Below are 57671 nucleotides of genomic sequence, written 5' to 3'. Positions count from 1 at the left end.
GAAAAAGACTTCGAATAACAACATCCCTTCCGCGCTTCACTCATACACCTCGGGATACTCGTCCCCCATAGCCCCTTCATTCGCCCCTCCGTACTACCCCATCATCCCTCCAGCACAAGTCCCTATGAATAGGCCATCTACGGAGAGCGAAGCGACGATCACGATGAAGGAGGTGAGTGAACCTATATTGGTCAGCGAGCTGACCTATATAAGTCACGGATACGACCAATATAGGTCGGAGTGAGAAGCTATATAGGTCAGCCCGCCGACCAATATAGGTTCACACCACTACCCTTCAGAAGGATATAGATACAACACGCCCCCAGCGGCCGAGGCTGCTGGGGGCGTGTTACCTTTTTCACTAACAAGTAGAGCGTATAAGCCTACTGTGCGGCACGGACTACGAGGTCCGGATTGATATTCTTCTCGCGCTCGGGGAGCTCGACGATGGTGCGCCAGTCGAGGTAGTTGACCGTACCACCCGAGACGTACTGGCTGGTGAGATTGATCTTATTGCGCAGGAGGTCAAAGGCGCGGTGTCCTTCGCAGAAGAACTCGATACGGCGCTCATCGAGGATATCCTGCAGCGTCACCGAAGTAGCGGCAGTATAGCTGGAGAAGCGGTTGCGTCGCAGCGTATTGTAGTAGTCGACTGCCGTCTTTCCGTCGCTCGCCGTAGCCCCACGCAGGAGGGCTTCCGAAGCGATGAGGTAGAGCTCAGAGAGGCGGATGACCTTGAAGTTATTCATCGCCGTAGCGTTCGAAGCGCCATCCTGACCCACGTACTTCGTGGTATAGTAGGCCTTCGCTACGCCACCTGCCTTAGAGCGCTCGCTGATGAGCTGTGCGCGGACGTCATTGGAGCGGGTCGTCTGCACCCACGTGACGAAGTCGTCAGCAGCACCGAACTCAGGGTACACCCCAGGGTTGGTATAGCCCCCGAGGCTATTGAGCCCTGCATTGGACTTCTCCGTGGTGAGCACCTCAAAGAGGGACTCCGACGTCCCCTGCTTGCCCCAGACCGAGGGATAGTCTGCTACGCTGTAGAGCGTGTAGGGGCTGGAGGAGATGACTTCGCTGGCGTACTTGTAGGCGCTCTGCCAGTCACCGAGATAGAGGTAGGTACGAGCCAAGAGGCCAGCAGCAGCCCAATAGTTGATAGCGCCCGAGTTGAGCGTCTTATTCTTGCTCAGCCCATCGAGGGACTTCGTCAGGTCGGCGATGACCTGCGCATAGGTCTCACGGAGCGTAGAACGCTGGAAGCGGTAGCCAACGGGATGCACGGCGGTGTTCAAGGGAATACCCGAATAGGCCGCATCCAGGTTCACGCCCGTGGTGGGGATATGACTAAAGAGACGTGCCAGCTCCAGGTGTGCCAGGCCTCTCAGCGCGTAGAGCTGTGCTACCTGGTCGTCGAACTCGGCCTTCTGTGATGAGGCGAGGGTCTTCTCTACCGAGCCTACATACTGCAGGATGTCATTGACACGGCTGGAGGTCGTGGCGAAGGCTTGGTAAGCTCCTGCCGAGAAGCCCGAAGACTTGTCGGTGAGGAACTGGTGGATAGCCGTCGAGTGATTGTAGCTCCCTACGACGATCTTCACGTCGCCCCCGCGTCCATCGGCGAAGATAGCGGTCTCGCCGCTGTAGCCATAGCGGGTATTGAGGCGCGAGTAGACGCCACGCACGGCACTACTTAACTCACTCAGTGTAGTGACGGACTCTTCTGAATTCCGAGCACTTGAAGGGAGTTGATCTAGCTCCTTTCCGCAGGAGCTAAGGACGAGGGAGGAGGCCAGCAGGATATATAATGGGAATCTTTTCATCTGGATACTGGGATAAGCGTTAGAAACCAACATTCACACCGAAGCTCACCGTGCGCAGAGCAGGGATATCGGCCGTACGGAAACCATTGAGAGGCGTCTCGAGCTCCTTATTCTTGGTAGCTGCGTAGAGATAGAAGAGGTTGTTCGCCGTCAAAGATACGCTCGCCGAATTGACGTGGAGTACCTTGGTGAGCGAGCTGGGAAGGCGGTAGCTCAGCGCCACTTCCTTGAGGCGGACAAAGTCCGAGGAGTGGAGGAAGCGCGTCGAGGCCAGACGTGCACTCGAGAGCGGATTGTTCAGGATAGGCAGAGGGTTGGAGGCCGTCGTATTGGTAGGCGTCCAGTAGTTACCGACCAGATCCTTGCTTGAGTTCACCGAGATCGTACGTGCGCCGTCCGAGATAGCGAAGCCTTCAAAGTGGTCGAGGAAGTGCCCGCCAAACTGGTAGGTCAGGAGTGTGCTCAGCGTGAATCCACCATAAGAGAAGGTATTCGTCAGACCACCAAAGAGCTTAGGATAAGCAGACTTGGTGGGAGTGAATGCTGCCTGAGAAGAGTAGTAGGTGAGGTTGTCAGCCGTAGCGTCCTTCGTGGGGTCGACGACGAAGCGAGCCAGACCCGTCTCCTTCTCCACGTCGTGGAACTTGCGGAGGTAGAACGTATAGATGTCTACACCTGGGCGGTAGAGGTAGTTACCAGCCCCCGTAATGATATCGCCATTGGGGAGCGCCTCTACACGAGAGCGGATCTTCGTCAGCGAGAGGTCAGCATCCCAGCGGAAGGCATTGGAGTTAAGGATGTTCGATGCGTGAAGCTCGACTTCAATACCGCGGTTAGAGAGTTCACCTCGGTTGGCCTGATAGTTCGCTACCCCGTGGTTGTACGAGACAGGTACGGACATCAGGAGGTCGATCGTGTACTTATTGAAGTACTCCACGCTCAGAGCGAAGCGGCGAGCGAAGGTCAGGTCAAGCCCGACATTGAGGCTGCGGCTCTTCTCCCAACCTAAATTGACATTAGGTAGTTGCAAAAGCGAGATAGCTGGCTCTGAGCCATAACGACCAAGAAAAGTATAGAGTCCTCTCCACGTGTACTCACCATCAGGGAGGTTGCCATTAGTACCATAAGAAGCGCGGAGCTTAGCATCGGTCAGGAAGTTATTGTCCTTGAGGAAGGCTTCACGGCCAAATCTCCAGGCACCCGACACGCTATAGAAGACACCCGAGCGCCTGTTCTTCCCGAGCTTCGAGGAGATATCATCACGCAGGCTCAGGCCAAGGTAGTAGCGGTTGTCATAGCTGTAGTTGACACGACCGAGGTAAGAGAGGAGGAAGCTCCCGTAGCGATTACTTTCGCCATCGACGACCAGACCTGTACCTAGCTCACGGAGCTTTTCTGAAGAATACTTATTGACCTCGAAGCCGTAGCGGAGCTGGTCGAAGCTCTGAGCCTCGATACCGGCAAGAGCATCGAGGTGATGCTTGGTGAAGTCGCGGTTGAAGTTCAGGACATTGGAGGTCGTCTTGACGACAAGCTCATTGGAGAAGCGGGCACCCTGACCACCGACACGACGGCCGTCCTGCGTATTGGGGCTTACATACTCGAAGCTCTTGAGGAGCGTGTACTCGATCGAGTTCGTCGTCTTGAAGTTGAGGTAATCCGTGAAGGTCACCTGAGCATTGACACCACCGATACCGCGGAGCGTACCCAGCTGATTCGTGATGTACGTGGGATCAAGGATCTGCAGCGGATTGTCCGTACCCTTCATAGGTGCGACATTCTGATTGTAGCTACCGCCCGCATTATATACAGGCTGGTCGGGAGCCGAGAGAAGCGTCAGGATAGTAGGCTGCGAGAGCGAGACACTGCTGCTCTGACCGGAGTTGTCACCACTACCCTCCTGTGAGGTATAGGATACCTGTCCCTTGAAAGAGAGATCAAGCCACTTAGTAGCCTTGTTATCGAGGTTCAGAAGACCTGAGTAGCGCTTGAAGCTACCGAAGGGCGTGACACCCGTCACATCATTGTATCCCAGCGAAGCAAAGTAGCGTAGAGCATCAACCCCGCCCGAAGCGGAGAGGCTGACATCGCTCAGACGACCCGTTTTGCCGAGGAGTACCTTGCGCCAGTCGGTAGCCGTCGTACGGCTCTTCACCAGAAGGTCTTCATCCGTGACGGCGGCATCGGTGTACTTCGCCTCGAGCTGCTGACGGAGCGCAGCACGCTGAGCGTACTTCGACCCACTGGGCAGGAGGGCATCAGCTCGGTACAGCTCGTAGTTGATGAGGGCTTCGCGCTGGTAGTCGAAGGCTTCGTTAGCGTTCATTAGCTCGAAGGAATTGGTAGCAATACGCGAGAAGCCGGTATTGGCCTTGAAGCTAAAGCTCGTCTTGCCCTGCTTACCGCGCTTGGTCGTGATGAGCACGACACCATTAGCAGCACGTGAGCCGTAGAGCGAAGCGGAAGCAGCATCCTTGAGCACTGAGACCGACTCGATGTCCTCTGGATTGATGGAGGCCAGGATATTGGACGAATAGCCGCCGATACCATAGTTCCCCGTCGTGACAGGCACCCCGTCGACGACGTAGAGAGGCTCCGTCGTCCCGTTGATACTCCCGACCCCACGGATCTGCACCGTACCAGCCGAGCCAGGGTTACCCGTCTGTGAAGCGACGCGGATACCCGAGACCTTACCCGAGAGCGCCTTATCGATAGACTCCACCTTGGCATTTACCAGGTCTGCGGCCTTGATGCTGGAGGTAGCGCCCGTGAGGGAGGACTTGCGCTGGACACCGTAGGCCGATACGACCAGTGGGTCAAGCGTCTTCTCCGTGCTCTTGAGCTGGACGCGAAGCTCCTTACCTGCTACGACGGCGACCGTCTCGGCGCCATAACCAATATAGGAGATACGCAGGGTCTTCGCTCCCTCGGGCAGACGAAGGGTGAACTTCCCCTTCGCGTCGGTGAGGGCCCCACTGCGGGGGTGCTCAACGCAGATGACCGAAGCACCTTCGATCGGTTCATTGTTCTCAGCCGCAACGACTATCCCAGTCACGGCTACCTGCTTCTGTGCCCAGGTAAGTCCTACGAAGAGAACCAGGAGCAACAGGCTTAGTAAACTCTTTCTCATTAGCGAATTGGTGAATTTGGAGGTGAATATATACAACGAAGAAGCGCTTCTCGAGGAAATCCAGGAGAAGCGCTTCTTACAAACTCTTTGTATGGGTATGCTATATACTAACAGGTATACAACAAGCTACTTCGCCTATGGATATGCGTCATCATGCTGAGCCACATCATCGTGTCAGCATACATTCGCATAATCATCATAGACTGGACTTGTTGCATATAGCTATTAGTCTTCTTTTCTTTTGAGTGAAGGGAGGAAGGTGAATTATCCACGACGGATGTCCTTCCGATTGGTGCAAAGGTAAAGCTCTTTTTGAAAACTCCAAATCACGCCCCTCAAAAATACCCGCACGACACCCCTCAATGGAGGGCTATCCACCCGAGCGAAGAGAAAGCACTACACCATCATACACAGCGACTTACCCCCACCACACAGAAACATCCTGCCACGCTCAAAAAAAATTTCTCGCTGAGGGTGATAAACGAACCTATATTGGTCGGCGGGCTGACCAATATAGGTCATGGATGCGACCAATATAGGTCGAAGTACGAAGCTATATAGATCAGCCCGCCGACCAATATAGGTTCGCATCCCCCCTCCCGTGAGGTCACATCCGAGCGCGCATAAAAAAGGCTGACCTACCGCAGTAGATCAGCCGAAGAACTTGGGGCGAAATGATTGCCTCGTCCCTTAGTAAATCTGAATGAAGCGCACGAGCTCGGCACCAAGGTGGCCGTTGATCTTGCGCTGGAGCTCGGCTTGCTGGAAGCCCAGCTCCTGCCGTACCGCAGGCGAGGAGACCTGCAGGCGGAGTACCCCTTCGTCGAAGCGTACCTCCTGAAGCCAGCGGCACATCGGCCCTAAGAGCTCAGGCAGGTAGTCTCGCAGACGATGCACCAAGAGCTGCTCATACATATCGGGGTCGTCGTCCCATAGCGAAGCAATGGCTTCGCCGAGGAGCACGGTCTTACTCTGCTTCATGAGTGGGGGTGGAGTCGATAGAGCGCACTTCGCCCGAGGACACTTCGAAGAGGCGATAGTCTTCGCCCCAGCTTGTGACGATCTCGTCGAGGTGCTTGCGGTTCGTATCCGTGATGAAGATCTGCCCGAAGTCACTCCCTCCGACCAGACGGATGATGCGCTCCACACGCTCAGCATCGAGCTTGTCGAAGATGTCATCCAAGAGGAGAAGCGGGCGCTCGGGGTTGGTCGCAGAGAGCAGCACGTACTGAGCGAACTTCAGCGCGATGAGGAAGGTCTTATTTTGCCCCTCACTCCCGACCTTGCGAATGAGCTCTTCGCCGAGGAGCATCTGCAGGTCATCCTTGTGCAGACCTATAGTCGTATAGCCCATGAGGCGGTCACGCTGACGGGCCTCACGCAGGAGCTCGAGGCAATGGCCCTCGTGCTCAGCGAGCGACGACGTATAGACGAGGCTCACACGATCCTGCCCGCCACTGATAGCGGTATAGTACTGCTGGAAGAGGGGAATGAAGTCTCGCACGAAGGCCGCACGACGCTCGTAGAGGAGCGGGCTGACCTGCTCGAGCTGCAGGTCGAGGACTTCGAGGACGGCATCATCGGCACGCTGGCTCTTCAGGAGCACATTGCGCTGCTCGAGGATGCGGTGGTACTGCGCGAGTGCCGCCATGTAGACGCTATCCTGCTGGGAGAGCTGCTTGTCGACGAAGCGGCGACGCTCGTCGCTCCCTCCGAGGATGAGCTGGTAGTCCTGTGGCGAGACGATGACCAGCGGGAAGGCACCGATATGATCGCTGAGCTTGGGGTACTCCTTCTTGTTGCGCTTGAGGACCTTGCGATGCCCAGGGCGGATCTGCAAGAGTAGCTGACGCTCGTCGCCGAAGTCGCTTCGGTAGACGGCATCGAGCACGGCAGCCTCCTGCCCGTATTGCACGGCGAGGCTGTCGGTGATCGAGAGGTGACTCTTGGTGAAGGAGAGGTAGTGCAGCGCATCCAGCAGGTTGGTCTTTCCCATCCCATTGAGGCCAATGAAGCAATTGACCTTGGGGGAGAAGGTGCAGGAGGCTGAGGCGATGCTCTTGAAGTGCAGGAGGTGCAGACGCTGGAGGATCACAGGCGGGAGGGATTAGCGTGGTGCAGAGCCGCCACGAGCCATCTGCTCCTTGGTCGAGAGCATACCGCAGGCAGCGGAGATATCTTCACCACGGGAGGTGCGGATCGTCGTGGTGTAGCCGCGCGACTCGAGCTGGCGCTTGAAGTGCTCCATCTTATCTCGTGAGAGTGGACGCAGGGGCACATCAGGGATTTGGTGGAAGGGGATGAGGTTGATACGGCAAGGGATCCCACGCAGGAGGCGAGCAAGCTCCGCAGCGTGCTCGTCGCTATCATTCACCCCGTCGAAGACGATGTACTCGAAGGAGACGCGGCGCTGCCCCGTGAAGTCAGCTTCGCGGATCATCTGCAGCGTGTCCTCCAGTGGCAGACCTCCCTCAGCAGGCATCAGCTCCAGACGCCCTTCGTGGAAGGGATTGTGCAGGCTGACCGCCAGATGGCAGGTCGTCTCGCTGAGGAAGCGCTCGAGGCCACGGCGCACACCGACCGTAGAGAGCGTGATGCGCTTAGGCGACCAGCCCAAGCCCCACGCAGAGGTCAGGACGGAGATGCTCTTCAGTACGTTCGTCGCATTGTCGAGCGGCTCGCCCATACCCATATAGACGACGTTGGTCAGCGAGGCGGATTCCTCGACGGAAAGCACTTGGTTGATGATCTCACCCGAAGACAAGTTCCCCTTGAAGCCCTGCTTGCCCGTCATACAGAAGAGGCAGTCCATCTTACAGCCCACCTGCGAAGAGATGCAGAGCGTAGCGCGGTCCTTATCGGGGATAAAGACGGCTTCGACAAGACCACCCGTGGAGACGGCGAAGAGGTACTTGCGCGTGCCATCCTTCGAGAGCTGGCTCATCACGGGAGCCGTACGCCCGACGGTATAGCGCTCAGCGAGGAGCGTGCGATTGGCTTTGGAGAGGTTCGTCATCTCATCGATGGAGGTGACGCGCTTGTCATAGAGCCACTGGGCTATCTGCTTGCCCGTAAAGCGGGGCATGCCCAGGGAGGTGACCAGCTCGGTAAGCTCATCGAGGGTGCGACCAAGGAGTATTTCTTTGCCTTCTGGCATCGTATGCGGATAAATCGAGGGATGAATGAATAAGGCTGCCCGCAGAGTGTCTTCATGCGGGCAGCCTATTTAATAACTGATATCAGTGGCAAAGGGTTGTCCCGATGCCCCGATAGATGGGGAGCCGGCTACTAATAGAAGCGAGCGCGGTTGTCCTGAATCTTCATCTTCTGGATGAAGTCCGTGAAGACACGGTAGCTGTACTGACGAGCCAGACCGAGCTCCTGCTGCTTGACCTGTGCAGCGACAGCAGCGGGATCGTTAGGCGTAGCAGCGACGGGCTGGAGGACCATGACTTCGGCATTGCTTGCAGCGAAGGGCTTAGAGAGCTTACCCATGGGAGTCGTCATAGCTACGCCGTTGAAGGTAGCAGGCTCGCTACCACGGACGAGGTAGTTGACGTCGACGAGGGTATCGACCTTCGTCTGGAGCTCCGTAGCGTAAGCATCGAGAGAAGCGAGCTTCTTGCCTTCGAGGTTCTTAGCGAGGGTCTCAGCCTTCTTCTTGCTGGTGAGGTAAGCTACGATCTCATCCTTGACAGCAGAGAGAGGAGCTACGCCAGCAGGCGTGTGCTTGACGACTGCGGGGATGACGAGGTAGTCCGTACCGCAGGTGTAGAGCTTCTGGCTGACTTCGCCGTCCTTAGCACCGATAGCCCAGCTGATGACCTGACGCGAGCTGGGGATCTGCCCGAGAGCAGCCGTCTGCGTCGTCACAGGGATGTTGCGAGCTACGCTGAAGCCTTCCTTCTCGGCCTTCTTAGCCATAGCATCGAAGCCACCGCCACCACCGAGGATGCGGTTCATAGCAGCGTACTTAGCGTTGTAGGTCTCAGGAGAGAACGTAGCAGGGATGGAGAGGAATGCGACCTGATAAGCATCTACTGCAGGCTGGGGATTCTCAGCACGTACGAGGACGGAGAGAGGAGCCCGACCGAGACGAACGACCGTACCGAAGGGTACCTTGTAGAGCGTATCGAGGTTGAGAGCTGAGCCCTGAGAGAGCTGTACGAGCTGTGATTCGGTGAAGGTGCTATCGACCGAGCCGTAGCGGTTAGGCATCTGGATGAGGCCACCCGTAGCCGACGTAGAGGGGTCGATGCTGTGCTTCTTAGCGAGCTCAGCAAAGCTGGCACCCGCATGAAGCTGTGCAAGCAGGCTATCGGCCTGACCCTTGACGCTGTCGTTGAGGACGATCATACGGACAGAGACACCCGAGGTCACCGTCTTCTTACCGACGAGCTTGATGATATCGTAGCGGTCGCTGACGAGCTGAGGATCGCTGACGGCACCAGCCTCAGCACCCTTGACGAAGGCGACCTGCTCAGCACCGAGGCCCAGCTCATCGAGCTCAGCACCGGTGAGGTAGCTCTTGGAGAAGAACTTGCTGGAGGTAGCGAAACCACGGAGTACAGACTCGACGTTGGCGGCATTTGCATTGCGAAGCTCGGCGACAGCCTTCTCCTTCTCAGCAGCAGCGTTCTTGTAGTCTTCCTGCGAAGGAGTGACCTGCAGGCTGATGTAGCTCACCTCGGTGAGAGGGTACTGCATCTTGTAGAAGTCCTTGTGCTCGTCGTAGTACTTCTTCACCTCGCTATCGCTGGGCTTAGCTGCCTCGTCTGCGATCTGAGCAGCAGAGGTGCGCACGAGAGCGATGCTACGGCTTTCCTTACCGACGGAGAGCTCACGGTCTACATCGTTGATCTTATAGGTACGAGCGAGCAGCGTAGAGAGCTTCTGCTGGAGACGCTGAGACTTGATCTGCTTCTGGAGCTGCTCGAACTGGCTCTTAGCCTGCAGGAGCTGACCACGCTGCTCAGCAGGAGCGGCCTGGATCTGCTTATCAGAAAGCTGCTTGATGATCTCGTTGATCTGCTTCTCATCTGCCGAGCCGAAGAACTGTGCAGCCAATGGCGAGGGAGCGATCCCCTTACCCACGAGGAGTGCATAGAGTTCGTCGTCAGATACGCCGAGGCCGACCTTTGAGGTCACCTCATTGAAGGCATACTCCGAGATGTACTCTTGGGCCAGTTGGTTATTCAGCTGCATACGTTGCTCATCGGAGAGCTGCTGGCCCTGGGCTTGAGCCTGGTCTTCGAGCTCCTTGAGGCGCATGCTATACTCTTCGATCGAGACATCTTTGCCATCGATGGAGAGAGCCGTACGCTCATTCTTGCTCCAGAAGGTGCGCCCACTGGTGAAGAGGTCACCGATGACAAAGCCCGCCAGGGCGATCCCGATGACCACGACCAGCAGTACCGAATGACTTCGGATCTTCTCTAATACTGCCATTGTTTGTTGTTACCTATGGATGAATAGTGTTTATATTTCAGTCTTTGAGGAACAAAGATACAAACACTCCGACGAATACTCAAATACAAAGGGCCTTCTCAGAAGGAAGTGGGATAAGGGAAGCGCACTTCCCCTATCCCACTGCTTCGGATGGCGTATATAAATACGGTGTATGGAGTACCCGCAGAGCGCTGCTTAGTCCCGTGGAAGCTCCTCGAAGTCAACGTACTCGTCGCTTGAGGGGCGGGTGAACTTGCGAGCCTCGATATCATCAAGCTCCTGCTTCTGGCGGCTGTCCGAGCTCTCTGCCGTACCTTCTCGGCGCTCGGAGGATGCCCCAGGGGCACCGTAGCCACGATTGCGGTAGGCCTCACCACCGGCCGCCTCGGTCATACGACGCTGCAGGCGCTGGAGGAGCTTCACGGCCAGCCAAGCTTGGATCGTAGGCCAGTAGAGGTAGAGGAGGACACCGATGAGGATTATTATCAGGAGGCTCATATCGAAATTCGGATTTATCTAATACATACTATGTGACAAAGCTCCTCTTTCAAAGAGCGTGCCACAGCACTCCGCTTAGGCCTTCTCGCCCTTCTGCTGAGGAAGGAGTGACAGCAGGAGGTAGGCGATGATCGTCACACTGCAGCCGAACCAGCCCAGCCACACGACCGACCCGACAGCCACCACGATGAGCACCAGCTGAGGCCACTTGTGGCTCAGGGGCTCCTTCGAGAGCTTGAAGGAGAACATCGGCAGCTCGCTGACCATCAGCAGGGATAGCACGAGCGTCAGCACTAGATAAGTGATGAGCGTGGCCGAAGCACCGATGGACAGCCCGAAGGAAGGGATCGCAGCTGCAGCACCGATCCAGAAGAGCGCGTTCGAGGGGACGGGAAGTCCGAGGAACGAGGTCGACTGGCGCGTGTCGTTATTGAACTTCGCCAGGCGCAGTGCAGCAAAGGCCACGACGACGAAGACGCCATAGTTCAGATAATTCCCTGCATCCAAGCCCTCCAGTCCACGGAAGACAAGGGTAGCGGGAGCCAAGCCGAAGCTCACGACGTCGGCCAGCGAGTCGAGATCCTTCCCGATCGGAGAGGACACACCCAGCAGGCGTGCTACCATCCCATCGAAGAAGTCAAAGACGGCCGAGAGGACGATGAGCCACATAGCGATATCGGTGCGACCTACATAGAGCGTGAAGACGATAGCCAGCACACCTGAGAGGAGGTTCCCCGCGGTCAGCATATTAGGTATATGCTTCTTGATATTCATTCCTACTATTATATATACGTATAGGGAGGGGCGCTATACTGCTTAGCGAGGCAGCGTAGCGATGTCGGTGATATTCCCCTGGACCTTCTGCCCGACCTTGACGTGCACCTTCGTGCCGAGGGGGAGGTAGAGGTCGACACGAGAGCCGAACTTAATGAAGCCGAGGTTCTGGTTGATATTCACACGTTGACCGACCTCTGGATAGGTGACGATACGGCGTGCGATAGCCCCAGCAACCTGACGGACGAGGATGCGATCCCCACCCTCACTGCGGATGATGACAGCAGAGCGCTCATTGTCCGTACTGCTCTTAGGCAGGTGAGCCGAGAGGAAGCGTCCATCGGTGTGCGAGACATGCTCGACGACGCCATTACAAGGAATCCAGTTGACGTGCATATCAAAGACGCTCATAAAGACGGATACCTGCAGGCAGCGGCAGCCAAGCAGCTCCGTCTCCTCCGTCTCCTCGACGACGACGACACGGCCGTCAGCAGGGCACACGATCTCCAGCGGGCCATCGCTGTGCTTGCGAGGCTCGTAGCGGAAGAAGTTGATGACAGTCAGATAGAAGAGGATCGAAATAGCCAAGAAGACGTAGCTAAACGTACCTTCTGCAAAGAGAGCAATGAAGGCATTCAGCCCGATAAGAGTGATAGCAAAGCCAATGAGTGGGCCGCGCCCTTCTTTGTGAAGTAACATAGGGGTCTATTGAGTGGACACTTTATGACATAGGTAATATATCGTGCAAATATACTTAAAAAAGCCTATACCTCAGACAAAAGAAGGACAGCTTCACGGCAAGCACCTGACATTATGCCATACTGACACGGCCTTATCCTCCCCTTCTTTCCCCCACTTTTCAGCCCTCGTATATAGCTCCTTCCCCACGGATATCGGAAGTCCATCTCCGAGAGGGATTAAGTGGCCCCATATAGGTTGCCTCAGCGACCAATATAGGATCATACCTCATACCACTATTGAGACTGTTGCCGCAAGTCCTACCCTCTATTTAGCGTGCTAAGGCATCGTACGCCCAGCTCCCCGATATACCTCTCCGAAGTGACCAGCAAGCCCTTCGTCCCTTCGCGAGTATTCCTCTTATCCAGCGGAGGGAAAATTGTCCTTCTCGTGAAGAAAAAAGCGCCTTCACGTAGTGATTTTTCCATATCTACGCACGTAGATTTAAAGACCAGACACGTAAATCCAAATATCCACGTACGTAGATATTAGAGCCACGTACGTAGTCCACACTTTTCTACCACTCGTCTGCAACTTTTATCCCTACGCGGAGCAACAACCTAATAGAAGTCACTTCACAAAGCTATATAGCTTCGCACCGAAAGCTATATAGGAATCGAGCCAAAGCTATATAGCTTTCTTCGCCATCCTATATAGCTCTACCTACGCAACCATATACCTATATATAGATACCTGCGCGCGTGAGGTATCTCATATAGTAGATACACACCGAAGAATTATCGTACATTTGCGGTACAGTGAACTATAAATATCTTTTCACCTCTTAAACCACAAACAAGCGATGAGGCTCAAGAAAATCATCTTATCCCTCCTCTCGGCGCTCTTCGTAGGCACTACACTGGGCCTGCCTTCGGCTGCTCAAGCCCAAGCTCCCAGCGAGATGCCACCACTCCCCATAGACACCGCCGTCCGTATCGGAAAGCTCCCCAATGGTCTGACCTACTTCATTCGTCACAATGAAGAGCCCAAGGGTAGAGCAGAATTCTATATCGCCCAGAAGGTAGGCTCGATGCAGGAAGAAGACTCGCAGCAGGGTCTGGCTCACTTCCTCGAGCATATCGCCTTCAACGGCACAAAGAACTTCCCAGGCAAGGGGATCATCAACTTCCTCGAGAGCATAGGTGCCAGCTTCGGTGGCAACATCAATGCTTACACGAGCTTCGACAAGACGGTCTACACGCTGATGAAGATCCCCGTCCCACGCAAGAGCATCATCGATAGCTGTATCCTCGTACTCCACGACTGGAGTAGCTTCATCAGCCTCGAGGATAAGGAGATCGACGCTGAGCGTGGTGTCATCGAAGAAGAATGGCGTCGCAGCAATAGCGGGGATATGCGCAACATGGAGAAGCTCCTCGACTTTGCCTTCCCTGGTAATAAGTACGGTAAGCGCCTCCCCATCGGTAAGATGGAGATCGTACGCAGCTTCCCCTATCAGGTCCTGCGCGACTACTACAAGAAGTGGTACCGCCCCGACCTGCAGGCGGTCATCATCGTCGGTGACGTCGATGTCAACTACACGGAGGCTCAGATCAAGAAGATCTTCGCCGACATCCCTGCTCCAGTGAATGCTGCTGAGCGCGTCTACATCCCTGTCGAAGACAACGTCAAGCCCATCGTAGGTATCGCTGCTGACAAGGAAGCTACGCAGAATTCGATCAATATCTCTTACAAGAGCGATGTCACGCCTGCTGATGTCCGTGCTACCCTCATGGGTCCCCTCGAGGACTACATCAATAGTGTCGTCTCATCGATGATCACCCAGCGCTTCAGCGACATCGTCAAGAAGCCTAATGCACCCTTCGTCAACGCTTCCGTTGACTTCGGTAACTACGTCGTCGCTAAGACCAAGGACGCTGTCAACTTTGACGCTACCTTCAAGGAAGGGCAGTGGGAGCCCGCTCTCAAGGCTCTCGTAGCTGAGATCGTACGCCTCAAGACGTACGGCTTCACGCCTGGCGAATATAGCCGCGCTAAGAAGGACTACCTCGTCAGCATGAAGAACTTCTACAACGAGCGTGACAAGCGTACCAGCGATGCTTGGGCAAACGTCTATGTAGACTACTTCGAAGACGGTGGTTACCTCCTCGATATCCCCACACACTACCAGCTCATCCAGGGCATCGCTGAGCAGTTCCCACTCGAGCAGATCAATGCTATGATCAAGCAGCTTGACCTCGAGAAGAATGTACTCGTCGCTCTGACCAGCGTAGAGAAGCCCAGCGTCAAGCTCCCCAGCATCGAGGAGCTGACGAAGAAGTACCTCGACTATACCAAGCAGCAGGTCGAAGCTCCTAAGGACGAGGTCAGCAACGAGAAGCTCATCGACAAGCTCCCCATGAAGGGTAAGATCGTCAAGACCGAGAAGAACGGTCAGTACGGCTCTACCATCTGGACGCTCTCCAACGGCACGAAGGTCTACATCAAGAAGACCGACTACAAGGAAGATGAGATCCTCTTCAAGGGTCGCCGCGATGGTGGGTACTACAACTTCACCAAGCCCAGCGCTACGGATCTGAAGGTCCTCAATAGCCTTGCCGCTATCGGTGGTCTCGGTAAGTTTGATGAGTCAGCTCTCGAGAAGGCCCTCAGCGGTCGTATCGCTTCTGTCTCTGCGACGGTCTCCAATATCAGCGATGATGTAGCAGGTAGCACGACGAAGGAAGACCTCGAGACGATGCTCCAGCTCCTCTACCTCAACTTCACAGCTGTACGCGCTGACAAGGACGCCTTCCAGGCATGGCAGGAGCGTACCATCAGCCAGATCGAGGCAAGCAAGGCTAACCCTCTCTCCTTCCTCGGCGACTCCGTCACGCGCTACATCTTCCCCAACAACCCTGAGCGCTACCCACTCAGCGTCGAAGAAGTCAAGAGCGTGAACTACGATCGTGTGCTCCAGCTCTTCCGTAGCCGCTTCGCTAACGCTCGTGGCTTCGAATTCTACTTCGTAGGTAATGTCGACGAAGCTACCCTCCGTCCTCTCGTAGAGCAGTACATCGCTTCACTCCCCGCGCAGAAGGTCTACACCGACAAGGCTCACACGAACCGCGTCCCCCAGGAGCGCCTCGGCACGAACAAGAAGGAGTACAGCGCTGCTATGGAGACGCCCATGGGTATCGTCATCGACGGCATCTCAGCCCCCACGACCTACAACCAGCAGGAAGGTCTGACGAGCGCTGTGCTTGAGTCTATCCTCGACCAGCTCTACACGAAGACCATTCGTGAGGATGCAGGCGGTGCCTACAGCGTCGGTGTCCTCGCTGATGTATCACGCTTCCCCAGCCCACGTACGAACGTCACCGTCCAGTTCCAGACCGACCCCGCTAAGGCCGTAGCTATGAACGAGCTCGTCTTCAAGGGTCTCGAAGGTATCGTCAAGAACGGCCCCTCTGCTGAGTACTTCGACAAGGCTGTCAAGAACCTCAAGAAGGCTCACGGCGAAAGCCTCCGCAAGAACAGCTACTGGCTCGGTCAGCTCGCTCGCTTCTACGGTCAGGGCTTCGACTTCGTGACGAACTACGACAAGCTCCTCGACGCTGTCACGCCTCAGTCTGTACAGGCTCTCGCTAAGAAGCTCTACGAGTCTAAGGACCGTACGGAGATCCTCTTCCGCTCTACGGAAGCTAAGAAGTAAGCACTTCGCAGCCATCTCCCACTTCATATAGCAAGCCGGGCACCCTCTCCTTCTGAGGATGCCCGGCTTGTCGCTTAATGAACAATTCACCCCCGCTCACGCTTATCATACCAACGAGCAGTATTCTATCACCTCGTAGCAACTAACTGAATAATGAAGAAAGTCATCCTCAGCCTCGCCCTCATCTCCGCAGGTCTCTTCTCGAGCTATGCCTGCACGGCCAAGGCTTCGAGCAACGCTGCTTCTGCCTCCACCGAGACGACCGCAGCTGCACCCAGCGAAGAAGCTGCTGCCGACGACAAGGCCGCAGAAGGCGCTATCAAGCACATCGACGCAGACTTCCTGCGCAAGAACATCTGGGACTATAAGGAAGAGCCCTCGAAGTTCGTCTTCAAGGGCAGCCGTCCCGCTATCCTCGACTTCTACGCCGACTGGTGCGGTCCCTGCCGTAAGCTCAGCCCCAAGCTCGAAGCTATCGCTAAGAAGTATGCGGGTAAGATCGACGTCTACAAGATCGATATCGACAAGGAAGCTGGTCTGGCCAATATCTTCGGTGTGAAGAGCATCCCAATGTGCCTCTTCATCCCTATGCAGGGTACGCCCATCCAGACGGTAGGCGATCTCACTCCCGATCAGATCGAGGAGACCATCAAGCAGATCTACTCCGACGCGAAGTAGGCCCAGCGAGTCATTCGCATCTACAATAAAAGCTCATCCCCACACCGCCTGATGGCAGTGTGGGGATGAGCTTTTATTGTAGCGTCCGAGTGAGGAAGTCGCTTACTTCTTCGCTGGACGGGAGATGAAGTCGAAGCCCGTGTAAGGACGAAGAGCCTCGGGGATGCGGATACCTTCGGGCGTCTGGTTGTTCTCCAGCAGTGCTGCGACGATACGGGGAAGAGCCAGTGCACTACCATTGAGCGTGTGCACGAGCTGGACACCCTGCTCAGCGTCACGATAGCGGCAGCGCAGACGGTTGGCCTGGTAGCTCTCGAAGTTCGACACAGAGCTGACCTCGAGCCAACGCTTCTGTGCAGCCGAGAAGACCTCGAAGTCATAGGTCAGTGCGCTGGTGAAGCTCATATCGCCACCGCTCAGACGCAGGATGCGCCAGGGTAGCTCGAGCTTCGTGACGAGCGTCTCTACGTAGGCGACCATCTCATCGAGGCGCTGATAGCTGCGCTCGGGCTTGTCGATGCAGACGATCTCGACCTTATCGAACTGGTGGAGGCGGTTCAGACCACGCACATCCTTACCATACGACCCAGCTTCGCGGCGGAAGCAGGCGGAGTAAGCCGTGTTGCGTACGGGCAGATCCTTCTCCTCGAGGATGACGTCACGATAGATATTCGTCACAGGCACCTCAGCCGTGGGGATGAGATAGAGGTTGTCCGCCGTAGCATGGTACATCTGCCCTTCCTTGTCGGGGAGCTGACCCGTGCCGTAGCCTGAGTCTTCGTTGACGACGTAGGGAGGCTGTACCTCGAGGTAACCAGCTTCACGAGCATTGTCGAGGAAGAAGTTGATGAGTGCGCGCTGCAGGCGAGCTCCATAACCCTTATAGACGGGGAAGCCAGCACCCGAGATCTTCACACCCAGCTCGAAGTCAATGAGGTCATAGTCCTTCGCCAGCTCCCAGTGGGGCTCAGCGGTAGCATCGAGTGCGGGCATCTCGCCACCGATCTTGACGCAGACGTTGTCCTCAGCCGTAGCGCCTTCGGGCACGATGTCGGCGGGGAGGTTAGGTACAGTGAGCAGGATCTCACGGATCTTCGCTTCGGCCTCGGCCTTCTTCTCCTCAAGGCTCTTGCTTGCCTCCTTGAGCAGTGCCACCTGAGAGCGGATGCTCTCGGCCTGCTCCTTGGCGCCCTGCTTCATCAGATCACCGATCTCCTTAGCGAGGGCCTTCTGACGAGAGAGGCTGGCATCGAGCTCCTGCTGAGAGCGACGGCGGATCTCATCCAAGTTCAGGACTTCGGTGATCGCTTCGCGTGCCTCGAATTGCTTCTTGCGGAGGCGCTCAATGACCGCCTCGGTATTCTCCTTGATTTGCTTGAGTGTAAGCATAATGTCTCGTGTGGGGTATAATGAGAGGAGGTCGCTCCCTCCGGGCTGTGTAGACCCTTCTGGAGCAACCTCCGGTTGACTTGTCTGACGTGTGCTCCGTCTTAGGCCTCAGCCGCGATGGAGACGTACGAGCGGTCGTTCTTCTTACGAGTGAAGACCACCTTACCGTCGATCAGTGCATAGAGCGTGTGGTCCTTACCGATACCTACGCCTGCACCTGGGTGATGCTGCGTGCCACGCTGGCGGACGATGATGTTACCAGCCTTAGCGTGCTGACCACCGAAGAGCTTTACTCCGAGTCGCTTACTTTCTGATTCGCGTCCGTTCTTGGAGCTACCTACACCTTTTTTATGTGCCATTGTCTTATGTCTAAACTAATGCGGTGATACAATTACTTACGCTACGATTTCCTTGACGAGGACTTCGCTGAACTGCTGGCGGTGGCCATTGAGCTTGCGATAGCCCTTACGGCGCTTCTTGTGGAAGACAAGTACCTTGTCGCCCTTTACAAGAGGCGTGATGATTTCGCACACGACCTTAGCACCAGCCACTACAGGCGTACCTACAGTGACAGCACCATCCTTGTCTACGAGGAGGACCTTGTCAAATTCTACTACTGCGCCACTCTCTGCACCCTTGACGTGGTGAATGAAGAGGCGACGGCCCTGTTCTACGTTGAACTGCTGGCCCTGAATGTCTACGATGACGTACATTATCGTTGATAACTAAAAAGTTAGCCCCGTAGGGTGCCACCCGCTCCACGACGGAGGGATAGACTTCTTCTCCTACCCTACATAGGAAATTCGTTCACAAAGATACAAAAATATCTGATACAACACCTTGCACGCCCTTGACTTTCACCGCAGAAACATCCTCAGTCCGAGCTCTTCTCCTACCCCACGCAAGGCAATATCTCTCCTTCCCGAGAAGCACCCACTGCGGCCTGCCGCACCACGGAGTCCCACAGTAAGGGCTATGAACCTATATTGGTCGCTGCTCCGACCTATATAGGTCAGCGCACGAACCTATATAGGTCGTCACGCCGACCTATATAGCTTTGTGAAGTGACCTATATTAGGTTGTTGCTCCGCATAGGGATAAAAGTTGCGGACGAGTGGCAGATAAGTTTGGGCTACGTACGTGGCTCTAATAACTTCGTACGTGGATAATTGGATTTACGTGCCTGGTCTTTAAGACTACGTGCATAGATAGAAGAATACCACTACGGGAAGGCGCTTTTCTCTTCACGAGAAGGACAATTTTCCCTCCGCTGGATAAGAGGAATACTCGCGATAAGGCGCAGGGCTTGCTTGCTCGCTTCGGAGAGGCATATCGGTGTGAGCTGGGCGTGCGATACCTTAGCACTCTAAATAGAGGATAGTACTCTATGCAACAGCCTACCACACAAGCCAACATCTCCCTCACCCGAGAATTCCCCACCCACCGAAGTCCGCCGTAGTACGACACCATGCAGAGAGCGGTATGCACCTATATTGGTCGCTGCTCCGACCTATATTGGTCAGCGCACGAACCTATATATATAGGTCGTCACAGCGACCTCTATACCTCAGACAGCCTCACCCAGATGAAGTCACACGCAGCGCACAGGATCCCGCGCCCTATCCTATCGAAACTCGTACATTTGTAGCCAGAGGGTATTGCAAATACAGGCAAGCAAACCCACCGAGTAGGAGTCTACACCCCGCATACCCCCTCTGACAGAGCAAGGGATCAGACTTAGACAATCATCACAACACAAAATAAGTATGGATACAGAGCTGGATATACAGCGATTCTTTCGAGAGGTAGCGAGAATCTGCGCCTTAGAACAAGCGCAGCAAGAGGAGCGAAATCGCAAAGGCGAAAACTACAATCTCTTTAGCATCCTCAACATAGAGCGCTACGAATTAAAGCACTCCGCCCTAATCGCTAATCTACTCGACCCCAAGGGAAGCCACGGATGCGGCGATGCCTTCCTAAAAGCTTTCTTTGAGATCGCACTGAAGGGTACTGCCTACCCTTTCGAGAGCAGTACACCCCCACAAAGCCATACAGAGCATTATACAGGACTCATAGCAGGCGATACCGGCGGGCGCATTGACATCCTTGTGGAAAGTAAAAGTAGCCACTACGGACTCATCATAGAGAACAAAATTTACGCTGGAGATCAAGACAAGCAACTGACTCGCTACGATAACTATGGGAAGAAGACTTTTGGAGCAGACAGGTACCTCTTGGTTTATCTCACTCTCTTTGGAAGCGAAGCCAGCGAAGGAAGCACAGCCAAGGGAAACGCTAAAGAGGTAGACTATCTCTGCCTATCGTACGCAGAAGATATCCTTCGCTGGCTGGAGCAATGCGTGCGACTGGCCGACAACAAGCCCCTCGTCCGAGAGTCACTCAATCAGTATATCCGAACTATCAAGCAACTCACCTATCAAGATATGAATCAAGAGAATATCCAGGAAATCATTGATCTCGCAGTTGATCACCCCGAAGTAGTAGATATACTATCAAGCAAACGTGGTGCAATCGCTCAGGGAATTAGAGAGAAGTACATTTTTCCAAAACTAGAAGAGTATGCTAAGAAAAAAGGATGTATATTTATCAATAAAACAGACTCCAATAAACTCTCAGAAATCCGCATTCAAAAAGACGGATGGGACGGCTACATTATCATATCTTCTGAAAGCGGGAAAGGCCCACGTTGGACTAATGTATGGATTGGCGTCAAAGACAACCGGCCCTCGGAAATAAAATCTCCCTCCCAAGCACAGACAGATGAGGGTAATGGCATGAAGTGGAAATACCTCAATCCATATAACTGGGAATCTCCCGAGAACTTCCCCGCGATGAAGACAAGCGTCGCCGAAGAGATCATCAACAAACTTGACGAAATCATAGAGGAGTTAGGCTTCAAGTAGAGTAAGAGAGCTACCCTACCCCACACAAGCCAATATTCCCCTCCTCCAAAGAAGCGCCCACCGAAGTCCGTCGTAGTACGACGCCATACAGCGAGCGATATGAACCTATATTGGTCGTCACGGTGAGCAGTACTGGTCACAAAGCCCCCCTCGCTGATAGCATAGAAACGCATTACGCCCCAGGCTGCCGAAGCGGCCTGGGGCGTAATGTCTATTGGTATATCGTGAGTGAAGTCGACCGCGACTTAGTCGAGGGTCTTCTTGATCTCGATTTCTTCGTAGGCCTCGATGATGTCACCGACCATGATGTCGTTGTAGCCATCGATATTCAGACCGCAATCCTGACCCATGACTACTTCCTTAGCATCGTCCTTGTAGCGCTTGAGCGAACCAAGTTCACCCTGATACTTGACGATACCATCACGGATAAGACGGATCTTATTATTACGCTTGATCTTCCCTTCTACGACCATACAGCCGGCGATGGTACCGACCTTGGTGATCTTGAAGGTCTGCTGGACCTCGAGGTTGGCCACGACATTCTCCTTGATTTCGGGCGAAAGCATCCCTTCCATTGCGGACTTGATGTCTTCGATGGTGTCGTAGATGATCGAATACGTACGGATCTCTACGCCCTCACGGTCAGCTAGGCGACGAGCGGCCTGGCTGGGACGGACCTGGAAGCCAAGGATGATCGCAGACGAAGCGGAGGCAAGCACGACGTCGCTCTCCGAGATCTGACCGACCCCCTTGTGGATGACGTTGACCTGGATCTCCTCTGTCGAGAGGCGGATGAGCGAGTCAGAGAGTGCTTCGATAGAGCCATCGACGTCACCCTTGATGATGACATTGAGCTCCTGGAAGTTACCCAGCGCACGACGACGAGCGAGTTCGTCGAGGGTAAGACCCTTCTTCGTGCGGTTGTCTTGCTCGCGCTTGAGTTGCTCACGCTTGCTAGCGATGCTACGAGCTTCCTGCTCGGTGTCCATCACATTGAAGGTCTCACCAGCCGTCGGAGCACCATCCAGGCCAAGGATCAGCACGGGTTCGCTGGGGCCTGCCTTCTCAACCTTCTGATTACGCTCATTAAACATCGCCTTGACACGGCCGTAATGCGTACCGGAGAGTACGATATCACCCTGCGAGAGTGTACCATTCTGCACAAGGACAGTAGCCACATAGCCACGCCCCTTGTCAAGTGACGACTCGATGACGGAGCCGACAGCACGACGCTTGGGATTGGCCTTGAGCTCGAGGAGTTCAGCTTCGAGGAGGACCTTCTCCAGCAGCTCATCGATGTTGATGCCCTGCTTAGCGGAGATCTCCTGACACTGGTACTTACCGCCCCATTCCTCGACGAGGTAGTTCATGGCAGCGAGCTGCTCACGGATACGGTCGGGGTTAGCGGCGGGCTTATCGATCTTATTGATCGCGAAGACCATGGGCACACCAGCGGCGGCAGCATGGTTGATAGCTTCCTTCGTCTGAGGCATCACGTCGTCGTCAGCGGCGACGATGATGATAGCAATGTCGGTAACCTTGGCCCCACGAGCACGCATAGCGGTGAAGGCTTCGTGACCCGGAGTATCGAGGAAGGTAATACGCTTACCGTCCTTGAAGCGGATGCTGTAAGCACCGATGTGCTGAGTGATCCCCCCTGCTTCGCCGGCGATGACGTTGGTATTGCGCAGGCGGTCGAGGAGCGACGTCTTACCGTGGTCGACGTGACCCATGACGGTGACGATAGGAGGACGGCTGATGAGGTCAGCTTCGTCATCGATCTCTTCTTCCTGCGTGATGGCTTCGACGACCTCAGCGCTGACGAAGTCGGTCTTGTAGCCAAATTCTTCTGCGACCATCTCGATGGTCTCAGCGTCGAGGCGCATGTTGATAGACACCATCAGACCGATGCTCATACAGGTAGCGATGACCTGCGTCACGGGGACGTCCATAAGGCTTGCGAGGTCACTCACCGTCACGAACTCAGTGAGCTTCAGCGTACGGCTTTCGGCTTCGCTACGCTCCTGAGCGTCGAGAGCTGCAGAGCGAGCGGCGTCACGCTTGTCCTTACGGTACTTAGCGGACTTAGCACCCTGCTGATTCTTACCCGTCAGACGAGCAAGCGTCTCCTTGACCTGACGCTGTACATCTTCGTCCGTGACGACAGCCTTCTGAGGCTGCTGGCTCTGACGCTTGGCCTTACGGCCGGTCTTCTGCTCGGCAGCACCCTGCTGGGCATTGCCACGACCACCGCGGTTGTTGGGGTCTGCGGAGCGGCCATTACCACCATTGCCATTGCGCTGTCCGGGCTTCTTCGTGCCATTGTCCGTTACCTTAGCGGCTTCGGCCTTGACATCGACGGGACCCTTACCGATACGGGTGCGCTTACGACCCTTGTCGGCAGCGGACTTCTTGGCGGGGCGGGTATTATCGTTGATCGAAGAGAGGTCGATCTTACCTACTACGTTGAAGCTGATCCCTGCACTTGGCGTGGAAGGACGGAAGATCTCGGGCTCACGTACCGTGGGCTCCTCAGCTGCGGGAGCAGCCTTGGGCTCGGGCTTGACCTCGGGCGCTGCGGGTGCAGGATCGGGAGCAGGATCGGGAGCAGGAGCAGGCTTCGATTCGGGCTTGGGCTCAGCCTTAGGGGCGGGTGCTTCGACCTTAGGAGCGGGTGCAGGAGCGGGCTCGGGCTTGGGTTCAGGCTTGACCTCTACCTTGGGCTCGGGCTTAGCTGCTGGTGCAGGAGCCTCCGCCTTAGGGGCAGGAGCAGGCTTGGGCTTAGGCTCGGCCTTCACCTTGGTGGCGGGCTTAGCTTCAGCCTTCTTCTCCGTGGCGATGGAGCCCTTGATATTGAGGCTAGGGCGGCGATCCTCGGGGACGACCGTCTCGATGTGCTTCACCTTCGCAGGAGCGGGCTCAGCAGCAGGGGCCTCGGGCTTAGCAGGCGCAGGCTTAGCAGCGGCACCACTGAGGGTGTCGAGGAGCGCGGCGATCTCGGCCTTGCCCATGCCCTTGCCGTGCTCAGCGATGAGCTGCTCGGCCACCTCGCGGGGTACGCGAGTGTTGGGGGTGATCGTATTGACGTCTAAGACGTTCTTTTTCTCTAACGAATCCTTGAATGAGCCAATCCCTACGTTGAGTTCCTTGGCCAAGGTAAAGAGCTTGATGTCCTTTGGCATGTATCTTCTCTTTTGAATGGTTTATGTCCGCCTCTTCACGGGCTCGCTGCTGGCTTGCTCGGGCTTCTCGCTAATGGGTATCTACACTACAGGGAGCGACAGCTGGGCAGCGGGCGGGCGGGACGGATTAGTCTTCTTCTCCCTCTTCGGTGGCGAGCTCAGCGGTGGGCTCGTCAGCTTCGTAGGGCTCTTCTTCGGAGAACTCGGCGCTGAGGACCTCGAGGATACGGTCGAGGACGTCTTCCTCCAGCTCAGTCTTCGCAAGGAGCGTAGCACGATCCTCACGCAGTACGGACTTAGCCGTGGTGTAGCCTTCCTCCTTGAGGGCCTGGATCATCTGCTCGTCGATCTCGTCAGAGAACTCGTCGAGGTAGATATCCTCCTCACCCGTAGCACCCTCTTCGTCGCGGAAGATCTCAATACGGTAGCCGGTCAGGAGTGAAGCCAGCTTGAGGTTGGCAGCGTTCTTACCGATAGCCAAGGGCACCTGATCGGGGCGCATGTAGACCTCGGCCTGCTTGATTTCTTCGTCCTCGTCGCTGAGGGCGATGGCCACGGCCTTCCCAGGGCTGAGTGCGCGCTGGATGAAGAGCATGGGGTTCGTAGTGTAGGTCGTCACGTCGATGTTCTCACCCTTCAGCTCACGGACGATGCTGCGGATACGCGAACCGTTGACCCCGACGCAAGCCCCTACGGGGTCGATGCGGTCATCATATGACTCTACGGCGATCTTAGCACGCTCACCAGGGATACGGGCTGCGGCACGGATCGTGATAAGGCCATCAGCGATCTCAGGCACGTTGAGCTCTAAGAGACGCTTGAGGAACTCAGGGCTGACGCGCGAAAGGATGACCTTAGGATTGCTGTTCTCGTTCTCTACACGCTCGATGACAGCGCGTACCGTCTCACCCTTGCGGAAGAAGTCGCCAGGGATCTGCTCGGTCTTGGGCATGAGGAGCTCGTTGCCCTCATCGTCGATGAGCAGGGCTTCGCGCTTCCATACCTGATAGACTTCGGCGGAGATCAGCTCGCCCACACGGCCTACGAAGCTGTGGTAGAAGTGCTCCTTCTGCAGCTCGAGGATCTTGCTTGCCAAGGCCTGACGCAGGTTGATGACTGCGCGGCGACCGAAGGAGTTGAAGTCGACTGCATCGACGAAGTCCTCGCCGACGGAGATCTCTGAGTCGAAGCGCTGGGCTTCGCTCAGGGGCACCTCACGCACCTCATCAACGAAGTCCTCATCGGCGACGACGTGACGCGTACGCCAGATCTCGAAGTCACCCTTCTTCTCGACGTTGATGATGACGTCAAAGGTATCGTCCGAGCCAAACATCTTCGACAGGACATTGCGGAGGGAATCCTCCATGACCGCGATCAGCGTATTGCGGTCGATACTCTTGAGCTCCTGATACTCGAGGAGCGCTTCGATCAAGCTGGTAGTCTCTTTCTTCTTTGCCATGGGGCTATTATTAGGTTTATTTTTCTACTGATGAATAGAGAGGAGGGGGTTAGAACTTCAAGACGCGCTTGGTCTGTAGCACCTCATCCATCGGGATGGGGAGGGCTTCCTCGACCTCGATCTTGCGCTTCTGACCCTCGGGGCGTACCTTGCGTACGACGGTGAGGGTGATCGCTTCGGCGGTAGCGTCAGAGAGGACGCCCTTCTCCTTGATACCCCCCTTACGGAGCACCTCGACCTCCTCACCGATAGCGTCGGTGTACTGACGGAGGACCTTGAAGGGTGCGGTGAGGCCTGCAGAGCCGACCTCGAGCTCGAAGTCCTCTGCCTCACGATCCAGCTGCCCCTCGATATGCTTCGAGAGGGCGACGCATGCATCGATGCTGATGCCCCCACGGGCACCCAGCTCGACGATAATACGATTGCCAGGGTGGACAGCAACTTCTACAATATAATAATCGGGGTGCTCGGTGGCACAGTACTGGGAAGCAATTCCCTCAATGTAGCTCTTATCGATCATGACGCGTCTCGTAGGATAATAGGGGATGAATGCAAAGAGAGGAAGCTCTGTCGCCTCCTCTCTCGATCATCTCTTTGCTACAAAGGTAATAAAAATCACCGACATAAGCTACCCACCCTACACTTCTTCATGTAGACGCTCCCGCCCAGCACCTCCTAAAGGCACTGGGCGGGAGCGTTGATGAGAGGTCCGTCACCACAGATCTACATCACGAGTAAAGCTCAGCGTCATGGCCTGCAGCCCATAGATACTAAATGTATCGAGTGACCCTATCACACTGTAGAAGGTGTTCTCTCATAAGCAAGACTCCACCACCCGAGGGTAGGCCAAGAGCCCTTATCACAAGCGCACTCTCCATTCATAAGGCACAGATACGCTGTTCTTTAATTCCTTTACAAACGCATTTATATAGCCCCCCAATGCCACCTTTTTCCTTGCCGAGAAATAGGGAGGAATATAAGGGAGAGCTATCAACCTATATGGGTCGGTGGGCTGACCTATATTGGTCCGTGCGTGAACCTATATTAGATTGTTGCTCTGCGTAGGGATAAAAGTTGCGGACGAGTGGCAGATAAGTTGGGACTACGTACGTGGATCTAATATCTACGTACGTGGATATTTGGATTTGCGTGCCTGGTCTTTAAGACTACGTGCATAGATAGAAGAAAACCACTACGTGAAGGTGCTTTTTCCTTCACGAGAAGGACGCTTTTCCCTCCGCTGGACAAGAGGAATACGCGCGATAAGGCGAAGCCCCGCCCCATAGACCGAGGGTCTACGAGACGGGGCCAACAACACCTATCAACTTATGAATGAGGGGGAGCTAACGAGCAGGTGCCAGCTCCAGGACGAGCATCGTCCAGTAGTGGAGCGCAGGGAGCGTAACCGATACCACCCCGCTACGCTGGGTGAATGGCAGGAGCTCGGGGGCTCCGCCACGCAGGTCAGGCGAGGCTGCCCAGACACGGACGACACGCTCCGCACTCTCCAACTGGAGCGGTAGCTGACGCACCAAGCGAGGCTCAGGGCGAGTGCCATCGACATCCCGCCAAGAGAGGTCATTCGTCCCCAGGAAGTTCAGCAGATGCACGACCTGCTGTCTCGGGCCGACCTGCTTAGCGAAGGCAGTGATAGCATCTGCCTTCGGAGGCCAAGTCGTGAGCTGGACGTCGGTACTCGTCGTCCAGATACGAGGTGTGAAGGCATGGCGGGAGGTCGTCCCACGGAGCCAGTTCTGATAAGCCGTGAGGAAGTCATAGTAGTGGACGATAGCCTCCCGTAGCTCGGGACTCATCGCCAGGGGTGCTGCGGGGAAATACTCGCGTGAGAGCATGTGGTCTCCCAGCTCAAGGTGTGACCCACCGAGGGCGAACATCACCGCATCGGTCAGTAATACTCCTGGGGTATTCATCAGCTTATCCCCTCGCCCACCGTGATCAGCCTTATCATAGTTCAGATACGCAGCGAAGACCGTCGGGAGGCGGTGACGGCTCAGGCTATCATTGCGCTTGATGATCTCATAGAGGTTGGCAAAGGCCGCTTCGGAAGTACCTCCATAGCCGTTGCCATTGCCCCAGACCTCATTGTAGCAGAAGTCCAGCTTCCCTGTGCCGATGATCTCGGCAGCGCCATAGCCCGAGACGGCATTCATGATGAGACGCTTCTCGGGACGACGCTTCTTGACGGCCTTGATGAAGGAGGCATAGGCGCGTGGGAGATGGACCTCGCGCCCCGTCGCATCATAGCGTGGGCCACGACTGCCCAGCTGGTCGATCTGATAGCCATCGAAGTCAAAGAGCCGATAGACCTCGTCATTGCGGTCGCAGAGATAGCGCTGCCAATCTGCGTTCCCTGGATCCAGGAGGTAGATATTACTCTGCCAGCTCGAGGGAAGGCCATGGAAATCCTGATACCTCTTACCCTCCTTGGGCTGAGCATAGAGCGCCCAAGCCTCCTGCACACCATCTTCCGTAGCTCCCTTCCACGACCCGAAGCAGAGGTTGTAGAAGATCGACTTCATCCCGTAGCGGTGCTGTAGCTCGATGTAGTGGCGGACGTGCTCGGCCTTGACCCAGCGGTTGCTGACGTCACGGTAGGCGGGCATCAGCTGCCCCTTGGCATCGAGAGGAGCGGGATAATGATGCTTCCACTGCCAGTCTTGGAACTGCACGCCATTGATATGGCAGCGATTGAGGAAGGCCATCTCCTCGGCGATGCGGGTGCGCTTAGCAGTAGGATCTCCCCCATCATCAAAGTCCGCCACGAAGCCGTAGCGGGGGAAGCGTCGCCAGTCACTGGACACATCGACGGCGATGGTAGCGACGACCAGCTCACATTCGGCAGAGCGGGTATAGACCTCTACGAGATAGCCCTGAAAGTCCCGCCGTGGAGGGCGCCATGACCAGCGGCCAGCCTTCACCACCTCGGCATAGGGGACCTCAGCGAGGATCTGCGCTCCGTGGCGGTAGCGGATGAAGAGGGCGGAGGGAGGTGTACCCGAGGCGGTGAGGTGTACCATCTCACCTGGTAGATAACAGGCCTTATCGGTAGCGAGCTCCATACGGGGTAGTGTGGGCTCTTGAGCTTCAGCTGAGAAGAGGAGAGCTGCAGAGAGGGAGAGGCTCGAGATCATCTTCGGCATACGCATACAATATATATAGAGTGTGTGGGGTATCTTGAGGGAGGGCAAGGGCACAAAGAGAGGAGGCTGAGCACAGGCATAGTGCCGTAGCTCAGCCTCCTTATCTATATAGAATAGGCGGATTACTTCAGGGGCTTGAGACCCTTCGTATCCTTAGCCTCTACGATACTGATAGCATAGCCACCACCAGCTACCGAGTGGAGCTTGAGGACAGACTTAGCCGTGACCAGTCCCTTAGTGATGGTATAGGCCTGTGGGTTGGTCTTGTAGTCGGCATCGGGAGCATCGGCATAGACCGTAGCTACATACGTCTTCCCCTTGTCGAGGAAGTCCAGACGCAGGGTCGAGTTGTGAGGCTTCAGACCCGTGACGCTACCGACGAACCAGCTGCTGGAGCCCTTTGCCTTACGAGCTGCGGTGATATACTCCATAGGCTCAGCCTCGAGGTAGATGGACTTATCCCAGTCGAGGGCGACATCCTTGATGAACTGGAAGGCATCGAGGTGCTTCTCATAGTTCTCAGGGAAGTCAGCAGCCATCTGCAGCGGGCTGTACATCGTCACATAGAGAGCGAGCTGCCCACCGATGGTGGAGTTGGCACGTGAGCCATTGGAGCACTGCATCTCGAAGATACCAGGCGTGTAGTCCATGGGGCCGCCCTGCAGACGCGTGAAGGGAAGGATAGCCGTATGCCCAGGGGTGATCCCGCCGAAGGCTTGATACTCCGTACCACGTGCGCTCTCGTTGCCGATGAGGTTAGGATAGGTACGGCAGAGCCCCGTAGGACGGACAGCCTCGTGGGCATTGACCATGATCTTGTAGTCTGCAGCGCGCTCGATGGCATGCTGGTAGTGATTGATAGCGATCTGGCTGTAGTGGTGCTCACCACGAGGGATGAGGTTGCCGACATAGCCGCTCTTCACCGCATCATAGCCATAGTCCTTCATCAGCTGATAGGCTTGGTCCATGTGCTTCTCGTAGTTCATGATGGACGAGGAGGTCTCGTGGTGCATGATTAGCTTCACGCCCTTGGAGTGCGCATACTCATTGAGCGCCTTGATATCGAAGTCGGGGTAAGGCGTCTGGAAGTCAAAGACATATTCCTTAGAGTTGCCGAACCAGTCTTCCCAACCGATATTCCAGCCCTCGACGAGGACGCCACCAAAGCCATGCTGAGCGGCAAAGTCAATGTAGCGGCGGACATTCTCATTATTTGCCGAGTGACGGCCCGAGGGCTTAGCCTTCGCGTAGTCGGTGATGCCGAGCTTGACGGAGGGGAACTGAGAGGTATAGGCCCAGTCGCCCTTACCCGAGATCATCTCCCACCATACGCCGACGTACTTCGTGGGGTGGATCCAAGAGGTATCCTTGATCTTACAGGGCTCGTTGAGATTGAGGATGAGGTGCGAGGAGAGGACCTTGCGCGCATCGTCGGTGATCATGATCGTACGCCAAGGGCTCTGGCAGGGCGTCTGGAGGTAGCCCTTGATACCCTGTGCATCGGGAGTCAGCCAAGAGCGGAAGACCATGTTCTTATCATCGAGATTGAGGTGCATCGCAGGATAGTTCACCAGCGCAGCCTCGTGGAGATTGATGTAGAGGCCATCGTCCGTCTTGAGCTGCAGAGAGGTCTGTACCCCCGTCTCGGAGAAGGAAGTCTGTGAAGCATTGTCCGTCACCTTCTTCTTGAAGAGCGGGCGGATCTCGCTAAGGCGTGAGCGCGAATACTCGTACTCCTGCGTGTCGTAATCACCAGGGATCCACCAAGCGATATGGTCACCCGTGAGGGCGAACTCGGTGCACTCCTCCTTGACGACGAAGTAATTCAGCTTACTGCCCTCCTGAGGGAACTCATAGCGCAGGCCGACGCCCTCGTCATACACACGGAAGCGGAGGTTCATCACACGCCCCGTCTTCTCCTGGATGAGACCCACCAGCAGCTCCTTGTAGTGATTGCGGATGGTCTTATTCTCGCCCCAGACAGGCGTCCAGGTCTCGTCAAAGGTCGAGGTCTTCTCCCCCGTCTGCGTGAAGCCCTCGAGGAGGTTCTCCGCATTGTGGAGCTCGTAGCCGAGGCGGCTGGGCTTGATGACGGGCTTACCTCGGAAGGAGACCGAATAATAGGGCTTGGAGTCACGGAGGGTGAAGGTCAGCTTCATCTCACCGTTGGGGGATGTCACCTCGGAGGCATGGACTCGACCAGCGAGCCCCAGGCACACGAGGCACATAAGCATAAAGAATCTTCTCATATCTGCTTAGCTATATGAATGGTATGGGTATAAACTCTTAGAGATAGGCATGCCCCAGCCCGCACTTGGACTGGGGCATACTACGAGCCTGCCCGCATAGGGCAAGAGGCTCTACTCAACATTAAATAGATGCTCGGAGCGGAGGATCTTACAGCTTCGAGAGCTTGAGGATCTTACAGCCATGCGCGGGGATCTCTGCGGAGATCGTCCCTGAGACCGTACCTTCATCCTCATGTGTCCAGAGGTTGCGAGCCTTCCACGAGCCGTGGATGCCGATCTGTGAGAGCATAACGGAGCGCGTGGCGGCAGACTGATCGCGGTTGAAGAGGCCGACGACCCAAGAGCCGTCCTTCAGCTGGCCGTACCAGATCTCGCCATCGATACCCCAGAGGTCACGCTTGTAGGGCTGACCGACGAAGCCGTCCTTCTGCAGGGCGAGCAGCTCTTCATTCTGGAAGAAGGTGAGGTCATGGGCATTGGGGTAGTCCGTGACGGCAATAGGCCCACCTGCCATCAGAGGCAGAGAGATAGCCGAGCGCTTCTCATCATCGCTGGCGAAGGAAGCGAGGCGGATGAAGTCCCCATCGAGGCGAACCTTGCCACGACCCGAGATCTTCGACCAGTTGATGAAGCCGTCAAAGGCATTCTCTGAGTTAGGCCAGCCACCACGCAGCGAGCCACGGTTGTTCTCCGAGAAGCGGTACCAAGAGCCTTCGAGAGCGTCGGCATTGATACGGATCATATTGCCAGCGTACTTCTCGATGATCGCATTGTTCTTGAGGTGAGGCATAACAAGGGAGACATAGACGCCGTACTTACGGGCGTACTTATTGATCCACTGCATCCCACGCACATAGCGCTCACGTCCATAGCCGCGGTCGATCTGGTCGCTGTAGTTCATACCGTCTTCATACCAGGAGAGGAAGTCCATACGGATGAAGTGCACACCCATATCAGCGTAGTGCTTGAAGAAGGCCTCGAAGTGCTGCTCAGCTCCAGGGTGATCGGTGAGCACCCAACCGAACTGATCATTCTTCGTGGGGTGGAGGACATCCTTATCCTTCTCGGGATTGTAGCGCAGGCTACCGACAGTGATGCCGTCAGTACCTGGGATGATCGCATTAGGATTGCTATAGTGCAGCCAGAAGGGATTGTCGTAGACCCCGAGCTTGAGGCCCTTAGCCTTGAGCTTGGCGATGATCGTAGAGAGCTCGATCTCGGGAGAGCTCTCATCCTTCTGAGAGCGGCTGTAGCGCGTCATATATCCGTCGTCCCCACCCATGGCAGCGAAGCCATCGGTGACAAGCATATCGTAGCCGTAGGGCTTGAGGTTGGTAGCGACGAAGTCAATAGCTTCATCCCAGTCCTTCTCGGTGAAGATATTGGGGAAGGAGCCGTCCTTCTCCTGCTGACGCAGTGCGCCATAGACGCTCCAGTAGAGCGGAGCATAGTCCATCCCTGGGTCTTGAGCCAATGGCGTCAAGCCCTGCGTAGGGTCGACCTTGTCGACGCTGAGGTCACTCGTCACGTCCCACGTGTTGCTATTGCAGCTGGTCATAAGAGCTGCCAGCGCCAGTGCGGCGATGAGATATTTCTTCATATTCCTATTGTCTTGTTAGAGTCGTCGGCTATGCACCGATATACGTGACGTTGATCTTCTTCGTGGAGAAGTTGATGGTGATCTTGTAGGTACCTGCTTGCGTCACCTTCCACTTGTGGTCAGCACCGCCCTTGACGACGTCGCCAGCACTGATGCCCGAGGCATTCACCTCCGTATCAGCCTGAGGGGCCTGAAGCCAGTCACCAGAGAAGTCATCGTTGGTCGAGGTGAGAGCCACCTTGAACTCCCCGTTACCGAGAGCACCCTGCCAAGAGAACTCAAGGGGCGAGGAGCTACTCTTCGTCATCGCCGTCCCCTTGATATCCCAGCCCTTAGGCGTAGCACCACCGACGAGGCGTGCCTCAGCAGTAGCGATACTCGTGCTGGCACCACCGACGTATTCGGCGGTGAGCTTGTGCGTCTTCATATCGATGGTGAGGACGTAGTTGCCAGCCTTCGTGACCTTCCACTTATTGTCAGCACTCTTATTGGTACCAGCGACGACGTCCAGTGCGCTGGTCGTAGCGTCCGAGATCTCGACATCGGCAGCCGAAGCATAGAACCAGTCCTTAGCCACGTCATCGAAGCCACCGGTATTCGTAGCCATGAGCTTCAGTGCTCCAGCCTTGAGCTCGCCAGCGTAGACGAACTTATGCTCACCGACCTTCTTGAAGGCAAGCGCCTCGCCGATATTCCAGCCACCGGCAGCATCGCCAAGAGCGTAGAGCGTCTCGGTCTTCCAAGGATCACTCTTGGGGGCAGCGGTGAAGGACTCTACCTTGATCGTGCGGTTCGTGACGTCGAAGACGAGCTTATACGTCCCAGCCTCGGTGACCGTCCACTTATTGTCTGCGCCACCAGCGACCATACCCTGCTTGGATACCCCTTCGTGGCTGAGTGTCACACCTGCCTCGGGAGCCTGGATGTAGGGACCAGCGTAGTCCTTGAGGACCGTAGCGTCAGAGACGAGCTTGAATTCACCCGTCTTCAGTGCTCCCTCATAGGTGAACTGCAGGGGGCTGTCGGAGGTCTTCGTGAAGGTCGTAGCCTCCGTCGTTGACCAGCCCGCAGGAGTAGCGTCACCGATGAAGCCCAGCGTAGAGGTCGTGATAGGTGTCACGGGCTCAGCGCCCTCATAGACAGCCTGGATCGTGCGCTCACGCAGGTTGATTGTCAGCAGATAGGTACCCGACTCGGTGACCTTCCACTTCGTGTCGTCACCTCCTCGGCGAACGCTGATGCCGCTCTCGGCGACACCTTTACTATTGATCTCGGTGTTTGCCTTCGGAGCATAGATGAAGGTCGCCCCCCAGTCGCCCTTAGCGAGAGGGAACTTCAGCTCCCCTGCGGCGAGACGGCCATGGTAAGTGAAGACGAACTTATTGCTGGCATCGCGTACCAGCTCGGCAGGATTGTCAATGCTCCAGCCCGCAGGCGTAGCGTCACCTACCATATAGAGATGGTCGACCTTGAGAGGGAGCTCCTCGTCGATGACTACGATGTCCTTGTCATCATGGCATGACTGGAGGACCGCTGGGACGGCGAGCACTGCGAGAGCCCATATCCCATACTTGAATATTCTGTTCATGTCTAATCTGTGTGCTTTAGAGATTACACCTTAGTATGTAGTGGAGTTAGTAGCCGGGGTTCTGCTTAAGGTTGCGGTTAGCCCCAAGGATATCTCGGTGAAGCGGGAAGATGAGCGTGTGGCTATCGGCATCGGCCTTCTTATCCCACCAAGCATCGAGGAACTTCCCGAAGCGGATGAGGTCGATACGGCGACGCCCTTCGGCGAAGAACTCACGGCCCCATTCGGCGAGCATTTCCTTGAGATCGAGCTGTGCCGTACCCTCGGGAGCATAGAGAGCCGTCGACCAGTCGGAGGAGGGATAGTTACGCTTACGGACGCTATTCAGTAGCTGGGCAGCAGTGGTCGCATCACCACTGCGGAGCTTGCATTCGGCGAGGCTGTAGATGATCTCAGGCAGGCGGATCTCACAGTAGTCTGCCTCGAGCTGCCCTGACTCATCGTCAGAGTAGAGAGGATACTTGGCGAACATCCAGCCAGAGTTATCGTCGCCGTCCTCCAGACGGCTCTCAGAGGTAGCGAGCCACTTATTCCCGTCGGTACCGCCGAACTTCCCTACGGCATCACGCAGGTCAAGCGTGTAGCGCCCGTTGTGATCCTTGAGGTAAGCCGTCTGCCCCTTGTCATCCGTGTAGGAGATCTTACCGAAGATGAAGAGCCCTTCGCGGCGGTTGTTACCGAGGTTCGTGTACATCTTCAGGCGGACATCCGAGGGATATTGCTTGAAGCGCTCGATAGGCATACCCAGCTCATAGGTGTACTTCTCTCCCTTGGGGTTGTAGCTGGGAGAAGCCGAGTACTTGATGTTGTGCGTACCGACCTTATTCTTCGTATCCTTGAGCCAGTCACTGGCCTTAGAGGGGACAGACCACCAGAACATATCACCATTGTAGTGCCAGTGTGTACGACCCGCTGAGGCAGGGAAGGCGAAGATGACTTCGTCAGAGGTCTGGTTGTCCCAGTCGAAGGCAGCGTCCCAGCGGTCAGCTACCTTGTAGGAGCCGTACTTGCCGTCGAGGATATCCTGAGCGTACTGCGCACACTCGGTGTAGTGGTCCTCACCGATGTAGACCTTTGCATTGAGGTAGAGGCGCACCAAGAGAGCTGCGGCACTGGCCTGCGTCCACTGACCTTGCGCGGCCTGATTGCCTCCGAGAGACATCTTGCGAGTCAGCTCGGGCAGGACTGCCTTCAGCTCAGACTCGATGAAGTCATAGACCTTACGAGGCTCTACCTGACCCGTGGAGTTCTTGCTCGTGTCATAGTAGCTCACCGCCAGAGGGACGTTGCGGAAGGCGTCCAGCAGACGGAGGTAGAACCACGCACGCAGCACTCTATTCTGCGCCTTGAGGTTCTTGAACTCCGCATCAGAGAACCCGAACTTCGCGGCTGAGCGCTGCTCGAGGTCCTCGATCACGAGGTTAGCCTGCATGATCCCTTGGAAGCAACCATTGTACTCCGTCTGGGCTTCGCCATTGGTCGTGAGCCACTCATGGCGGTGCATACGCGCCCAGCGTCCACCATCATCCCACCAGTCTTCGCGGGTGGGGGTGATGAGCTGGTCAGCGGACTCTTCATTGAGCACGTGGCGGCTCTGCACGCTCCAGAAGGCGTGCTCGAAGGGGCGGAAGACGGCACGGATGACGTCCGACTTCGTGTTATAGTAGTTCTGTGAGGCGACCTGATCGTAGAGATTCTCGTCCAGGTTAGTACATCCCACGAGGCTGGCAGCGACGAGCGCACCTGCCATATATTTCATTGTCCTTCTCATTGCTTACTCTGTATGATGTCACAGACAGTGATGTCCATCAGTAGATTAGAAGTTGACCTGCGTACCGATCATGAACTGACGGGTCGAGGGGTAGTACGAGCGAGAGCCCGTAGCCCCTGGGTTCAGCCCATTGACCTGATAGTTCGAGGGGTCGATACCAGAGAACTTGGTGATGGTAAAGAGGTTGCTCGCCGTAGCGTAGATGCGGACAGCATCAATGTACTTCTTCTTCAGATTCAGCGTATAGCCGAGGCTGACTGAGGAGAGCTTGAGGTAGTCCCCGGGCTCGAGGAAGTAGTCGGAGACGATGGGGTTCTGCGAGACGATCTTATTCTTGCTATAAGCCTTGTCCATCACATTGCCCTGGAAGTTCCGCGTCCCATAGTAGAAGTCGTGGATATTGAAGAGGTCGAAGCCGAGTGCCGTCTGGAAGAAGAGCGAGGCATCGATATTCTTGTAGCGCAGGGTATGGGTCATCGAGCCGGTGAACTGAGGCAAGCCATTGCCCACATACTGACGGTCATCGTCGGTAGCATTATCGGCAAGGACCTTGTCGCCGTCCTTGTCGTAGACTACCCAGCGCCCCTGAGGATCTACCCCAGCATACTTCAGCATGTAGAAGTTCCCGATACGCTTGCCCTTCTCGATACGCTGCAGGTTATGGAAGGGATAGGGATCCTCCGTGCTGACGACGTCGTAGTAGTCCTGCCCGACGAACTTATCATTGCTGAAGTCCACGAACTTATTGCTCATCGTAGCCCCGATGACATTGATCGTGTAGGTGAAGTCCTTCGTCTTGACGGCATTCCACGTGAGGTCGAATTCGAAGCCACTATTGCGCATCGTACCTACGTTGACGAAGGTCGAGGTGAAGAGATAGGGAGGTACCGAGACATTGTAGTCACCGAGGAGGTCCTGCTGCTTACGGCTGTAGTAGTTGAAGGAGCCGTAGAGGTCACCACCGAAGAGCGTCCAGTCGAGACCGACGTTCCAGTTCTGACCCTTCTCCCAGCGCAGGTCCGGGTTGACGTTCTTGCCAGGTCCCCATACCTGATAGTACTTACCATTATATAGGTAGTAGCCGAAGCCCGACATCGTGTTGAGCGAGCGGTAGCTGTCGAAGGACTGGTTCCCCGTGATACCGAAGTCACCACGGAGCTTAAGGTCCGTGAGCCAGCTCTTCGTCCCAGCCATAAAGGCTTCGTCAGAGATACGCCAGCCGGCAGAGATAGCGGGGAAGTTCCCCCACTTGTGGTGCTCACCGAACTTCGACGAGCCTTCGTGGCGGAGTGAAGCCGTCAGCATATAGCGGCCCTTCCAGTCGTAGCTCACACGACCAAAGAAGGAGATGAGCTTGGAGTCATTCTTATAGGACCCCATACCGAGCTCCCCTTCATCCTTAGCGTAAGTACCGCTACCGAGGTTGTTGTCCTCGAGCGCATCGTTGGGGAAGTCCTTATTCGCAGCGTTCAGCCCTGAGTACTGCTCATACTGATAGGAGTACCCTGCCATCACCTTGAAGTTGTGATTGCCGAAGGAGTTGGCGTAGTTCGTGACCCACTCGAGGGTACGTATAGCACTCTTCGAGTAGTCCTGCGAGGCCTCACCTTCACGACCGGCATTGATCGCCAGCGTGCTCGTCGAGGGGCGAAACCACTGATTGTAGTTGTCATACTGGTGGTCAGCGAAGGTCAGCTGCGTGGTCAGCGTCTGACGATCCTCCTTATTCAGGAGCAGAGGCAGGAGGTTGAGCTTGACGGTACCGTCCCAGTCAAGGAGCTTCGTCGTACCCGTGCTCTTATCCTTCTTCAGGAGCTCGAGCGGATTGTAGCCAGCAGCCTGCCCCTTGAAGTTGTAGTAGAGCGAAGGATCCTTGGGGTCCATGATAGGTGTCGTGGGGTTAGCCTCGACAGCATTGCGGAAGACATCCCAAGAGGCATTCTTGCGGTAGGCGATACGGGGAGCGACATTCAGCGAGAAGGTGATGAGACCACCCTTTGCCGTGTGGTTCAGTGCGACACGCGCACCATACTCCTCACGCCCCGAATAGAGATCGATACCATTGGCGCTGCGGTAGTCAGCCGACACACGATAGTTCGAGCGAGCACTACCACCGCTGAGGCTGAGCGAGTGCTGGGTGCGTGCCCCGACACGGCTCACCGCATCAAGCCAGTCGACACTGCCCCCGAGGTCGTAGCCGACACCCGAGGCCAAGCGGTTTGCACGATACTCATCAGCACTGAGCATATCGAGCTCGCGCTTGATGACGTCGAAGGAGACCGTACCCGTGTAGGTCGTATGAAGGTTGCCGTCACGGGCGCCCTTCTTCGTCGTCACGAGGATGACCCCATTCGATCCGCGCGTACCATAGATAGCACTGGCAGCCCCATCCTTGAGGATGTCGAAGCTCTCGATATCGTTGGGGTTAAGGTTCGTCAGGTTACCACCAGGCACCCCGTCGATGACGATGAGTGGGCCGAGGCCTGCAGCACGGGAGGAGACCCCACGCACCTGGATGCTTGCCTGATTGTTGGGGTCACCTGCTCCGGTATTCGTGATGCTCACACCAGCGACCTTCCCCTGGATCATCATCGAGGGGTCGACGGTAGCCATCTGAGAGAAGTTCTTGGAGGAGACGTGGGTGACAGCGGAGGTCAGCTCCTTCTTGCCCATCGTGCCATAGCCGACGACGACGACCTCATTGAGCGTAGCGGCATCTTCGGTGAGGACGACCTTGATCTCACGACGGCCATCAAGGGCTATCTCAAGGGGCTTGTATCCGACGTAGCTCACGCGGATCGTAGCCTTAGGATTCTTAGCCTTGAGGACAAAGTGCCCCTTGGCATCGGTCATGGTACCATTGGTCGTACCCTTCTCGAGGACGGTCGCCCCGATGATGGGCTCACCTGCTGGATCAGTCACGGTACCCTTGACGCTCACGGTCTGGGCAAAGAGGCTGACCGAGGTGAGTACCAAGGTCGATGAGAGGAGTAGTCGCCGCAGCGAGGTATCCACGCTTTGTACAGTTTCCATCATTGATATGTAGGTTAGAATTTTTATCCCAACAGTTAGGTATCTGGCGACTCGGATGAGTGGCTGAGCCTTAGCTCACCTGGATCGCTACCAACGAAGATAGACGAAATGCATACGCGAAGAGGGTGAGGTACTAAGTATATAGTTGGTGTAGAAACATCCACTCTGATACTTAGCAACTTACCCTCTTTTTGCAGACAAAAAAAGTAGTGATTATTGGGGCGGATTGGCGCCTTTCAGAGCCTTTTTCCCGATCTCCATGACCTGCTTCTCGAGCTCGTCACGGTCGCCTCGAGCACGATTGCGCATGCGGGTACGGTAGTTGTAAATCGTCGTCACCGAGTAGCGCAGGAAGTGTGCGATCTTGGTGCTGTCGGTGATACCGAGACGGATGAGTGCGAAGACACGCAGCTCGGTATTGAGCTTCTGCCCTGGCTTGAGCTGTACCTGCTCGTCCTCACGGAGGAGTGCATTGAAGTCCTCGACGAAGGTCGGGAAGAGGTTGATAAAGGTCGTGTCGAAGCTATCGTAGAACTCTGCCAGCTCCGTCTCGACCTCCTGATTGTATGAGGTGAGAGCCTGCTGGATCTCCTTCGTCTTGCCAGCGCTGAGGAGCTGACGCAGGCGCTTACGGAAGCTCTCCATCTTCTCCAGATAGCTTGAGCACTGATCCATGTACTGGGTGATGTAGGCCTCCTTGAGGTACGAGGTCTCGGTGATGAGCTGATTCTGCCGCTTCATCTCCTCGTTGTACTCCACGAGCGTGCGGTTGACCTCATTGAGCTGACTATTGGCATGCGCCAGATCCGTCTGCGCCTGCTGTAGGGCTTTCTTCTGCTTCAGGACGCTGAAGATGGCGAAGGTGAGGCTCACGACAAGGAGGCTGATGGCGATAAGGACCCCTGTGATGATACGCTGTTGCTGCTGCTTCTTCTCCAGATAAGCCTCATTGACGACGGGGAAGGTATCGAGGATCTCGAGGATACGGAGGCGGGCATTACACGCCTTCGCATCGGCCATACACAGCGTGAGGTAGTGGTAGGCTCGGTCGATGTCACCCGACTGGAAGAGGATCACAGCGAGCTTGCGCAGGGCGATGTACTCACGTGTATCGCTCTGCATGTCGCTGATAGCGGCCAGCGTGTAGTAGTGTCGGGCCTCCTCGATACGCCCCATGTGGTAGTAGGCCTCGGCGATGGTGTAGTGGTAGCCCGCGTCGAAGCGCCCATCGCCCGTGGGCGTGAAGGGCAAGAGCTCACGTAGGGCCTCGGCATACTTGCCATGGGCGGTCAGCTTATCGGCATAGATCATCCGATACATATTCGACCCTGCCTCATAGATCGTCAGCAGCGAGTCGCGGAAGTCATCGGTGAGGCTGGCATAGGCCGCTTTCTCTTGTGCCGTCACGGCATAGTCCGCCATGAGGCCGAAGAGGCTTCGGCAGAGGTGGAAGAACTGGCTACGCTGCCCTGGGAGGACGCCCCCCTCACGCAGCGGCTTGATGATCTCATCGGCTTCCTTGAACATCCCGATCGTCATCAGTGCCGTAGCCCGATGGAGCAGGGCGTTCTGCTTCTGCTCCTCATTGCCTGCCTGCTGAGCCAGCTGGGAGAGTGCCGTAGCATAGAAGAGCGAGGAGTCGGTATTGTATGAGCGGTTCTCCTGCCACAGTGCCTCGTAGAGGTTCATGCGCCCCTCCACGTTCCCAGCACTCAGCTTACTCAAGCTCTGTCGCAGGGTCTCTAAGGCCTCCTCCTTGCGCTGCATATAGGATGGACGCTGCTCGATCGTCTGATTGAGCTTCACCAAAAGGCTATCCGAAGAGCCTGCCCACAGCGAAGGGAAGAAGGAGAGGAAGACAGCGATAACGGCCATCCACTTTAGAGAATTCCGCTTGATCATAGCCCCAAATTTAGGAAGTATCCTTGATTTATCAGTAAAAGCGCGTGAATTCGGCAGGGTTTTCGTCATCGGATCACCCTCCTATGACGGCTCTCTCCCCCCCTCTTTTTTTCTTATCCAGCGGAAGGAAAAGTATCCTTCTCGTGAAGAAAAAAGCACCTTCCCGTAGTGGATTTCCTCTGTCTATGTACGTAGTCTTAAAGACTAGGCACGTCAATCCAAATATCCACGTACGTAGATATTAGAGCCACGTACGTAGTCCAAACTTCTCTGCCACTCCTCCACAATTTTTATCCATACGCGGAACAACGACCTCATATAGGTCACTTCATAAAGCTATATAGCTTTCTTCGCCATCCTATATAGCTCTACCCACGTACCTATATAGGTCGGCGGGCTGACCTATATAGGTTCGCACCACCCTTACTGCGAAGGCGCAGAAAAGCTCGGCGTAGAAAGGCCGTTCCTAGAGGTAACTTCTCCCCCACGAACAGGAATAGCACGGCAGGCTCCATACGTGGGGGAGAAGCCGTATCTTCGCAGTGTGAAACAGGTCGATACAAATCCATCCCGCCCTACCTTCCAGCCGCCCCTCATGACGGGGCTTTCTGAGCAAGGAGTCTCCCTCTCCCAGCCCCTTCCACCTCACACCCGTCGCTCCCTCTCGGGGCTCATGGGTTCTGCCCGTGCCTTCGTCGCTCCGCGCATCCGCCAGGCGGCACCGCTCGTGGCACTCCTACGTGACGAAGAGGAGGCCGGCTACTTCTATTCGGACTTAGCCCAGCTCTTGGGCGAGGATGGCGTACTCTTCTTCCCCTCAGCCTATCGCCGTGCTATCCGCTATGGGCACCGTGATGAGTCGAGCGCCCTCCTGCGCTCCATGGTGCTCAGCGCCCTGATAAGTGCAGCAGCACCAGGCGGCACTCCCCTACCCATCCTCGTCACCTATCCCGAGGCCCTCATGGAGGGTATCCCCCAGGAGAGTGGCACGAAGGAAGAGCCTCTCATCATCCATCGGGGGGACGTCATCGAGCGTGACCACCTGCGTGACCAGCTCCTCGCTTGGGGCTTCGAGCGCGTGGACTACGTCTATGAGCCGGGGCAGTTCGCCCTGCGTGGGAGCATTGTAGACATCTATTCCTTTGCCTCCGAGCTCCCCTACCGCCTGGACTTCTTCGATGACGAAGTCGAGAGCGTGCGCTGCTTCGAGGTCGACAGCCAGCTCTCCGTACGTCAGCTCACAGAGATCACGCTGAGTCCCGACCTCTCTCAGGGCTCAGGCGACCTCACTTCGCTCATCAGCCTGCTCCCTGCAGGCACTCAACTCCTCCTCTCGGGTGGCGGATCACTGAGCACCCGCCTTGAGATGACTTGGACCGAAGCCCCACTGCTGCAAGACGGCGAAGGCTTCGAAGACCTGGAGGCGCTGCGACGCATGCTCATCGAGCCCAGCCAGCTCTTCTCCGAGATCCAGGCACTCTCGGGCTACGAGCTGACGGACGAGGCGACACCGAATGGCCTGCACTTCCACACCACACGCCAGCCCCTCTTCCACAAGGACTATGATGGTCTGGCCGCCCAGATCCGCTCTTGGCGTGCCGACGGCTATACCATATATATATGTGCAGCAAGCCGTGAGGGTCACGAGCGTGCCCGCGACATCCTCACCCCACGCCTCAGCGAAGCCGAGCTACCTACAGAGGTGACCCTCGGCCTGCACGAGGGCTTCGTCGACGAAGATCATCGCTGGGTACTGCTCACCGAGCACGAGCTCTTCGACCGCTACCACAAGTACACCCTGCGCAGCGACAAGGCCAGCTCGGGGAAGGTTACACTCTCACTGAAGGAGATCCAGAGCTTCAGCCGTGGCGACCTCATCGTCCACGCTGACCACGGTATCGGGCGCTTCGACGGCCTGGTGAGCATGCCTCAGGGCGACCACATGCAGGAGTTCGTCAAGCTCGTCTACCGCAACAATGACACCATCTATGTCAACCTGCATAGCCTGCACAAGCTCTCCCACTACCGCTCGGGCGAAGGGGGGAAAGAAGTCACGCTCAGCGCCGTCGGCTCAGGGGCATGGCAGCGTATCAAGGAGCGCACGAAGAAGCGCATCAAGGATATCGCCCGTGATCTGATACGTCTCTACGCCAAGCGCCGTGAGACAGAGGGCTTTGCCTTCAGCCTCGACACCTACCTCCAGCACGAGCTTGAGGCATCGTTCGCCTTCGAGGACACCCCCGACCAAGCCGCTGCCGTCACCGCTGTGAAGGCCGATATGGAGCGCCCTTATCCGATGGACCGCCTCCTCTGCGGGGATGTTGGCTTCGGAAAGACGGAGGTAGCCGTGCGTGCCGCCTTCAAGGCTGCCACCGACGGCAAGCAGGTCGCCGTCCTCGTCCCCACGACGGTCTTAGCATACCAGCACTACCGCACCTTCTCTAAGAGACTGAAGGACTTCCCCGTCCGTGTCGACTACATCTCACGTGCCCGCACGCCGAAGGAGCTTCGCGCTATCCTCGCAGACCTCCGTGAGGGGAAGATCGACATCATCATCGGCACGCACCGCCTGACGAGCAAGGACGTAGCGTTCCACGACCTCGGCCTCCTGATCATCGACGAAGAGCAGAAGTTCGGCGTCGCCACAAAGGAGAAGCTCCGTCAGCTTCAGGTCAATGTCGACACGCTCACGATGAGTGCCACGCCTATCCCCCGTACCCTACAGTTCTCACTGATGGGTGCGCGTGACCTCTCGAACCTCAATACCCCACCTGCCAACCGCCGTCCCGTAGAGACGCTCCTCACGCAGACCACCCCGCAGATCATCCGCGAGGCCGTGGGCTTCGAGATGAGTCGCAACGGGCAGGTGTACTTCGTCAATAGCCGCATCAGCAACATTGAGAACCTCGCTGCCCTCATCCAGCGCGAGGTCCCCGACGCACGCATCGCCGTCGCCCACGGGCAGCTGGCACCGAAGGAGATGGAGCAGATCCTCATCGACTTCGGCAACCACGAGTACGACGTCCTCGTGGCGACGAAGATCATCGAGAATGGCATCGACGTGCCGAACGCCAATACCATCATGATCCACGATGCACACCACTATGGCCTGAGCGAACTGCATCAGCTCCGTGGCCGTGTAGGACGTAGCGACCGCAAGGCCTTCTGCTACCTCCTCACTCCTCCGCTCGAGGGCCTCAGCGAAGACTCCAAGCGCCGTCTGCGTGCTATCGAGAGCTTCAGCGATCTGGGTAGCGGCATACGCATTGCCCTGCAAGACCTCGACCAGCGTGGTGCAGGCAACGTCCTCGGCGCCGAGCAGAGTGGTTTCATCACCGATATGGGCTACGAGACCTATCAGAAGGTCTTCTCCGAAGCTATCCGAGAGCTCAAGGCCGATGAGTTCGCACACGTCTATGCCGACGACGATAAGCAGAGTGACGGCAGTGAGCTCGCCGACCGCTTCGTCGCCGAGACGCAGGTAGAGAGTGACCTCGAGCTCGCCCTTCCCGATGAGTACGTACCCTCGGATAGCGAGCGTATCCTCCTCTATCGTGAGCTGGACAGCCTCAGCGAAGACAAGGAGCTTGAGGACTTTGCCTCCCGACTGCGCGACCGCTTCGGTGCCCTTCCCCCAGAGACCGAAGAGCTTGTCCTCATCCCTCGCCTACGCCGTCTCGGCCATCACCTCGGCATCGAGAAGGTCGTACTCAAGGGTGGCTCTATGAGTCTCCACCTCATCGCCGATACCTCCAGCCCGTACTACGCCTCGGAGACCTTCGGCCGACTCCTCGAGTACGTGGCACGCAACAGCCGTCAGTGCGAGTTCGTCCAGCGATCGGGTCGCCACATCATCCGCGTGCATCATATCCCCTCCGTCGCCGCAGCTATCACCGTGATGCAGCACATCCTCCAGCGCCGCATCGAGGGGACACGAGCCTAACCACACTGCCACTACCATCACCTGACTATCTATGAGCTACATTCATCTCATCACCGGCGGCGAGCGCTCTGGCAAGAGCACCTATGCCGAGAGCGAAGCTCTGCGCCTCAGCAGGCAGCCCGTCTATCTGGCGACGGCCCGCATCTGGGACGAAGAGTTCCGCCAGCGCATCCTGCGTCATCAGGAGCGTCGCGGCCCTGAATGGACGAACATCGAGGAGGACATCCGCCCCTCCAAGCACGACTTCACGGGGCGCGTCGTCCTCATCGACTGCATCACGCTGTGGGCGACGAACTATTTCTTCGACATGCAGCAAGACGTTGATCAGGCGCTCGAAGCCCTTAAGAAGGAGTTCGACACGCTCGTCCAGCAGGACGCCACCTTCATCTTCGTCACCAATGAGCTGGGCATGGGCGGCATGTCCGAGTCCCGCACACAGCGCCTCTTCACCCAGCTACAGGGGTGGATGAACCAGCATGTAGCCGCCCGCGCAGACCGCGTCACCCTGATGGTCAGTGGCCTTCCCCTCACCGTCAAGGGCTGAACTCACCCGAATTACTCCCTACCACAATGCAAGACTTCGATATCCGCCCCATCCCCGAGGAAGAGATCTACCGCGCCCAATGCTACATCGACCAGATCGCCAAGCCTCTGGGCGCCATGGGCAAGCTCGAGACACTCGCCGCACGCCTCGCCGCACTCCAAGACACCCTACAGCCCAGCCTTTCGCCACGTGAGCACTTCGTCTTCGCTGCCGACCACGGCATCGAGACCGAGGGCGTGAGCAAGAGCCCGCGCGAGGTCACCCATCAGGTCGTCTACAGCATGCTACGTGGTGGAGCGGGGATATGCTTCCTCTGCCGACAGCATGACTTCGCTCTGCACATCGTCGACGTCGGGGTAGATCACGAGTTCCCCCTCGAAGGAACAGCACTTATCCACCGCAAGATCCGCCGAAGTACCCGCTCCTTCCTCCACGAGTCTGCGATGACTGAGGAGGAGGTCGACCGCGCTATCTCTATCGGCGTCGTCTCAGTAGACGAAGCCATCAACCGCGGGTGTAAGCTCCTCTCCTTCGGTGAGATGGGCATCGCCAACACCTCTACCTCGGCACTCTGGATGTACTACCTCACCGACCTTCCTCTCGAGGAATGTGTGGGTCGTGGGAGCGGACTTGACTACGACGGCGTACAGCACAAGCTCGCCATCCTCCGCCAGGCTGTGGACAACTACCATGGTCCTGTGGATGCCGAAGCTATACTCCGCTACTTCGGTGGCTACGAGATGGTGGTCACCGTCGGGGCGATGCTCCGTGCAGCAGAGCGCCGCGTAGCCTTCCTCGTCGACGGCTTCATCATGACGGCCTGCCTACTTATGGCACGGGCATTATACCCAGCAGTCACTGATTATGCGTTTTATGGACATGCAGGGGATGAGGCGGGGCACGCTCGTCTCCTACGCTACCTCGGGGCCGATCCCATCCTGCGCTTAGGCATGCGTCTTGGCGAGGGGACGGGGGCTATCTGCGCCTTCCCTATCCTCGATTCGGCTGCGCGAATGCTCCGTGAGATGGCCTCCTTCACCACCTCTGGAGTCACCGACTACGTCAGCTCTACCGAGTAGCTCCGAGCTCATTTGCACACGATTAAGTACCTTTGCCCCATATTCATCACAAGACTAAGTATAGACAGATGACCCTCTCCGACACTTGCCGCCGCGCACTCCTCTTGCTATCGACCGCACTCCTTATATATGTAGGTGCCAGCGCCCAGGGCGGGCGACGCATCCGTGAGCACGAGGTCCAGCGCGAAGAGACGGTGTATAGCATCGCACGTCGCTACGGTGTCGCCATCGATAAGGTCTACGAGCTCAACCCATGGGCCCGCCAGCAGATCAAGGTCGGCGACAAGCTCCTCATCCCTTCTACTCCCGCTACACCTGCCACCACCTCCGCAGCTTCGTCCTCTTCGCAGAGCCCGAAGAAGCACCGCGTAGAGACGGGCGAGACGCTCTATGGCATCAGCCGTAGCTACGGCATTGACCTGGCCGACCTCCTGCGCGCCAATCCTGGGGTAACCTCCTCCACCGTCAAGGTCGGCATGGAGCTCGTCATCCCTGGTGCTAAGGGTGACAGCGCTACGACCACTGCGCCTAAGAGCGACGAAGGCGAGAGCAGCCTGCCCTCACAGGTAGCCGCTTCGCAGACGCGCGTCCTCATGCTCCTACCGCTGAAGAAGGACAAGCACTTCGTCGAGTTCTACGAAGGCTTCCTCCTCGGTATGTATCAGCTCAAGAAAGCTGGGATCTCTATGCAGCTCACCACGCTGGATGTACCCAACGATGAAGCGCTGAATGCCTACATCGATGCTGGCAAGCTCCGTGGTAAGGACCTCGTCATCGGTGGTGTCACTGAGGGGCAGATCCGTGCTATCTCCGCAGCTGCAGGATACAACTACTATATCATCCCCTTCAGCAAGGCCAGCCACCTCGAGACGGGTGAAGGCCGTGTCATCCTGACCAATGCCCACACCTCCACCATCATCGATCGCGTCGTCCCCGCCTTCCTGCAGAAGTACAAGGGTCGTGAAGTCATCTTTGCCTCACGCCCTGGCGACACGGAAGACGGCTTCGTCAGCCAGCTCCGCTCGGCACTCAGCCACGCAGGTCTGCCCTTCCGCTCCATACAGGTAGGTAGTGGTGCCGTCGGAGGTATCAGCTCTGACGCTGTCGTCGTACCCGTCTCTCCCGACCGCAACCTCGCGATGGCGACTATGGCTGCTATCGGCACGCGTACGAGTGGCGTCACGCTCTTCGGCCACCCTCAGTGGCAGGCCTACGGCTCGCAGTTCCAGCAGAGCCTGCGTCGCTACAACACGACCATCTACTCGACGTTCTTCTTCGATCCTACGCTTACCGAGTCGAAGGACTTCCTGAGTCAGTTCACTGGATGGTTCAGCCACAAGGTCAGCAACTCCTATCCGAAGTACAGCGTCCTCGGCTATGACCTGGCACGCTACTTCATCCGCGCCTACTCGATGTACGGCCGCAACTTCATCAACAGCATGTCGTCCATCCCTTCGGACGGCCTCCAGCTCGACTTCTACCTCCAGCGTAGCGACGAGGCGAACGTGTACACGAATACCCGCTTCTTCTTCGTCCACTACCCCAGCTCAGGTGCTATCACGCGTGAAGCTCATTAGTTCCCTCCGCCAGAGTCTCGTCTTGATATGCCTCCTGCTCGCAGTAGCAGGAGCGCATCTTAGTGCGCAGACGACGAAGGAGCCCTTCGCTCAGTCGGTATCCGTCGGCGTGCATGGTGGGATGACTGCCAGTCGCTTCACCTTCGTCCCCTCGGTACGTCAGCGTCTGCACACGGGGCCCGTCGCGGGTATCGCCGTACGCTACGATATCGAGCGCGGAGCATCACTGCAGGCTGAGCTGAACTACCGCCGTGGTGGCTGGCAGGAGCGCTATGATGCCCTCGCCACGAGCTACAGCCGCACGCTTGACTATCTTGAGCTCCCCCTACTCACGCACCTCTACTTCCGCTCGGGAGATATCCGCATCTTCATCAATGCAGGGCCGTTCTTCGGCTACCAGCTCGGCGAATCAGCTACCAGCTCAGGCGAGGCGAATATGTCCGCACTGGACTCCACCCGCCACGGTATGGCTGTGCGCGATCGCTTCTTCTGGGGGCTCGGTGGCGGGCCTGGGATAAGCATCCCCATCGGCAAGCGTCAGCGCGTCGAACTCGAAGGGCGCTTCGTCTACGGACTGGGCAACCTCTGGAGCAGCAAGCGTGGCTCGACCTATGTACAATCGTCGGAGATGTACTTTGGGGCGACGCTGAACTACTTCTTCCGCCTCTGACCTCGCGGCTACTCACCGAGGGTGCAAGTATAAAATGACTATCTTTGCCCCGCATCTCAGCGCTACAAGAACTCTGTGCAAGAGGAGATGAGCCCTCGTAGTTCAACGGATAGAACAAGAATTTCCTAAATTTTAGATAGCAGTTCGATTCTGCTCGGGGGTACACCCACTATCGCCACGCCCCACCATCCCACAGCGGATGGTGGGGCGTGGTGCTTATACACCTACCGCAAAATCATGGGAGGAGGCAATTCACTCCACTATTCCTTCTCAAAGCAACCAGTACTGGTCGGCGATCAGACCACTACTGGTCACGACACGAAGTAGTACTGGTCACTATTGCTTACCAGTACTGGTCCGCTCAGCGACCAGTACTGGTTCATTTTATCCCTCCACAGCTCCGCGCTAATCGCATAATAATAAGGATGTTTGCTTCGCCCTAAAAAGCGTCCCTTCTCTCCGAAGACCATACACTCTACTGGTGCGTGCAGTCAAGGCAATATCTCCCATCACCTCAGAGAGTAATCCGAAGCTAAATCCTTAATCCACTCCTCTTTACCGTAGATTCTCTTTGGTTAGATTATCACTACCTTTGTTTGTCAGTCGTGACACGGACGTCTAATCAATACCGCATCGGAATACACCAGCCCCCTACATCAACGACATAGCCCAGCTATTGTAATAGGGGAGCATTATCATATAGGCTCCGTCACAAACAGGCATGACGCACTGGATACAAACCAATCAACAAGAAGGACATGGATAAGGCCCGCATCATCCAATACCAATCCAGCTTCGATGCTATCGCTCAGCGCATAGAGATCGAAGGGGAGCATACGCATATCGAAGTATGGTATGCTCGTGAACTTCAAGAGCTATTAGGCTACGCTCGATGGGAGAACTTTGCAGTTGCTATCCAAAGAGCGATCACCTCATGCAATTCCAATGGGGGCAACGATCTCGATCATTTTCGTGAGGTCACGAAAATGATCGAAGTCGGGAAAGGAGGGAGACGTAGTGTCTCCGACTTTATGCTCACTCGCTACGCATGCTACCTCATCGCACAGAATGGTGACCCCAAGAAAGAAGAGATAGCCTTTGCTCAAAGCTACTTTGCGCTACAGACAAGAAAAGCGGAGCTCATCGAAGAGCGCCTTAACCTCATCTCTCGCCTGGAAACTCGGGATCGACTAAGGATCTCGGAGAAGCAACTGTCTCAGAACATTTACGAGCGTGGTGTCGACGAGAAAGGATTTGGACGCATACGCTCGAAGGGCGACAAGGCTCTATTCGGAGGCTTCACAACGGATGCTATGAAGAAAAAGTTGGGGGTTAAGGCCAATAGACCACTCGCAGACTTCCTTCCGACCCTCACCATAGCAGCAAAGAACCTTGCAACCGAAATGACCAACTATAATGTCGAGAGTAAAGATCTCCATGGCGAGCTACCTATAACGCAAGAGCATGTACAGAATAATGAAAGTGTACGTAGCATGCTTGGTGAGCGAGGAATAAAGCCCGAAGAGTTGCCACCCGCTGATGACATCAAAAAGCTGGAGCGTAGGGTTGCCCGAGAGGAAAAGGCGCTTGGACAAGACGCGCAGAAGCTTCCTCAAGCGCAGGCTGTCGGCACCGAGAAGGAATAGTAATCCTACTTCCAACACTACTGGTATGCGGAGCGAACCTATATTGGTCAGCGGGTGGACCTATATTGGTCGAGATGCAGACCAATATAGGTCGCTGCGTGAAGCTATATAGGTTCGCCCATCGACCAATATAGGTTCACACCACCCTCCTACGGGCCTTCACTCCAATTCCCTCAAAATGAAGCCATTTTATTCTACCTAGTAATCTGCATCTACATCTGAAAAAGAGGCAGATCATCTCACCTTGGGCGAGGAGTGAGATGAGAAATTGCAAGAAATTTCGCCGAACATTTGGTCAATTCAAAACTTCGTCGTACCTTTGCAGTGCAAAAGGGAAAGGCAAACCTCCCAGAGCAAATTTGAAATGCGGAAGTAGCTCAGTTGGTAGAGCATAACCTTGCCAAGGTTAGGGTCGCGGGTTCGAGTCCCGTCTTCCGCTCCAATAGGTTTCCATAGTTTTGATGTGTATTTGTTTGATGAGGCATTCTAAGATTCACTTAAGTGATCTTGGGATGTTTCTCTCTTTTATGCCTATTGCATTCGGAGATCAGCCCACCGACAGGGCACTCCTCTGCGGCACATCAGCTGCGCTGCACCTACTCACATCGACCATCGCCCCAGCCCGTCTCACCCCTCACTCCATACTATCTTGATCGTCTGCATCGCCGAGAAGCCCAGCGTGGCACGTGACATAGCGAATATCCTCGGAGCCACTGTCCGTAGGACCGACAAAGGTATCGGCCACTACGAAGGCAACGGGTATGCTGTGACCTGGACCTTCGGACACCTCTGCACGCTGAAAGAGCCCCACGACTATACGCCGGGGTGGAAGGCGTGGAGCCTGGCGTCCCTGCCTATGATCCCCGAGCGCTTCGGCATCAAGGCCATACCCATCGAGCACTATGAGCGGCAGCTCGCCGTCATCGGCGAGCTCGTCGCAGGCGCCGAGATGGTCATCAACTGCGGTGATGCTGGGCAAGAAGGGGAGCTCATCCAGCGCTGGGTACTCCAGAAGGTGGGCTGTAAGGTACCCGTGCGCCGTCTATGGATCTCCTCCCTCACCGACGAAGCGATCCGCGAGGGCTTCGATAAGCTCCGCGACAGCTCCGACTACCAGTCCCTCTATGAGGCGGGCTTAGCGCGCGCCATCGGCGACTGGCTCCTCGGGATGAATGCCACCCGACTCTACACCCTCCGCTACGGTGGCAGCGACCGCAAGCAACCCCTCTCCATCGGACGCGTACAGACCCCCACCCTCGCCCTCATCGTCGAGCGCCAAGAGGCTATCGAGAACTTCAAGAGCGAGACCTACTGGGAGCTGAAGACCCGCTACCGCGAGGTCATCTTCAGCGCCGACAAGGGCAAGTACAGCGACAAGGCAAAGGCCGACGCTGCCCTACAAAGCATCACGGGCGAGCCCTTCACCATCACCAGTGTCAAGAAGAAGGACGGCAAGGAGTCCGCTCCGAAGCTCTTTGACCTGACAAGCCTGCAGGTAGCGTGCAACCGTAAGTTCGGTATGAGCGCCGAAGAGACGCTCGCCACCGTGCAGTCGCTCTATGAGAAGAAGGTGACGACCTACCCTCGTGTCGACACCACCTACCTCAGCGAAGACCTATATCCTAAGGTCGCAGGTATCCTGCGAGGCCTCGTCATCCCACCCTACCTCAATCTGGTGAGCCCGCTCCTCAGTGGCGCCCCCATCCGCAAGAGCAAGAAGGTCTTCGACAACAAGAAGGTCACCGACCACCACGCTATCATCCCCACAGGGCAGTCGCCCTCGGGGCTCTCCGAGACGGAGACGAAGGTCTTCGACCTCATCGCCCGCCACTTCATCGCAGCTTTCTACCCCGACTGCCTCGTCAGTACGACGAGCGTCGAGGGCACAGCAGGCAAGGTGAAGTTCAAGACCTCGGGGAAGGAAATCCTTGAGCCAGGGTGGCGTGTGGTCTTCGAGACCGAGACACCCACCGAGGCGAGCGAAGCCAAGGAAGGCGAAGAGGGCGGAGAAGCATCCGAAGCACTCCTCCCGACCTTCACCGAAGGCGAGACGGGCGAGCACATCCCCGAGCTACGCGAGAAGCAGACCCAGCCCCCGAAGTACTACACCGAAGCGACGCTCCTGCGTGCTATGGAGACCGCGGGCAAGTTCGTCGAGCAGGAAGAGCTCCGTGAGGCAATGAAGGAGAATGGTATCGGGCGCCCCTCGACACGAGCCAACATCATCGAGACGCTCTTCAAGCGCGGCTACATCGTCAAGGAGAAGCGCAGCCAGATCCACGCTACCGAGACGGGCCGACAGCTCATCAAGCTCATCAACTACGACCTCTTGAAGAGCGCTGCACTCACGGGCGAATGGGAGTACAAGCTCCGTCAGATCGAGCGTCGTGAGCTGGAGACGCAGGTCTTCATCGACGATCTCAAGGCGATGCTCTACCAGCTGGTGCAGTCTGTCCTTGCCCCACAACCGGCACCAGCACCTCAGCCAGCTGCCCCCACCCTGCCCGTCGACACGGGCGTGCCCTGCCCCCAGTGTCAGCAGGGTACCCTTCTGCGAGGTCGTGCGGCCTTCGGTTGCTCCGCCTTCCGTGAGGGCTGCACCTTCCGCCTCTCCTATGAGGAGTGCCCCAGCACAGCTTCGTCCGAAGAGCTGAGCGACCAGCTGGGCGATGCGCCCCGCCTCTTCTGATCCCGATGCTCTCCTCTGCAGAAGCACGATATAAATATGGAGCCGTAGACCAAGGTCTGCGACTCCATTCTCGTACCACGGCAGGGCGTAGAGTTACCAAGAAATAGGGATATTTGGCGGATTGACAACCGGAGGGCATACCTACGGCGTTCTATCTATTAGCGAAAAGTAGCATCTGATGGCAATAGAGAGATACGTATACACACCGACCAACCGTGTGGAGAGGAAGGGATTCCGCTTCATAGGGCTCACCCTCCTCTTTACCCTATTCTTCCTCTCCTTCGCCTGCACCGCTCTCGCCCAAGAGCGACGAGGGACGCTTTCCAATGGGATGAGCTACATCCTCCGGCACAATGCTCAGCCACGCAAGAAGATGGAGGCACGCCTCATTATGTGTGTGGGTTCCTGCACCCAGCGTCCCGACGAAGCAGGCTATGCACACTTCATCGAGCATCTGGCGTTCGGCCGAACGAAGCACTTTGCCTCGGGCGGTATCAAGCGCTACGCAGAGCGTCTCGGCACACGCTACGGCGTCGGGCTGAATGCTATGACAGGTCACGACCGCACCGTCTATATGATCTCCCTCCCCACCGATGAGCCGCACGTCCTCGATAGCACGGCGCTCATCCTCAGCGATTGGCTCACGGGACTACAGCTCGACAGCCTCGAGGTGGAGCAGGAGCGCAGCATCATCAAGGAGGAGATACGCGCCTACGTACAGACCGATCCCTTCTACGCGCTGAAGGTCGGCACGGGCATCCACAGCCGTAGCCTCCCCGTAGGCACGGCACAAGACATCGACCGTGCGACGGCGAGCGGCCTACGTGGCTTCTACCATCGCTGGTATCGTCCATCCCTTGCGACCATCGTCCTCGTCGGGGACTTCGACCTCGACGCCGCGGAGAAGAGACTACGCGCGACCTTCACCGCCGCCCCCACCACCCCAGCCCGTACCTATATCGAGCCAGAGCTGCACTACCCGCGTGGCCTACATCTCGAGAGCCATAGCGACACCCTCATTCGCACAGCGACCCTCGACCTCATCTTCCCCCACAAGACCCTCCCCACACGGACGCTCTCCGAGCTCTTCACGGAGAAGATCCACCGCATGGCACTCGCTGCATGGAGCCACCGCCTGGATAAGCTCCGTGGCGCTAAGCTCGCTGACAGCTGGTATCTGGGCCGTACAAGCCACCTCTCCCTCACCCTCGAAGGCAGTCGCACGGCCGAGATCCTCCGTGACCTCCGCGAAGCTATCTCGGCACTGAGCGTACTGCGACGAGGCACGATATCGGAGCGCGAACTCACCCTCCTCAAGGAGCGTGCGAAGTCCGCCCTATACGTCGTCACAGGCGATACCCCCTCGGCTGGCTGGTGCGACTACTACACCGATGAGATCCTCCACGGCGATCACTTCCTCACCGAGGAGGCAGAGAAGAAGGAGCTTGAGCGTCGCATCGACGGTCTACGTGCCAGCGATCTCCGCCCCACCTTTGACCGCCTCTACCGCTACCTCATGGGGCCAAGCAAGCTGGCGAGCTTCACACACAATGCGCAGCTCCCCGAGACAGCGCGCCCACAGCGTGGCGCCATCGAGCGTGCTATCCAGCGCGGACTCTCCGCCCAGCGCACCCGCCTTACCTTCACTCCGCCTTCGGATGAGGCTACCGAAGAGAAGAAGAGCGCCATCCCACAGCTCCTCACTCCCCCACAGAAGCTCTCCACGGCACAGCTCCGTTCGTCAAAGCTACACCCCGACCTCGGCGTGCAGGAGGCCTATCTTCCCAATGGCATCCGCATCATCCTGCGCCCACTCCCCGAGGCGGACTCTGTCGTGAAGATCGCTATCAACCACCCCTCGGGCCTACGTAACATCCCGCTTGACGAGCAGCCCCGCGTGGCTTCGCTCGCTGCCTACATAGAGCTGGGCGGTATCGCTACCCTACCCCGTGAGCAGCTCGATAGCTTCCTCTTCGACCACGGCGTAGCACTCACCCTCACCGAAGCTATGGACTGGGGTGCACTCCTCGGCACTGCTCCCACGGGCAAGACCTACAGCCTCCTACGCCTGATGAAGGAGAAGATGCTGCACCCCGAGGCTGCGACAGCAGACTTCGAGGAGTCACGCGAATCACTTATCTCCGCCCTCGGGCGCCCCAGCCGTCTGGAGCAAATGCTTGCCCGTGACCCTGAGCGCAAGCTACAGCGCCGTCTGGATAGCATCCTCGGCACCTACATCCCTCAGCGCGAACCCAAGACCGAAGCCGAAGCACGTGCCCTCAGCCTCCCCTACATGATCGACTTCCACACCGACCTGTGGACGCGCACCGAGGGGATGACGATCGTAGTCGTCGGGCGCTTCGACAGCGAAGCTCTCCTCAAGGAAATCTCGGGTGTCTTCGCTGACCTTCCCCAGCGCCCCGCTAAGCCCACCCTCCCTTCTCAGGGCCAGCTCACGGCAGAGAACTATACCCTCGAGGATATCGATGCTGGCGACGAGACGGCGCTGCACAACGTCTACTACGGCACCTACGAGCCGACCCTACGCGGTAGCCTACGCCTCAAGCTCATGCGTGAGCTCCTGCGCAGTCGTCTCATCGATCGTCTGCGCTCCGAGGCGGGTATCATCTATTCGCCCTACCTCTATATGGAGTACCGCCCGAAGCCCGAGCCCTTCGTATGGTTCCGCCTCGAGACGCTTGTGAAGAGTAGCAATGCTCCCCTGGCCTGCAAGCTCATCGAGGAGCTGGTCGAAGACCTCCAGACGAAGCTCGCCAGCCCCAGCGAAATAGCCGACATCGCCCGCACCTTCCTCATCAATAAGCGCGAAGCCCTCACCGAGAGCGATCTGGCTCCTTGGCAAGATATGCTCCTTGGCCTCGTGCGTAGCGGTGAGCGCCTCGAGGACTTCGCTCAGTACGAGCAGATCCTTCGCTCCATCACACCCGAGGAGCTCCGCACCGCCTTCCGCACGATCCTCAGCCCTCAGCGCCACCTCATCTATTCGATTGTCCCCAAGCAATGAAACTCCTCCGTACCCTCACCCTGCTCCTCACGGGGCTTCTCTTCTCCCTCTCTGCATCAGCACAGAAGACTGCTGAGCCCGTCGCCTACCGCCTCGTAGACTCCGTCGGGCGTCCCGTCACCTTCGACAAGATCATCACACGTGCCGCTGGTGCCGATGTCGTCTTCTTCGGGGAGCTGCACAACAATCCCATCAGCCACTGGATGCAGCTCCGTGTCCTCGAGGCCCTGCAGCAGCGTAAGGGGAAGAACCTCACCCTCGGGCTTGAGATGCTCGAGGCGGATATCCAGCTGATCCTCGATGAGTACCTCGCCAAGACCATCAGCCCCAAGAGCTACGGCGACGAGGCTCGCCTGTGGCCGAACTATGAGACGGACTATGATCCCGTCGTCTACTTTGCCAAGGACCATGGTCTCAGAGTCATCGCGACGAACGTACCCCGTCGCTATGCCGATCTGGTGAATCGCAAGGGTCTTCCAGCTCTCGACTCGCTTAGTGCCGAGGCCAAGCGCTATCTACCCCCTCTACCCATTGCCTTCCAGTCCACAGAGCAGAGCGCAGGGATGTTCGCCGCTATGGGCGCTCTCGTCCACGGGGATAAGAAGAAGGAGAAGCGCTACCTCGAGGAGGCTCAAGCCATCAAGGATGCCACCATGGGCTACCGCATCAGCCAGCACCTCCACCCTCAGCACACCTTCCTCCACCTCAACGGCTCCTATCATTCCCTGCAGAATGGCGGTATCATCCCCTACCTACGTCGCTATGCTCCCAAGACGCGCATCGTGACGATCACGACCGTCCTGCAGGAGGATGTCCAGGCCCTCGAAGAAGCCTACCGCGGTATGGCAGACTTCATCCTCATCGTCCCCGAGGACATGACCCGCACGCACTAAGCTCCCCCATCACCCTACGGAATGAGCAAGCTCAACTTCATCGCCATCGACTTCGAGACGGCTACACAGAAGCGCAGCTCCATCTGCGAGGTGGGTATCTGCGTCGTCCGTGATAGCGAGATCATCGAGACGCGCTCGTGGCTCGTACAGCCCGAGAACAATGCCTATGCCTATTGGAACATCCAAGTGCACGGCATCCGCCCCGAGGATACCGCCACGGCGCCCTCCTTCGCCGACGTGTGGGAAGAGATTGCCCACGAGTATCTGGAGGAGTTCGACACGTTCGTCGCCCACAACGCTCCCTTCGACCGCAGCTGTCTGGAGCGTACGGCCGAGCTCTACAAGATCGAGCTTGGGGAGCTGAAGTGGGACTGCTCGCTGAAGCGTGCACGGCAGATCTATGACTTCGAGAGCAATTCGCTCGCATCCCTTTGCGACCAGCTCCAGATCACTCGCGGCACACACCACCGTGCTGGCGATGACGCCGAGATGTGCGCACGCCTCTACCTGAGGGAGTGGGCTGATGCCCCAGCGAAGGGCAGACAGAGGTAAGCATATCAGTACCGCCAGCCATATAAGGCAAGAAATCATATAGGCAGGGGG

General features: G+C 56.8%; 35 protein-coding genes and 2 tRNA genes. 15 read left to right on the top strand and 22 right to left on the bottom strand.

Going from position 1 to position 57671, the window contains the following annotated elements; genetic code table 11:
* Positions 1–383 precede the first annotated feature (383 nt).
* The 9 genes from HMPREF1323_RS08275 to HMPREF1323_RS08235 form a co-directional block, all read right to left on the bottom strand.
* Positions 384–1823: a RagB/SusD family nutrient uptake outer membrane protein gene (locus HMPREF1323_RS08275; RefSeq protein ID WP_044124264.1), complete on the bottom strand. Its 1440-nt coding sequence runs from the start codon at positions 1821–1823 to the stop codon at positions 384–386.
* 19 nt (positions 1824–1842) lie between these two features.
* Positions 1843–4953, bottom strand: a complete 3111-nt coding sequence (locus tag HMPREF1323_RS08270; protein WP_052312371.1) for a SusC/RagA family TonB-linked outer membrane protein — start codon at positions 4951–4953, stop codon at positions 1843–1845.
* A gap of 690 nt (positions 4954–5643) precedes the next feature.
* Positions 5644–5934 (bottom strand): DUF721 domain-containing protein, encoded by a 291-nt coding sequence (locus HMPREF1323_RS08265; protein WP_009433706.1) that lies wholly within the window; start codon positions 5932–5934, stop codon positions 5644–5646.
* On the bottom strand, positions 5921–7048 hold the full coding sequence (gene recF, locus HMPREF1323_RS08260; RefSeq protein WP_009433672.1) for a DNA replication/repair protein RecF: 1128 nt from the start codon (positions 7046–7048) through the stop codon (positions 5921–5923). The genes HMPREF1323_RS08265 and recF overlap by 14 nt, the downstream gene beginning before the upstream one ends.
* A 12-nt stretch (positions 7049–7060) precedes the next feature.
* Entirely contained in the window at positions 7061–8110 is a 1050-nt protein-coding gene (gene rlmN, locus HMPREF1323_RS08255) for a 23S rRNA (adenine(2503)-C(2))-methyltransferase RlmN (RefSeq protein WP_009433675.1), read from the bottom strand.
* A gap of 131 nt (positions 8111–8241) precedes the next feature.
* On the bottom strand, positions 8242–10401 hold the full coding sequence (locus HMPREF1323_RS08250; RefSeq protein WP_009433688.1) for a peptidylprolyl isomerase: 2160 nt from the start codon (positions 10399–10401) through the stop codon (positions 8242–8244).
* Positions 10402–10596: 195 nt separating this feature from the next.
* Entirely contained in the window at positions 10597–10899 is a 303-nt protein-coding gene (locus tag HMPREF1323_RS08245; protein WP_009433705.1) for a DUF4834 family protein, read from the bottom strand.
* Between the two features lie 75 nt (positions 10900–10974).
* Positions 10975–11673, bottom strand: a complete 699-nt coding sequence (pssA, locus tag HMPREF1323_RS08240; protein ID WP_009433718.1) for a CDP-diacylglycerol--serine O-phosphatidyltransferase — start codon at positions 11671–11673, stop codon at positions 10975–10977.
* Between the two features lie 42 nt (positions 11674–11715).
* Positions 11716–12372 carry a phosphatidylserine decarboxylase family protein gene (locus HMPREF1323_RS08235; RefSeq protein ID WP_009433717.1) on the bottom strand — a complete coding sequence of 219 codons (657 nt, stop codon included), beginning with the start codon at positions 12370–12372 and terminating at the stop codon, positions 11716–11718.
* An 841-nt stretch (positions 12373–13213) separates the two neighbouring features.
* Here HMPREF1323_RS08235 and HMPREF1323_RS08230 point away from each other — a divergent pair.
* On the top strand, positions 13214–16066 hold the full coding sequence (locus HMPREF1323_RS08230; RefSeq protein ID WP_009433723.1) for a M16 family metallopeptidase: 2853 nt from the start codon (positions 13214–13216) through the stop codon (positions 16064–16066).
* A 153-nt stretch (positions 16067–16219) separates the two neighbouring features.
* Positions 16220–16744, top strand: coding sequence for a thioredoxin family protein (locus HMPREF1323_RS08225; protein ID WP_009433710.1), 525 nt, complete (start codon positions 16220–16222; stop codon positions 16742–16744).
* A 102-nt stretch (positions 16745–16846) separates the two neighbouring features.
* Here the strand turns inward: HMPREF1323_RS08225 and serS are convergent, their stop codons facing one another.
* The 3 genes from serS to rplU all read right to left on the bottom strand — a co-directional run bounded on the left by serS (position 16847) and on the right by rplU (position 18846).
* Positions 16847–18133 (bottom strand): serine--tRNA ligase, encoded by a 1287-nt coding sequence (serS, locus tag HMPREF1323_RS08220; protein WP_009433695.1) that lies wholly within the window; start codon positions 18131–18133, stop codon positions 16847–16849.
* A gap of 101 nt (positions 18134–18234) precedes the next feature.
* A complete protein-coding gene (gene rpmA / locus HMPREF1323_RS08215; RefSeq protein ID WP_009433701.1) occupies positions 18235–18492 on the bottom strand; it encodes a 50S ribosomal protein L27 in 258 nt (85 codons plus the stop codon).
* 36 nt (positions 18493–18528) lie between these two features.
* Entirely contained in the window at positions 18529–18846 is a 318-nt protein-coding gene (rplU, locus tag HMPREF1323_RS08210) for a 50S ribosomal protein L21 (RefSeq protein ID WP_009433676.1), read from the bottom strand.
* Positions 18847–19899: 1053 nt separating this feature from the next.
* Here rplU and HMPREF1323_RS08205 point away from each other — a divergent pair.
* Positions 19900–21057 (top strand): PDDEXK-like family protein, encoded by a 1158-nt coding sequence (locus tag HMPREF1323_RS08205; protein ID WP_009433704.1) that lies wholly within the window; start codon positions 19900–19902, stop codon positions 21055–21057.
* 245 nt (positions 21058–21302) lie between these two features.
* Here HMPREF1323_RS08205 and infB read toward each other — a convergent pair whose 3' ends face one another.
* The 10 genes from infB to HMPREF1323_RS08155 form a co-directional block, all read right to left on the bottom strand.
* Entirely contained in the window at positions 21303–24239 is a 2937-nt protein-coding gene (infB, locus tag HMPREF1323_RS08200) for a translation initiation factor IF-2 (RefSeq protein ID WP_009433715.1), read from the bottom strand.
* 127 nt (positions 24240–24366) lie between these two features.
* Entirely contained in the window at positions 24367–25698 is a 1332-nt protein-coding gene (nusA, locus tag HMPREF1323_RS08195; protein ID WP_009433709.1) for a transcription termination factor NusA, read from the bottom strand.
* 49 nt (positions 25699–25747) lie between these two features.
* Positions 25748–26218: a ribosome assembly cofactor RimP gene (gene rimP, locus HMPREF1323_RS08190; protein ID WP_009433673.1), complete on the bottom strand. Its 471-nt coding sequence runs from the start codon at positions 26216–26218 to the stop codon at positions 25748–25750.
* Positions 26219–27041: 823 nt separating this feature from the next.
* Entirely contained in the window at positions 27042–28859 is a 1818-nt protein-coding gene (locus tag HMPREF1323_RS08185; RefSeq protein WP_198004381.1) for a glycoside hydrolase family 66 protein, read from the bottom strand.
* Between the two features lie 122 nt (positions 28860–28981).
* Positions 28982–31108 (bottom strand): glycoside hydrolase family 97 protein, encoded by a 2127-nt coding sequence (locus HMPREF1323_RS08180; RefSeq protein ID WP_044124263.1) that lies wholly within the window; start codon positions 31106–31108, stop codon positions 28982–28984.
* Positions 31109–31256: 148 nt separating this feature from the next.
* Positions 31257–32708, bottom strand: coding sequence for an alpha-galactosidase (locus tag HMPREF1323_RS08175; protein WP_009433687.1), 1452 nt, complete (start codon positions 32706–32708; stop codon positions 31257–31259).
* 28 nt (positions 32709–32736) lie between these two features.
* Positions 32737–34296: a SusF/SusE family outer membrane protein gene (locus tag HMPREF1323_RS08170; protein WP_009433711.1), complete on the bottom strand. Its 1560-nt coding sequence runs from the start codon at positions 34294–34296 to the stop codon at positions 32737–32739.
* A gap of 46 nt (positions 34297–34342) precedes the next feature.
* Positions 34343–36067 carry a RagB/SusD family nutrient uptake outer membrane protein gene (locus HMPREF1323_RS08165; protein WP_044124262.1) on the bottom strand — a complete coding sequence of 575 codons (1725 nt, stop codon included), beginning with the start codon at positions 36065–36067 and terminating at the stop codon, positions 34343–34345.
* Between the two features lie 45 nt (positions 36068–36112).
* Entirely contained in the window at positions 36113–39103 is a 2991-nt protein-coding gene (locus tag HMPREF1323_RS08160; RefSeq protein ID WP_083845395.1) for a SusC/RagA family TonB-linked outer membrane protein, read from the bottom strand.
* Between the two features lie 210 nt (positions 39104–39313).
* Positions 39314–40975 (bottom strand): DUF6377 domain-containing protein, encoded by a 1662-nt coding sequence (locus HMPREF1323_RS08155; protein ID WP_044124266.1) that lies wholly within the window; start codon positions 40973–40975, stop codon positions 39314–39316.
* A gap of 700 nt (positions 40976–41675) precedes the next feature.
* Between HMPREF1323_RS08155 and mfd the strand changes: the two genes are divergently transcribed.
* The 12 genes from mfd to HMPREF1323_RS08095 all read left to right on the top strand — a co-directional run bounded on the left by mfd (position 41676) and on the right by HMPREF1323_RS08095 (position 57620).
* Complete coding sequence (gene mfd / locus HMPREF1323_RS08150) at positions 41676–44945, top strand: transcription-repair coupling factor (protein WP_410524589.1); 3270 nt, start codon at positions 41676–41678, stop codon at positions 44943–44945.
* Positions 44946–44976: 31 nt separating this feature from the next.
* Complete coding sequence (locus HMPREF1323_RS08145) at positions 44977–45489, top strand: bifunctional adenosylcobinamide kinase/adenosylcobinamide-phosphate guanylyltransferase (RefSeq protein WP_009433694.1); 513 nt, start codon at positions 44977–44979, stop codon at positions 45487–45489.
* Between the two features lie 26 nt (positions 45490–45515).
* Positions 45516–46568: a nicotinate-nucleotide--dimethylbenzimidazole phosphoribosyltransferase gene (cobT, locus tag HMPREF1323_RS08140; RefSeq protein ID WP_009433686.1), complete on the top strand. Its 1053-nt coding sequence runs from the start codon at positions 45516–45518 to the stop codon at positions 46566–46568.
* A gap of 68 nt (positions 46569–46636) precedes the next feature.
* Positions 46637–48145, top strand: a complete 1509-nt coding sequence (locus HMPREF1323_RS08135) for a LysM peptidoglycan-binding domain-containing protein (protein ID WP_009433721.1) — start codon at positions 46637–46639, stop codon at positions 48143–48145.
* Positions 48132–48815, top strand: a complete 684-nt coding sequence (locus tag HMPREF1323_RS08130; protein ID WP_198004380.1) for a porin family protein — start codon at positions 48132–48134, stop codon at positions 48813–48815. Before HMPREF1323_RS08135 ends, HMPREF1323_RS08130 begins: the two co-directional genes overlap by 14 nt.
* A gap of 91 nt (positions 48816–48906) precedes the next feature.
* Positions 48907–48978, top strand: a tRNA-Arg gene (locus tag HMPREF1323_RS08125).
* A gap of 595 nt (positions 48979–49573) precedes the next feature.
* The gene (gene dinD, locus HMPREF1323_RS08120; RefSeq protein WP_009433691.1) at positions 49574–50461 is read left to right on the top strand and encodes a DNA damage-inducible protein D; all 888 of its coding nucleotides are present in this window, start codon (positions 49574–49576) and stop codon (positions 50459–50461) included.
* A gap of 366 nt (positions 50462–50827) precedes the next feature.
* Positions 50828–50903, top strand: a tRNA-Gly gene (locus HMPREF1323_RS08115).
* A gap of 207 nt (positions 50904–51110) precedes the next feature.
* Positions 51111–53150, top strand: coding sequence for a DNA topoisomerase 3 (locus HMPREF1323_RS08110; RefSeq protein WP_009433703.1), 2040 nt, complete (start codon positions 51111–51113; stop codon positions 53148–53150).
* Between the two features lie 217 nt (positions 53151–53367).
* The gene (locus HMPREF1323_RS08105) at positions 53368–56175 is read left to right on the top strand and encodes a M16 family metallopeptidase (protein WP_044124260.1); all 2808 of its coding nucleotides are present in this window, start codon (positions 53368–53370) and stop codon (positions 56173–56175) included.
* Positions 56172–57068, top strand: coding sequence for a ChaN family lipoprotein (locus HMPREF1323_RS08100; RefSeq protein WP_009433720.1), 897 nt, complete (start codon positions 56172–56174; stop codon positions 57066–57068). Before HMPREF1323_RS08105 ends, HMPREF1323_RS08100 begins: the two co-directional genes overlap by 4 nt.
* A gap of 21 nt (positions 57069–57089) precedes the next feature.
* Positions 57090–57620, top strand: a complete 531-nt coding sequence (locus tag HMPREF1323_RS08095) for an exonuclease domain-containing protein (protein WP_009433682.1) — start codon at positions 57090–57092, stop codon at positions 57618–57620.
* The last annotated feature ends 51 nt before the right edge of the window (positions 57621–57671 follow it).

The sequence above is a fragment of the Porphyromonas sp. oral taxon 279 str. F0450 genome (genome assembly GCF_000292995.1).
Taxonomy (GTDB): Bacteria; Bacteroidota; Bacteroidia; order Bacteroidales; family Porphyromonadaceae; genus Porphyromonas; species Porphyromonas pasteri.
Note: the sequence above shows the minus strand (reverse complement) of the source record. Positions and strands in the feature narration are given on the sequence as shown.

Bases quoted from the DNA above. Each gene is read 5' to 3' on its own strand.
- HMPREF1323_RS08275 (WP_044124264.1), bottom strand. From the start codon at position 1,823: ATGAAAAGATTCCCATTATATATCCTGCTGGCCTCCTCCCTCGTCCTT.
- HMPREF1323_RS08270 (WP_052312371.1), bottom strand. From the start codon at position 4,953: ATGAGAAAGAGTTTACTAAGCCTGTTGCTCCTGGTTCTCTTCGTAGGA.
- HMPREF1323_RS08265 (WP_009433706.1), bottom strand. From the start codon at position 5,934: ATGAAGCAGAGTAAGACCGTGCTCCTCGGCGAAGCCATTGCTTCGCTA.
- rlmN (WP_009433675.1), bottom strand. From the start codon at position 8,110: ATGCCAGAAGGCAAAGAAATACTCCTTGGTCGCACCCTCGATGAGCTT.
- HMPREF1323_RS08250 (WP_009433688.1), bottom strand. From the start codon at position 10,401: ATGGCAGTATTAGAGAAGATCCGAAGTCATTCGGTACTGCTGGTCGTG.
- HMPREF1323_RS08245 (WP_009433705.1), bottom strand. From the start codon at position 10,899: ATGAGCCTCCTGATAATAATCCTCATCGGTGTCCTCCTCTACCTCTAC.
- pssA (WP_009433718.1), bottom strand. From the start codon at position 11,673: ATGAATATCAAGAAGCATATACCTAATATGCTGACCGCGGGGAACCTC.
- HMPREF1323_RS08235 (WP_009433717.1), bottom strand. From the start codon at position 12,372: ATGTTACTTCACAAAGAAGGGCGCGGCCCACTCATTGGCTTTGCTATC.
- HMPREF1323_RS08230 (WP_009433723.1), top strand. From the start codon at position 13,214: ATGAGGCTCAAGAAAATCATCTTATCCCTCCTCTCGGCGCTCTTCGTA.
- HMPREF1323_RS08225 (WP_009433710.1), top strand. From the start codon at position 16,220: ATGAAGAAAGTCATCCTCAGCCTCGCCCTCATCTCCGCAGGTCTCTTC.
- serS (WP_009433695.1), bottom strand. From the start codon at position 18,133: ATGCTTACACTCAAGCAAATCAAGGAGAATACCGAGGCGGTCATTGAG.
- rpmA (WP_009433701.1), bottom strand. From the start codon at position 18,492: ATGGCACATAAAAAAGGTGTAGGTAGCTCCAAGAACGGACGCGAATCA.
- rplU (WP_009433676.1), bottom strand. From the start codon at position 18,846: ATGTACGTCATCGTAGACATTCAGGGCCAGCAGTTCAACGTAGAACAG.
- HMPREF1323_RS08205 (WP_009433704.1), top strand. From the start codon at position 19,900: ATGGATACAGAGCTGGATATACAGCGATTCTTTCGAGAGGTAGCGAGA.
- infB (WP_009433715.1), bottom strand. From the start codon at position 24,239: ATGCCAAAGGACATCAAGCTCTTTACCTTGGCCAAGGAACTCAACGTA.
- nusA (WP_009433709.1), bottom strand. From the start codon at position 25,698: ATGGCAAAGAAGAAAGAGACTACCAGCTTGATCGAAGCGCTCCTCGAG.
- rimP (WP_009433673.1), bottom strand. From the start codon at position 26,218: ATGATCGATAAGAGCTACATTGAGGGAATTGCTTCCCAGTACTGTGCC.
- HMPREF1323_RS08185 (WP_198004381.1), bottom strand. From the start codon at position 28,859: ATGCCGAAGATGATCTCGAGCCTCTCCCTCTCTGCAGCTCTCCTCTTC.
- HMPREF1323_RS08180 (WP_044124263.1), bottom strand. From the start codon at position 31,108: ATGAGAAGATTCTTTATGCTTATGTGCCTCGTGTGCCTGGGGCTCGCT.
- HMPREF1323_RS08175 (WP_009433687.1), bottom strand. From the start codon at position 32,708: ATGAAGAAATATCTCATCGCCGCACTGGCGCTGGCAGCTCTTATGACC.
- HMPREF1323_RS08170 (WP_009433711.1), bottom strand. From the start codon at position 34,296: ATGAACAGAATATTCAAGTATGGGATATGGGCTCTCGCAGTGCTCGCC.
- HMPREF1323_RS08165 (WP_044124262.1), bottom strand. From the start codon at position 36,067: ATGAGAAGGACAATGAAATATATGGCAGGTGCGCTCGTCGCTGCCAGC.
- HMPREF1323_RS08160 (WP_083845395.1), bottom strand. From the start codon at position 39,103: ATGATGGAAACTGTACAAAGCGTGGATACCTCGCTGCGGCGACTACTC.
- HMPREF1323_RS08155 (WP_044124266.1), bottom strand. From the start codon at position 40,975: ATGGCCGTTATCGCTGTCTTCCTCTCCTTCTTCCCTTCGCTGTGGGCA.
- mfd (WP_410524589.1), top strand. From the start codon at position 41,676: ATGGGTTCTGCCCGTGCCTTCGTCGCTCCGCGCATCCGCCAGGCGGCA.
- HMPREF1323_RS08145 (WP_009433694.1), top strand. From the start codon at position 44,977: ATGAGCTACATTCATCTCATCACCGGCGGCGAGCGCTCTGGCAAGAGC.
- cobT (WP_009433686.1), top strand. From the start codon at position 45,516: ATGCAAGACTTCGATATCCGCCCCATCCCCGAGGAAGAGATCTACCGC.
- HMPREF1323_RS08135 (WP_009433721.1), top strand. From the start codon at position 46,637: ATGACCCTCTCCGACACTTGCCGCCGCGCACTCCTCTTGCTATCGACC.
- dinD (WP_009433691.1), top strand. From the start codon at position 49,574: ATGGATAAGGCCCGCATCATCCAATACCAATCCAGCTTCGATGCTATC.
- HMPREF1323_RS08100 (WP_009433720.1), top strand. From the start codon at position 56,172: ATGAAACTCCTCCGTACCCTCACCCTGCTCCTCACGGGGCTTCTCTTC.
- HMPREF1323_RS08095 (WP_009433682.1), top strand. From the start codon at position 57,090: ATGAGCAAGCTCAACTTCATCGCCATCGACTTCGAGACGGCTACACAG.